At 66.9% G+C, this 47,235-nt stretch carries 48 protein-coding genes, 1 rRNA gene, 1 other RNA gene and 1 riboswitch; of the genes, 22 read left to right on the top strand and 28 right to left on the bottom strand.

The genetic code is table 11. The features are described 5' to 3' along the window. Positions 1 to 77: 77 nt before the first annotated feature. Positions 78 to 380: a hypothetical protein gene (locus ACFOLG_RS07990; protein ID WP_386090509.1), complete on the bottom strand. Its 303-nt coding sequence runs from the start codon at positions 378 to 380 to the stop codon at positions 78 to 80. Positions 381 to 771: 391 nt separating this feature from the next. On the opposite strand from ACFOLG_RS07990, the gene ACFOLG_RS07995 reads away from it, so the two are divergent. From ACFOLG_RS07995 to trxC, 4 genes are all read left to right on the top strand, one after another. Beyond that, positions 772 to 1,020: a hypothetical protein gene (locus ACFOLG_RS07995; protein ID WP_386090511.1), complete on the top strand. Its 249-nt coding sequence runs from the start codon at positions 772 to 774 to the stop codon at positions 1,018 to 1,020. A gap of 339 nt (positions 1,021 to 1,359) precedes the next feature. Further along, positions 1,360 to 1,488 carry a hypothetical protein gene (locus ACFOLG_RS08000; RefSeq protein ID WP_386090513.1) on the top strand — a complete coding sequence of 43 codons (129 nt, stop codon included), beginning with the start codon at positions 1,360 to 1,362 and terminating at the stop codon, positions 1,486 to 1,488. 2 nt (positions 1,489 to 1,490) lie between these two features. Then, complete coding sequence (rfbC, locus tag ACFOLG_RS08005; protein WP_386090516.1) at positions 1,491 to 2,036, top strand: dTDP-4-dehydrorhamnose 3,5-epimerase; 546 nt, start codon at positions 1,491 to 1,493, stop codon at positions 2,034 to 2,036. Positions 2,037 to 2,231: 195 nt separating this feature from the next. Beyond that, positions 2,232 to 2,684 (top strand): thioredoxin TrxC, encoded by a 453-nt coding sequence (trxC, locus tag ACFOLG_RS08010; protein WP_386090518.1) that lies wholly within the window; start codon positions 2,232 to 2,234, stop codon positions 2,682 to 2,684. Between the two features lie 562 nt (positions 2,685 to 3,246). Here trxC and ACFOLG_RS08015 read toward each other — a convergent pair. The 7 genes from ACFOLG_RS08015 to ACFOLG_RS08045 form a co-directional block, all read right to left on the bottom strand. Further along, positions 3,247 to 3,663, bottom strand: coding sequence for a hypothetical protein (locus tag ACFOLG_RS08015; RefSeq protein ID WP_386090521.1), 417 nt, complete (start codon positions 3,661 to 3,663; stop codon positions 3,247 to 3,249). A 183-nt stretch (positions 3,664 to 3,846) separates the two neighbouring features. Then, complete coding sequence (gene lpdA, locus ACFOLG_RS08020; protein WP_386090523.1) at positions 3,847 to 5,640, bottom strand: dihydrolipoyl dehydrogenase; 1,794 nt, start codon at positions 5,638 to 5,640, stop codon at positions 3,847 to 3,849. A 129-nt stretch (positions 5,641 to 5,769) separates the two neighbouring features. Further along, the gene (aceF, locus tag ACFOLG_RS08025; RefSeq protein WP_386090525.1) at positions 5,770 to 7,437 is read right to left on the bottom strand and encodes a dihydrolipoyllysine-residue acetyltransferase; all 1,668 of its coding nucleotides are present in this window, start codon (positions 7,435 to 7,437) and stop codon (positions 5,770 to 5,772) included. A 127-nt stretch (positions 7,438 to 7,564) separates the two neighbouring features. After that, positions 7,565 to 10,228: a pyruvate dehydrogenase (acetyl-transferring), homodimeric type gene (aceE, locus tag ACFOLG_RS08030; protein ID WP_386090527.1), complete on the bottom strand. Its 2,664-nt coding sequence runs from the start codon at positions 10,226 to 10,228 to the stop codon at positions 7,565 to 7,567. 368 nt (positions 10,229 to 10,596) lie between these two features. Beyond that, positions 10,597 to 12,054, bottom strand: a complete 1,458-nt coding sequence (locus ACFOLG_RS08035; RefSeq protein WP_386090529.1) for a M48 family metalloprotease — start codon at positions 12,052 to 12,054, stop codon at positions 10,597 to 10,599. Between the two features lie 59 nt (positions 12,055 to 12,113). After that, positions 12,114 to 13,823 carry a SulP family inorganic anion transporter gene (locus ACFOLG_RS08040; protein ID WP_386090531.1) on the bottom strand — a complete coding sequence of 570 codons (1,710 nt, stop codon included), beginning with the start codon at positions 13,821 to 13,823 and terminating at the stop codon, positions 12,114 to 12,116. After that, a complete protein-coding gene (locus tag ACFOLG_RS08045) occupies positions 13,820 to 14,158 on the bottom strand; it encodes an ArsR/SmtB family transcription factor (RefSeq protein WP_386090534.1) in 339 nt (112 codons plus the stop codon). The genes ACFOLG_RS08040 and ACFOLG_RS08045 overlap by 4 nt, the downstream gene beginning before the upstream one ends. Positions 14,159 to 14,268: 110 nt before the next feature. On the opposite strand from ACFOLG_RS08045, the gene ACFOLG_RS08050 reads away from it, so the two are divergent. The 13 genes from ACFOLG_RS08050 to ACFOLG_RS08110 all read left to right on the top strand — a co-directional run bounded on the left by ACFOLG_RS08050 (position 14,269) and on the right by ACFOLG_RS08110 (position 23,856). Then, a complete protein-coding gene (locus tag ACFOLG_RS08050) occupies positions 14,269 to 15,129 on the top strand; it encodes an MBL fold metallo-hydrolase (protein WP_386090537.1) in 861 nt (286 codons plus the stop codon). 48 nt (positions 15,130 to 15,177) lie between these two features. Further along, on the top strand, positions 15,178 to 16,170 hold the full coding sequence (locus tag ACFOLG_RS08055; protein ID WP_386090540.1) for a DUF2804 domain-containing protein: 993 nt from the start codon (positions 15,178 to 15,180) through the stop codon (positions 16,168 to 16,170). Positions 16,171 to 16,297: 127 nt separating this feature from the next. Further along, positions 16,298 to 16,738 carry an acetyl-CoA carboxylase biotin carboxyl carrier protein gene (gene accB, locus ACFOLG_RS08060; RefSeq protein ID WP_386090543.1) on the top strand — a complete coding sequence of 147 codons (441 nt, stop codon included), beginning with the start codon at positions 16,298 to 16,300 and terminating at the stop codon, positions 16,736 to 16,738. 62 nt (positions 16,739 to 16,800) lie between these two features. Next, entirely contained in the window at positions 16,801 to 17,463 is a 663-nt protein-coding gene (gene pxpB, locus ACFOLG_RS08065; RefSeq protein ID WP_386090546.1) for a 5-oxoprolinase subunit PxpB, read from the top strand. Continuing rightward, the gene (locus ACFOLG_RS08070; protein ID WP_386090548.1) at positions 17,456 to 18,400 is read left to right on the top strand and encodes a 5-oxoprolinase subunit C family protein; all 945 of its coding nucleotides are present in this window, start codon (positions 17,456 to 17,458) and stop codon (positions 18,398 to 18,400) included. The genes pxpB and ACFOLG_RS08070 overlap by 8 nt, the downstream gene beginning before the upstream one ends. A gap of 14 nt (positions 18,401 to 18,414) precedes the next feature. Beyond that, positions 18,415 to 19,152, top strand: coding sequence for a 5-oxoprolinase subunit PxpA (gene pxpA / locus ACFOLG_RS08075; protein ID WP_386090551.1), 738 nt, complete (start codon positions 18,415 to 18,417; stop codon positions 19,150 to 19,152). A gap of 64 nt (positions 19,153 to 19,216) precedes the next feature. After that, positions 19,217 to 19,663 (top strand): GNAT family N-acetyltransferase, encoded by a 447-nt coding sequence (locus ACFOLG_RS08080; RefSeq protein WP_386090554.1) that lies wholly within the window; start codon positions 19,217 to 19,219, stop codon positions 19,661 to 19,663. 115 nt (positions 19,664 to 19,778) lie between these two features. Beyond that, a complete protein-coding gene (locus ACFOLG_RS08085; RefSeq protein ID WP_386090557.1) occupies positions 19,779 to 20,348 on the top strand; it encodes a beta-class carbonic anhydrase in 570 nt (189 codons plus the stop codon). Positions 20,349 to 20,416: 68 nt separating this feature from the next. Continuing rightward, positions 20,417 to 21,058: a nicotinate-nucleotide adenylyltransferase gene (nadD, locus tag ACFOLG_RS08090; protein WP_386090559.1), complete on the top strand. Its 642-nt coding sequence runs from the start codon at positions 20,417 to 20,419 to the stop codon at positions 21,056 to 21,058. Between the two features lie 310 nt (positions 21,059 to 21,368). Then, positions 21,369 to 21,737, top strand: coding sequence for a ribosome silencing factor (gene rsfS / locus ACFOLG_RS08095; protein WP_386090561.1), 369 nt, complete (start codon positions 21,369 to 21,371; stop codon positions 21,735 to 21,737). A gap of 73 nt (positions 21,738 to 21,810) precedes the next feature. Then, positions 21,811 to 22,281 carry a 23S rRNA (pseudouridine(1915)-N(3))-methyltransferase RlmH gene (gene rlmH / locus ACFOLG_RS08100; protein ID WP_386090564.1) on the top strand — a complete coding sequence of 157 codons (471 nt, stop codon included), beginning with the start codon at positions 21,811 to 21,813 and terminating at the stop codon, positions 22,279 to 22,281. 93 nt (positions 22,282 to 22,374) lie between these two features. Further along, positions 22,375 to 22,878: a YcnI family copper-binding membrane protein gene (locus ACFOLG_RS08105; protein ID WP_386090566.1), complete on the top strand. Its 504-nt coding sequence runs from the start codon at positions 22,375 to 22,377 to the stop codon at positions 22,876 to 22,878. A 285-nt stretch (positions 22,879 to 23,163) separates the two neighbouring features. Beyond that, entirely contained in the window at positions 23,164 to 23,856 is a 693-nt protein-coding gene (locus ACFOLG_RS08110) for a lytic transglycosylase domain-containing protein (protein WP_386090568.1), read from the top strand. A 60-nt stretch (positions 23,857 to 23,916) separates the two neighbouring features. Here the strand turns inward: ACFOLG_RS08110 and holA are convergent, their stop codons facing one another. The 13 genes from holA to ACFOLG_RS08175 form a co-directional block, all read right to left on the bottom strand. Continuing rightward, positions 23,917 to 24,930, bottom strand: a complete 1,014-nt coding sequence (holA, locus tag ACFOLG_RS08115) for a DNA polymerase III subunit delta (protein ID WP_386090570.1) — start codon at positions 24,928 to 24,930, stop codon at positions 23,917 to 23,919. Beyond that, complete coding sequence (locus ACFOLG_RS08120) at positions 24,911 to 25,447, bottom strand: LPS-assembly lipoprotein LptE (RefSeq protein WP_386090573.1); 537 nt, start codon at positions 25,445 to 25,447, stop codon at positions 24,911 to 24,913. Before ACFOLG_RS08120 ends, holA begins: the two co-directional genes overlap by 20 nt. Positions 25,448 to 25,529: 82 nt before the next feature. Next, complete coding sequence (gene leuS / locus ACFOLG_RS08125; protein ID WP_386090576.1) at positions 25,530 to 28,145, bottom strand: leucine--tRNA ligase; 2,616 nt, start codon at positions 28,143 to 28,145, stop codon at positions 25,530 to 25,532. A 219-nt stretch (positions 28,146 to 28,364) separates the two neighbouring features. Continuing rightward, positions 28,365 to 29,177 carry a sulfite exporter TauE/SafE family protein gene (locus tag ACFOLG_RS08130; protein WP_386090579.1) on the bottom strand — a complete coding sequence of 271 codons (813 nt, stop codon included), beginning with the start codon at positions 29,175 to 29,177 and terminating at the stop codon, positions 28,365 to 28,367. Continuing rightward, positions 29,177 to 29,635, bottom strand: coding sequence for an EVE domain-containing protein (locus ACFOLG_RS08135; protein ID WP_386090582.1), 459 nt, complete (start codon positions 29,633 to 29,635; stop codon positions 29,177 to 29,179). The genes ACFOLG_RS08130 and ACFOLG_RS08135 overlap by 1 nt, the downstream gene beginning before the upstream one ends. A gap of 170 nt (positions 29,636 to 29,805) precedes the next feature. Further along, positions 29,806 to 30,342: an anti-virulence regulator CigR family protein gene (locus tag ACFOLG_RS08140; RefSeq protein WP_386090585.1), complete on the bottom strand. Its 537-nt coding sequence runs from the start codon at positions 30,340 to 30,342 to the stop codon at positions 29,806 to 29,808. 97 nt (positions 30,343 to 30,439) lie between these two features. Further along, positions 30,440 to 31,030, bottom strand: coding sequence for a 5-formyltetrahydrofolate cyclo-ligase (locus ACFOLG_RS08145; protein ID WP_386090588.1), 591 nt, complete (start codon positions 31,028 to 31,030; stop codon positions 30,440 to 30,442). A 24-nt stretch (positions 31,031 to 31,054) separates the two neighbouring features. Further along, positions 31,055 to 31,235: non-coding RNA, 6S RNA (gene ssrS / locus ACFOLG_RS08150), on the bottom strand. 28 nt (positions 31,236 to 31,263) lie between these two features. Further along, the gene (locus ACFOLG_RS08155) at positions 31,264 to 31,578 is read right to left on the bottom strand and encodes a cell division protein ZapA (RefSeq protein WP_386090591.1); all 315 of its coding nucleotides are present in this window, start codon (positions 31,576 to 31,578) and stop codon (positions 31,264 to 31,266) included. Continuing rightward, entirely contained in the window at positions 31,575 to 31,778 is a 204-nt protein-coding gene (locus ACFOLG_RS08160; protein ID WP_349587950.1) for a hypothetical protein, read from the bottom strand. Before ACFOLG_RS08160 ends, ACFOLG_RS08155 begins: the two co-directional genes overlap by 4 nt. Before the next feature lie 21 nt (positions 31,779 to 31,799). Beyond that, complete coding sequence (locus tag ACFOLG_RS08165; RefSeq protein ID WP_386090594.1) at positions 31,800 to 32,672, bottom strand: cobalamin-binding protein; 873 nt, start codon at positions 32,670 to 32,672, stop codon at positions 31,800 to 31,802. Beyond that, positions 32,669 to 33,199 (bottom strand): bifunctional adenosylcobinamide kinase/adenosylcobinamide-phosphate guanylyltransferase, encoded by a 531-nt coding sequence (gene cobU / locus ACFOLG_RS08170; protein WP_386090597.1) that lies wholly within the window; start codon positions 33,197 to 33,199, stop codon positions 32,669 to 32,671. Before cobU ends, ACFOLG_RS08165 begins: the two co-directional genes overlap by 4 nt. 10 nt (positions 33,200 to 33,209) lie before the next feature. After that, positions 33,210 to 35,039, bottom strand: coding sequence for a TonB-dependent receptor domain-containing protein (locus ACFOLG_RS08175; protein ID WP_386090600.1), 1,830 nt, complete (start codon positions 35,037 to 35,039; stop codon positions 33,210 to 33,212). A gap of 123 nt (positions 35,040 to 35,162) precedes the next feature. Continuing rightward, positions 35,163 to 35,363, bottom strand: a riboswitch (cobalamin riboswitch). 147 nt (positions 35,364 to 35,510) lie between these two features. On the opposite strand from ACFOLG_RS08175, the gene cobT reads away from it, so the two are divergent. The 3 genes from cobT (at position 35,511) to ACFOLG_RS08190 (ending at position 38,099) form a co-directional block, all read left to right on the top strand. Next, the gene (cobT, locus tag ACFOLG_RS08180; RefSeq protein ID WP_386090603.1) at positions 35,511 to 36,542 is read left to right on the top strand and encodes a nicotinate-nucleotide--dimethylbenzimidazole phosphoribosyltransferase; all 1,032 of its coding nucleotides are present in this window, start codon (positions 35,511 to 35,513) and stop codon (positions 36,540 to 36,542) included. Next, positions 36,539 to 37,147 (top strand): histidine phosphatase family protein, encoded by a 609-nt coding sequence (locus ACFOLG_RS08185; RefSeq protein ID WP_386090606.1) that lies wholly within the window; start codon positions 36,539 to 36,541, stop codon positions 37,145 to 37,147. Before cobT ends, ACFOLG_RS08185 begins: the two co-directional genes overlap by 4 nt. A 70-nt stretch (positions 37,148 to 37,217) precedes the next feature. Beyond that, positions 37,218 to 38,099 (top strand): adenosylcobinamide-GDP ribazoletransferase, encoded by an 882-nt coding sequence (locus ACFOLG_RS08190; protein WP_386090609.1) that lies wholly within the window; start codon positions 37,218 to 37,220, stop codon positions 38,097 to 38,099. A 91-nt stretch (positions 38,100 to 38,190) separates the two neighbouring features. On the opposite strand, the gene speB is transcribed toward ACFOLG_RS08190, so the two are convergent. Then, on the bottom strand, positions 38,191 to 39,156 hold the full coding sequence (gene speB / locus ACFOLG_RS08195; protein WP_386090612.1) for an agmatinase: 966 nt from the start codon (positions 39,154 to 39,156) through the stop codon (positions 38,191 to 38,193). A gap of 194 nt (positions 39,157 to 39,350) precedes the next feature. Here speB and ACFOLG_RS08200 point away from each other — a divergent pair, with 194 nt between their 5' ends. Beyond that, positions 39,351 to 40,451: a YjgN family protein gene (locus ACFOLG_RS08200; protein WP_386090615.1), complete on the top strand. Its 1,101-nt coding sequence runs from the start codon at positions 39,351 to 39,353 to the stop codon at positions 40,449 to 40,451. Continuing rightward, complete coding sequence (locus ACFOLG_RS08205; RefSeq protein WP_386090618.1) at positions 40,445 to 41,470, top strand: M48 family metallopeptidase; 1,026 nt, start codon at positions 40,445 to 40,447, stop codon at positions 41,468 to 41,470. The genes ACFOLG_RS08200 and ACFOLG_RS08205 overlap by 7 nt, the downstream gene beginning before the upstream one ends. A gap of 207 nt (positions 41,471 to 41,677) precedes the next feature. On the opposite strand, the gene ACFOLG_RS08210 is transcribed toward ACFOLG_RS08205, so the two are convergent. The 6 genes from ACFOLG_RS08210 to rrf form a co-directional block, all read right to left on the bottom strand. Continuing rightward, complete coding sequence (locus tag ACFOLG_RS08210; protein WP_386090620.1) at positions 41,678 to 43,639, bottom strand: PhoX family protein; 1,962 nt, start codon at positions 43,637 to 43,639, stop codon at positions 41,678 to 41,680. 166 nt (positions 43,640 to 43,805) lie between these two features. After that, entirely contained in the window at positions 43,806 to 44,693 is an 888-nt protein-coding gene (locus tag ACFOLG_RS08215; protein ID WP_386090623.1) for an SPOR domain-containing protein, read from the bottom strand. After that, positions 44,693 to 45,403, bottom strand: coding sequence for a type III pantothenate kinase (locus ACFOLG_RS08220; protein ID WP_386090626.1), 711 nt, complete (start codon positions 45,401 to 45,403; stop codon positions 44,693 to 44,695). The genes ACFOLG_RS08215 and ACFOLG_RS08220 overlap by 1 nt, the downstream gene beginning before the upstream one ends. Beyond that, positions 45,400 to 46,365: a biotin--[acetyl-CoA-carboxylase] ligase gene (locus tag ACFOLG_RS08225; protein WP_386090629.1), complete on the bottom strand. Its 966-nt coding sequence runs from the start codon at positions 46,363 to 46,365 to the stop codon at positions 45,400 to 45,402. Before ACFOLG_RS08225 ends, ACFOLG_RS08220 begins: the two co-directional genes overlap by 4 nt. Then, positions 46,362 to 46,859 carry a D-glycero-beta-D-manno-heptose 1-phosphate adenylyltransferase gene (rfaE2, locus tag ACFOLG_RS08230; protein ID WP_386090632.1) on the bottom strand — a complete coding sequence of 166 codons (498 nt, stop codon included), beginning with the start codon at positions 46,857 to 46,859 and terminating at the stop codon, positions 46,362 to 46,364. Before rfaE2 ends, ACFOLG_RS08225 begins: the two co-directional genes overlap by 4 nt. Before the next feature lie 143 nt (positions 46,860 to 47,002). Then, positions 47,003 to 47,115 (bottom strand): 5S ribosomal RNA (rrf, locus tag ACFOLG_RS08235). Positions 47,116 to 47,235: the final 120 nt, after the last annotated feature.

Raw genomic sequence — 47,235 nt, forward strand, 5'->3', positions numbered from 1 at the left:
CAAACGGGCTATCGCCGGTAGAGTTTGAGAAGCAATATTTCCAACGGCTCAAGAGTGTCTAGAGAAGCTGGGGCGATTCACTTCGGCAGATTCACATAAGCCTCCATGAACAAAGCGACCTTTTCTTCTGACATTGGATGGCGCAGGGGAGGAAGTTTCGGCAATACCTTGGCAAGCGCCTGCCGATCAGCTTTTTCCAGAGAGTAAGGCACTCCTGGGCCGAAGTTCGGGGTCGGAACATCAGGAGGGTAGATCTTGGCCAACACACACTTGATGCCTTCAAGATCCTTGTCTATCGGGCAAACAGCTTCGGCGATTACTCGACAAAATTTCAAATAGTGGATCAGAGGGCCGGATGGTAGTTTGACGCGGACTTGCACTTATATCCCCTACTATGCTGTTGTTAATTTCAGCAAGTATAAGGCAGTGCACTGATGATCAATTTACCACCTCCTACAATGTAGTAGTCCAATATGGCCATCAGGTATGGACTGGCACACCTAAGCCGGTACGATGTCCGAGATGTCCGAAGCGGTTTCGGAGTGGTAAGCCAGCAGGGCAGCAGTCGGCCATCAGCAGCCCTTCCAGAGATCGTTGGAACAGCTATTCAGATGGCTGCTTGATTCTGAGAGCAGCCAGACAACCACAGCACGGCGTGGACATCGTCGCGGCTCAGTGTCCTACACTTCCAAGGTGATCTTGGTTGACGTTCTGGTGCCGTTGATGGATCACTTCCAGAGCTAGACCTTCCAACCTCGCCAAGGAATACACATGAATCCCAGCGATAATGAGCAAGACCCTGGTTTGGAGTTAGTCGAACTTGGCATTGGTCGCATAGAAGCCCCCGAGCCAACGTACAACGATGGACTCCACGATGCTATGGAGGGCATGAAAGCTGCCGCATCGGCCGCTCTGCGGGCTGGCTCGCCAGCCGGTAGCAAAGCCATGCATCTTCTTAAAGAGAATAAAGACAGCAAGCCTGATGACTATGTAGAATATGTGCGAATCAAGATTCTCTAATTTGAGCTTCAGTCATCCTCCGTAAGCCAGCAATATCGTCGGCGAACCGGTCCCGAGGCTGCCCCCTCTGCGGGGCTCCTGGTAGCCGTTCGGACGTCAAAAGGGCCCGAAAACCGGGCCCTTCTTCCGACTCCAGCCCGTAACTTGGCATAATGTACCCATGCCTCCAGGTATGCCATTGCGTAACGGTGGGGGCAAGGAACGAAGCGTATGCCGAACTACATGCACAGGCAGTACCGAATTTTAGGTACACGCTTAGGTACACGCGGCAAATATTAAGAAGCCAAAACTCAGTAAACACAAGGCTTACAGGCCACCTCTCAACATTCTGTATCGGCCATGAGCATCCTGGTTACCGGCGGCGCCGGCTGGATCGGAGCCGCGCAGGTGGCAAAGTTGGCCACACCACTGCAACACAACGACTACGGCTGCTATCTGCTAGCCCTGCTGCAACACCGGGTATTCTGAACATGCGCATCATCGATACCGCCATCGCCGACGTGAAGCTGCTCGAGCCGGTCGTGCACGGCGATGCGCGCGGGTTTTTCTTCGAAAGCTTCAACCAGCGACAATTCGACGCTGCCATCGGTCGGCAGGTGGCGTTCGTGCAGGACAATCACAGCCGCTCGGCGCGTGGCGTGCTGCGCGGCCTGCACTACCAGCTGCAGCAGCCGCAGGGCAAGCTGGTGCGCGTGCTGCAAGGGGCGATTTTCGACGTGGCGGTGGACCTGCGCCGCAGCTCCGCCACCTTCGGCCACTGGCTGGGGCACGAGCTGTCCGCCGACAACCGGTGGCAACTGTGGCTGCCGCAAGGCTTCGCCCATGGCTTTGTGGTACTGGGCGAATACGCTGAGGTGCTGTACAAGACCACCGACTACTACGCTCCGCAGCATGAACGCTGCATCCGCTGGGATGACCCGGCGCTGGCCATAGACTGGCCACTGGCCACACCGCCGGTACTGTCCGCCCGCGATGCGCAGGGCACAGCGCTGCGCGATGCCGAGCTGTTTGGCTGAAAGGTTGGCCGCATAGCGGATCGATGGGTAGCCCGGATAAGCCAACGGCGCATCCGGGGATGAGGAGTCACTTACCCGGATGCGCTTGCGACTTATCCGGGGTTGGCCGCAACCCCGGCATCGATGCGGCCCCACACCGCTTGAAAGCCCATCGTCCCGAACCCATCTCCCAGCCATTGCCATCGGGAGCCTGCCATGAACGCCACCACCGCCCTGCACCTGGTCTGTCCGCACTGCGCCACCACCAACCGCGTGCCGGCCAGCCGCCTTGCCGACAACCCCAACTGCGGCCACTGCCGCCAGCCGCTGCTCACCGGCAAACCACTGGAGCTGAACGTGGACAATGCCGAGCAGCACATCTCGCGCAACGACATCCCGGTAGTGGTGGATTTCTGGGCGCCGTGGTGCGGCCCCTGCCAGGTGATGGGTCCGGCCTTCGCCCAGGCCGCCGCCGCCATGCCCGCGGTGCGCTTTGCCAAGATCAACACCCAGACCGAAACCACGCTCGGCCAGCGTTTCAACATTCGCAGCATTCCCACGCTGATCCTGTTTATCGGTGGCCGCGAGATACAGCGCCAGGCCGGCGCCATGGACACCGTCAGCATCCAGCGCTGGATCGCCGCCGGCTTGCAAAAGGCGGGGCAATAAATACAAAAACGTTGGCCGCAACGCCGTGACGGCTTGCGGCCAACCTTGCCGGTCATGACAACGCGTAGCCCGGAGAAGCGATAGCACATCCGGGGAGATGACAAGCTGACCGCCAGCCAAACCGCCAACACACAGTGGCCTTGGCCGATGTAGCCACCCTGCCCCTCCCCGGATGCGCCTGCGGCTTATCCGGGCTACACCTTACCGATGCACCACGCGTGCGGCAGCCAACCTCGAACCGACGCGCCCCGTCCCGTTGGCGCAGGCCGTACCAGCGACCGCCAGCCCGGAAACAAGCCGCCCTCTTTTGAGCGCAGCGGATGGACGGCGCCGGGATGGCAGCCGCTGCTGCGGGAATTCTTGCGCCGTCGGGAGAGCGGGGATTGAAAAGGGGGATGCGGTATCCCCCTTTCCCGCCGCCGCGCGGAAAGCGGCAGATAAAAAACATCCGCGTAGCGGATACAAACCTCAAAATAAGGTTGGCCGCAAAGCCGTGATGGCTTGCGGCCAACCTTGGGCATGTGATCGCGGTAAACGTTGGGCTTTGCAGGCTCAGCCCAATCTACTTGCTGCGTCTTCGCTTTAAAAATCGCCCTCCCCAGGCAAACAGCTCAAACGTCACCGCACAGGCCACCGAATAGATCAAACCGGCCACCGGAACGATGATTCCGCCAAAAACATTTCTTCCACCATCGCCAATATAGTGATCCATTACTTTCCGCTCTTTGGCAGACCAACTTGCCTGTTCGTCGGGCGAAAAAAAACCATCATGATCGCGATCCATTCGATCAACCTGCTGCTGTGTTGACCAATTATCAAGTGCCAACAATCCTATCGAGATCGTGCTGATTACGAAAAAAGACAGTAGGGCCGCCAGGACTGCTGGTTTTCCCATGCTTCTGAAAGCCGCGATACATACCCAGGGAAGCAACAAAAAAAATGCCACTGGTAGATAGGTCAAAAGCAATTCGAGCACCATGACATGTCACCTCGACCAAACTTTTTGCAAACTTCATTCAACCCGTAGCTTGGGCTCGCTGCGCTCAACCCAACCTACTGTTATCAAGCAATCATAATAATCGTAAAGCATAAAAAAAGGACAAGCCGTAAGGCTTGCCCTTGTCGTCTGCGCTGCGGCCAACGTTGGCCGCAGGCCAGCTGATTACTTCTTGCGCTGCGGCGGCAGGTCGGTGCAGCTGCCGTGCGCCACTTCGGCGGCCATGCCGATACTTTCGCCCAGGGTGGGGTGCGCATGGATGGTCTTGCCGATGTCGGTAGCGTCGCAGCCCATTTCCACCGCCAGGCAGATTTCGCCCAGCATGTCGCCGGCGTGGGTGCCGACGATGGCGCCGCCGATCACCTGATGCGTCTCGGCGTCGAAGATCAGCTTGGTGAAGCCTTCGTCACGGCCGTTGGCGATGGCGCGGCCGGAGGCGGCCCACGGGAACACCGATTTCTCGATCTTGATGCCGTCGCGCTTGGCCTGTTCCTCGGTTACGCCTACCCAGGCTACTTCCGGGTCGGTGTAGGCCACGCCCGGAATCACGCGGGCGTCGAAGTAGGATTTGCCGCCGGCGCAGTTTTCCGCCGCCACGTGCGCTTCGTGCACCGCCTTGTGGGCCAGCATCGGCTGGCCGACGATATCGCCGATGGCGTAGATGTGCGGCACGTTGGTGCGCTGCTGCTTGTCCACTTCGATGAAGCCGCGGTCGGTCACCGCCACACCGGCGTTTTCGGCGCTGATCAGCTTGCCGTTCGGCGCGCGGCCGGCGGCTACCAGTACCAGGTCGTAGCGCTGCGGCTCGGCCGGGGCCTTGGCACCTTCGAAGGTAACGTAGATGCCGTCTTCACGCGCATCCACCGCCACGGTCTTGGTGCTGGTCATGATGTTGTCGAAGCGGTGGGCGTTCATCTTTTCCCACACCTTCACCAGGTCGCGGTCGGCGCCCTGCATCAGGCCGTCCAGCATCTCCACCACGTCCAGGCGTGCGCCCAGGGTGGAGTACACGGTGCCCATTTCCAGGCCGATGATGCCGCCGCCGATGATCAGCATTTTCTTCGGCACCGCCTTCAGCTCCAGCGCGCCGGTGGAATCCACGATGCGCGGGTCCTGCGGGATGAACGGCAGGTTCACCACGCGGCTGCCGGCGGCGATGATGGCGTTGCTGAACTTGATCACCTGCTTGGCGCCGGTCTTGGCTTGTCCCGCGCCTTCGGTGGTTTCCACCTGCAGGTGATGCGGGTCGAGGAAGCTGCCCACGCCACGCACCACTTGCACCTTGCGCGCCTTGGCCATGCCGGCCAGGCCGCCGGTGAGCTTGCCGATCACCTTTTCCTTGTAGCCGCGCAGCATGTCAATATCGATTTCCGGCGCGGCGTACTTGATGCCGTTGTCGGCCAGGTGTTTCACCTCGTCGATTACCGCGGCGTTATGCAGCAGCGCCTTGGACGGGATGCAGCCCACGTTCAGGCACACGCCGCCCAGGGTGCTGTAGCGCTCAACCAGTACCACTTTCAGGCCCAGGTCGGCGGCACGGAAGGCGGCGGAGTAGCCGCCGGGGCCGGCGCCCAGCACCAGCACGTCGCATTCGATGTCGGCACCACCAGCGTGGCTGGCAGCAGCAGGGGCCGCGACCGGGGCGGCTTGCGGAGCAGCTGCTGCCGGGGCGGCGGCCGGTGCCGCAGCAGGCGCAGGGTTGGCCGCCGCGGCAGCACCAGCGGCTTCGATCACCACGATCACGTCGCCTTCGGAAATCTTGCCGCCGACGGCGGTGCGCAGCTCTTTCACCACGCCGGCCACTTCCGCCGGCACTTCCATGGTGGCCTTGTCGGTTTCCAGCGTGATCAGGCTGTCGTCTTTGGCAACGCTGTCGCCGACTTTCACGAATACCTCGATCACGTCCACATTGCTGTGGCCGCCGATGTCCGGCACTTTCAGTTCAATCAGATTGCTCATGGCTTCTCATCCATAACGCTTCAGGACAGCCAACCGGCTGCCACTGGCAAGATTGGGCGGGCACGCCGGCCCGCCGATGCAGCGCAGCGGCAAGGTTGGCCACGGCCAACCTTGCCGGGTACGGCCCGATTACAGGATCAGGCGGCGCACGTCGGACAGCAGCTTGCCCAGATGCACGGTGAAACGGGCGGCGGCGGCGCCGTCGATCACGCGGTGGTCGAAGGACAGGCTCAGCGGGCACATCAGGCGCGGCGCGAATTCCTTGCCGTTCCACACCGGCTTGATCTGCGACTTGCACACGCCGAGGATGGCCACTTCCGGCGCATTCACGATCGGGGTGAAGCTGGTGCCGCCAATGCCGCCCAGGCTGGAGATGGTGAAGGTAGCCCCCTGCATGTCGGTCGGCTTGAGCTTGCCGTCGCGCGCCAGCGCCGACAGCTCGGTCAGCTCCTTGGCGATCTGCTTGATGCCCTTCTGGTCCACGTTCTTGATCACCGGTACCACCAGGCCGTTCGGCGTGTCGGCGGCAAAGCCGATGTGGTAGTACTGCTTGAGCACCAGGTTGTCGCCATCCAGCGAGCTGTTGAACGCCGGGAAGGCTTTCAGTGCCTCGGCGGCGGCCTTGATGATGAAGGCCAGCGGGCTGATCTTCAGGCCGGACTTTTCCCATTCCTTGCCGATGGTCTTGCGGAAGTCTTCCAGCTCGGTGATGTCGCACTCGTCGTTGAACGTGACGTGCGGGATCATCACCCAGTTGCGGCTGAGGTTGGCACCGGACAGCTTCTGGATGCGGGTCAGCGGCTTGGTCTCGATCGGGCCGAACTTGGCGAAGTCCACCTTCGGCCACGGCAGCAGGTCCAGGCCCACGCCGGAACCGGCCGGTGCCGCCGCCGGGGCCAGTGCCGCCGGGTTCTGCAGCACGGCTTTCACGAAGCCCTTCACGTCGTCTTCGACGATGCGGCCCTTGCGGCCGGAGCCTTTCACCTTGGACAGGTCCACGCCCAGTTCGCGCGCCAGCTTGCGTACCGACGGGCCGGCGTGCGACTTGGCAAAACCGGCTTCGTTGAAAGCGGCGGCCACGGCGGCGGCCACCGGAGCCACCACCGGTGCAGCAGCGGGTGCGGCCACCGGAGCCGGGGCTGCAGCAGCCGGGGCGGCTACCGCGGCAGGTGCAGCAGCCGGAGCGGCAGCGCCAGCACCTTCCACCACCACGATCAGCTCGCCTTCGCTGATCTTGTCGCCGACTTTCACTTTCACTTCCAGCACTTTACCGGCGGCGGTGGCCGGCACTTCCATGGTGGCCTTATCGGTTTCCAGCGTGATCAGGCTGTCGTCGATGCCGATCTCGTCGCCGACCTTGACCGATACCTCGATCACGTCCACACCGCTATGGCCGCCGATGTCCGGCACGCGGATTTCGCTGCGGCCAACGTTGGCCGCAACGGCCGGTGCCGGGGCGCTGGCGACAGCGGCCGGAGCGGCGGCAGGCGCGGCAACCGGAGCCGGTGCCGCAGCAGCCGATGCCGCAGCAGCCGGAGCCGGCGCGGCGGCGCTGGCGCCCACTTCGATGATGGCGATCACGTCGCCTTCGGAAATCTTGCCACCCAGCACGGCACGCACTTCCTTCACCACGCCGGCGGTTTCCGCCGGCACTTCCATGGTGGCCTTGTCGGTTTCCAGGGTGATCAGGGAGTCGTCCACGGCCACGGTCTGGCCCGGCTGGATGAATACTTCGATGATGTCTACATTATTGTGACCGCCGATGTCGGGCACTTTCAGTTCGATCAGATTGCTCATGAGCTTTCCATTCGTAGGGCGGGCACCGCTGGGGCGCACCGCCGATATTCGGCTACACGCTGGCGCTGGCGCCAGCTACGGCAGGGAGCGGGCGGGAGCGCCGTAACGACGCGCCCGCCCTGGCGGCTTATACCTTCCAGCTCGGCAGCTTGCTCACGTTGATGCCGTACTTGGCGATGGCTTCCGCTACGCGGCTGGCGTCGATCTTGCCTTCACGCGCCAGGGCCGACAGTGCGGCCACGGCAACGTAACGGCGATCCACTTCGAAGAACTCGCGCAGCTTGGCGCGGCTGTCGGAGCGGCCGAAGCCGTCGGTACCCAGCACCACGTAGCGACCCGGCACGTATTCGCGGATCTGGTCGGCGTAGTTGCGGATGTAGTCGGTGGCGGCGATTACCGGGCCGCTGCGGCCGGCCAGCTGCTGCTCGACGTAGGACTGCTGCTGCTCGCCTACCGGGTGCAGCAGGTTGTGGCGGGCGGCTTCCATGCCGTCGCGACGCAGCTGGTTGAAGGAGGTCACGCTCCAGATGTCGGAGGCGATGCCGAAGTCGTTGCGCAGCAGGTCGGCGGCGGCAATCACTTCGCGCAGGATGGTGCCGGAGCCCATCAGCTGCACTTTCACCGCGGCGTCGCCGCCATCCTTGAACAGGTACATACCCTTCAGGATGCCGTCTTCGGCGCCCTGCGGCATCGCCGGGTGGGTGTAGTTCTCGTTCATCAGGGTGATGTAATAGAACACGTCTTCCTGTTCTACATACATGCGGCGCAGGCCGTCCTGCAGGATCACCGCCAGCTCGTAGCTGAAGGTCGGGTCGTAGCTGATGCAGTTCGGGATCAGGCCGGCCTGGATGTGGCTGTGGCCGTCTTCGTGCTGCAGGCCTTCACCGTTCAGGGTGGTACGGCCGGCGGTACCGCCGAGCATGAAGCCGCGGGCGCGCATGTCGCCAGCTGCCCACGCCAGGTCGCCGATACGCTGGAAACCGAACATCGAGTAGTAGATGTAGAACGGAATCATCGGGATGCCGTGGTTGGCGTAGCTGGTGGCTGCCGCGATCCACGACGACATCGCGCCCGGCTCGTTGATGCCTTCCTGCAGCATCTGGCCGTCCTTGGATTCCTTGTAGAACATCAGCTGGTCGGCGTCCTGCGGCACGTAGTTCTGGCCCTGGGTGGACCAGATGCCGTACTGGCGGAACATGCCTTCCATACCGAAGGTGCGGGATTCGTCCGGCACGATAGGCACGATCTGCTTACCGATGTTCTTGTCTTTCAGCAGGATGCCCAGCTGACGCACGAAGGCCATGGTGGTGGAGTATTCGCGCTCGCCGGAATCGCCCAGCTGGCTGTCGAACACGTGCAGGCCCGGGATGGCCAGCGGTGCCTTCACCGGTTTGCGCGCCGGCAGGTAGCCGCCCAGCGCAGCGCGGCGTTCGCGCATGTACTGCATTTCCGGGCTGTCTTCCGCCGGCTTGTAGTACGGTACTTTTTCCAGGTCTGCGTCGGACACCGGGATGCCGAAGCGGTCGCGGAACTTGCGCAGGTTGTCCAGTGCCATTTTCTTGGCCTGGTGCGCCACGTTCTGCGCCTCACCGCTGGAGCCCATGCCATAACCCTTGATGGTCTTGGCCAGGATCACGGTCGGACGGCCGTTGGCATTGTGGCTGGCTTCGTGGTACGCCGCGTACACCTTGTGCGGGTCGTGACCGCCACGGTTCAGTGCCCAGATCTCCTCGTCGGACATATTGGCCACCATCTCGCGCAGCTCCGGGTACTTGCCGAAGAAATGCTCGCGTACGTAGCCGCCGTCCTTGGACTTGAAGGTCTGGTAGTCGCCGTCCACGCACTCGTCCATGCGCTTCTTCAGCAGGCCCTTGCTGTCCATGGCCAGCAGCGGGTCCCAGCGGCTGCCCCAGATCACTTTCAGCACGTTCCAGCCGGAACCACGGAAGTCGCCTTCCAGTTCCTGGATGATCTTGCCGTTACCGCGTACCGGGCCGTCCAGACGCTGCAGGTTGCAGTTGATCACGAACACCAGGTTGTCCAGGCCTTCGCGCGCGGCCAGGGCGATGGCGCCCAGGGATTCCGGCTCGTCCATCTCGCCGTCGCCGCAGAAGCACCACACCTTGCGACCCGGGGTCTTGGCCAGGCCACGGCTTTCCAGGTACTTGAGGAAGCGCGCCTGGTAGATGGCCATCAACGGGCCCAGACCCATGGACACGGTGGGGAACTGCCAGAAGTCTTCCATCAGCCACGGGTGCGGATAGGACGACAGGCCGCCGCCATCCACTTCCTGGCGGAAGCTGTCCATCTGCTGTTCGGAGATGCGGCCTTCCAGGAAGGCGCGGGAGTAGACGCCGGGGGCAATATGGCCCTGGAAGTACACCAGATCGCCTTCCTGCTCGTCGTTGTGGGCGCGCCAGAAGTGGTTGAAGCCGACGTCGTACAGGGTGGCGGAGGACTGGAACGACGCGATGTGGCCGCCCAGCTCCAGGTCTTTCTTGCCGGCGCGCAGCACCATGGCCATCGCGTTCCAGCGGTTGATCGAGCGGATGCGGTGCTCCATCTCGTGGTTGCCCGGCGACTTCTGCTCTTTGCCCACCGGGATGGTGTTCAGGTAGGCAGTGGTGGCCTCGAACGGCAGGTGGGCACCGCGACGGCGGGTGCGTTCTACCATTTTTTCCAGCAGGTAATGGGCGCGCTCGGCACCGTCATTGTCCAGTACCGATTCGACTGCCTCGGTCCATTCCTGCGTTTCAATCGGATCGATATCGTCAGGGTAGATTGCTGCCATCTCACATCCTCACTGTTATTTTCCTTGCCGCATCCGATCGGGTGCGACAGGTGGACATTCATCGAAGCCCCCGGTCGGGACTCCCGTTACTGCTCGCGATTATAAACGAACAAAATCGCAAAAAAAATTTGCGGAAGCGAAAACATTCTTACACGCGGCAAAGTGTATAGCCTGCCTCTTTCGGGACGGAATAGCCTATTAGGGTTTTCACTCGAAAACGGCTGGAAATACATCGATATTGCGACGCAACATGTTGTTTTTTTGCGATTGCACGGCGGGAGACGACAGCCAGCGATGGCGCTGGCATTGATGGCGCGCGCAACCCCGCTACCACGTTGGCCGCAGCCGCCAGGCGACGGCGGTACGCCTCAGCGGCGGGGGCTGCCCGGTTCCGGTTTCAGCTTAGTCGTTAATTCGTTGAGACGCGCCTCGATGGCGGAGCGCAGGTAGAAGTCGTCGCCGGGGGCCTGGCTGGCCAGTTGATACTGCAGGCGCGCGGATTCGAACTTTTGTTCGTAAAAGAACGCATTGCCCAGCGCCGCGTGGTAACGCAGCGCATCGGCCTCGCCATAGCTGCGCGCCGCCAGCCGCCACAGTTGCGGGCTGTCCTGGTAGCGCGCCAGCGCGGCGTCGATCGCCTGGCGCGCTTCCGCCCGGCGCTGGTCCTGCAGCAGGGTGTCGATCAGCGCCAGCCGCAGCGCGCGCCGCCCCGGGTACACCTCCAGCGCCTGCTGCAGGGTCTTGGCCGCCGCCGCACCGTTGCCGGCGGCGCGCTGCAGTTCCGCCTCCAGCAGCGCCCGCGATGGGTGGGCCGGCAGCGCCGCCTGCAGTTGCGGCCACAGCGCCTGCGCCTCGCGCACATTGCCCAGCGCCAGCTGCGCGCGCAGCTGGCCGTACAGCGCGGCGCCGCGATTGAGATAGCGCCCGGCGGCCAGCGCGGTGCGGTAGTAGCGCAGCGCCTCGTCGCCGGGCAGGGTGGCCACGCGCAGCTTTTCGCGCAGCAGCAGGAAGTCGGTGCTGTCCAGCCGCATGCGCGGCGGGTAGGCCTGCGCCCGCGCCTGGCTTTCGCTGATGCGTTCCAGCGTCAGCGGGTGGGTGCGCAGGAAGCCGAAGGCGTTGTTGTCGCTGTGGCGCTGCACCTGCTGCAGGCGCTCGAAAAACGCCGGCATGCTGCGCGGATCGAAACCGGCGGCGGCCAGGTACTGCATGCCCAGCCGATCGGCTTCGCGTTCGAAATCGCGGCTGTAGGACAGCTGCTGGCTGGCCCCGAGCCCGACGCCGGCATTGATGGCGCCGAACGCCACGTCGCTATTGTTGCTGTGCGCGCCGGCGAGCACCCCGGCCAGGATGGCGGCCAGCACCCACAGCTGGCTCTGGCTGTTGTTCTGGTACATGCGCGCCAGGTGGCGCTGGGTGACGTGCGAGATCTCGTGCGCCAGCACCGAGGCCAGCTCGCTCTCGCTCTGCGTCGCCAGCAGCAGGCCGCTGTGCACGCCGATCACCCCGCCGGGCAGAGCGAAGGCGTTGATGCTGCTGTCGCGCACCACGAAGAAGTTGAACGGCGTGGCGGTGCTCTGCGCCGCCGACACCAGCGCGCCGCCCAGATCGCCAAGATAGTCGCTGACCTCGACATCGTCGATCACCTCGCCGTCGTCCTGCAGCGAGCGCAGGATGTCGCGGCCGACGCGGTTTTCCTCGGCCTGCGGTACGGCGGATTCCGCCACCGTGCCCAGGTTGGGCAGATTGTCGCTGGCCAGCGGCGCGTGCGCCGGCCAGGCCAGCAGCACGGCGGCCAGCAGCGGAGTGAGGCGGGTAAGCGGTTTCATGCCGGCTATGATAGCCAGATGCGCGGCAAGTTCGTTAGCCCGCCATGTAGCGGTGTGTGTCAGATATGAAAATCCGGCGCCGGCGCCAGCCGCTGCCAGGCGGCGTAGGTGGACAGGTGCACGCGGCCGGCAAAGCGCGCGGCCAGGCCGGCGCGGCCGAACACGTCCCACACCGGGCCCTTGACCTCGGCCAGCTGCAGGCTGACGCCGCGCTCGGCCAGGGTGTCGTCCAGCCGCTGCAGCATCGCCAGGCCGGTGATGTCCACCCGGTTCACCGCGCTCAGCACCAGCAGCAGGGTGTGCACCGGGCCGGCGGCGGCCAACCTGGCCAGCAGCGCGTCGCGCACGTGGCGGGCGTTGCCGAAGTACAGGCTCTCGTCGATGCGCAGGATCAGCACCCCGGGCAGGGTCTGGCAGCGGTGGCGCTGCACGTTGCGGAAATGGCTGCCGCCGGGCAGCAGGCCCAGCTCGGCCAGGTGCGGGCGGCTGCTTTTCATCAGCCAGGCCGCCAGCGAGATCACCACCCCGGCGACGATGCCGCTGTCCACCCCCAGCCACAACACCAGCAGGAAGGTCACCGCGAACGCCGCCGCATCGCTGCGCTCGGCCCGCCACGCCTGCCACAACGGCGCCAGCCGCACCTGCGGCGCCACCGCGGCGATGATGGTGGCGGCCAGCGCCGTCAGCGGCAAGGCCGCCAGCGCGCCGCTGCCCCAGGCCAGCAGAGCGGCGATCAGCACGGCGGTGATCAGCGACGCCAGCTGGCTGTTGGCGCCGGCCTCGGCGTTCACCACCGAGCGCGTCAGGCCGCCGGTGACCGGCAGGCCGCCGCACAGCGCGGCGCCGAGATTGCAGGCGCCCAGCGCCAGCAGCTCGCGGTCCGGCTCCACCGTCTCGCGCCGCGGGATGGCCAGCAATTGCGCCACCGACAGGCTCTGCACGTAGTTGATCAAGGCAATGAAGAAGGCCGGCAACACCAGCGGCGACAGCCCGCCCGCCGGCAGCGCCGGCCAGGCCAGCGCCGGCAGCCCGGCGGGGATGCGGCCAACCTGCGGCAGCTGGCCCTGCCAGCCCAGTACGCCCACCGCCAGCATGCTGCCCAGCACCACCAGCATCGGCATGCCGCGTGCCGGCAGCGCCAGCGCCATGCCGCGCAGGCCCAGCCGGTGCAGTTGCCGGCCCAGCGCGCCACGCCCCCAGCACAGCAACAGCAAGGCCGGCACGCCGATCAGCAGCGCCTGCGGCGAGAAGCGGTCGGCCTGTTGCCACAGGCTGGCGAGGATGGCCGGCAGGCTGGCACCGGCGCCGTGATAGCCGGCCAGCGGCGCCAGCTGGCTCAGCACGATCAGCAGCGCCGAGGCGGCGGTGAAGCCGGCCAGCACCGGCTCGGACAGCACGTCGGCGAGAAAGCCCAGCCGCAGCAGGCCGAACAGCAGCAGCATGGCGCCGGACAGCAGCGCCAGCCACACCGCCGCCAGCAGGTGATCTGCCGGCGTGGCCAGCCCCAGCTTGGCCAGGGTGGCGGCCACCAGCAGCGAGGTCACCGCCATCGGCCCCACCGACTGCGCGTGGCTGCGCCCCAGCAGCGCGTACAGCGCCAGCGGCAGCAGGCTGGCATACAGGCCGACCTGCGGCGGCAGCCCGGCCACCAGTGCGTAGGCCAGGCCCTGCGGCACCAGCAGCAGCGTCACCAGCACGCCGGCGCCGATATCGCCGGCCAGCCACTGCCGGCGGTAGTGCCGCAGCCACGGCGGCAACCAGTCGCTCATGCCGTCTGCTGGCGGTCGGCCGGCGCCGCCGGCAGCGCGGCCGGCTCGCAGTACAGCTGGTACAGCGTGTCCAGCATGCGCAGCGCCTGCTCGCTGGCCACGCGGTAGTAGATCCACTTGCCTTCGCGCCGGGTCGTCACCAGCGCCTCGTTGCGCAGCACGCCCAGTTGCTGCGACAGCGTGGGCTGGCGGATGCCGGTGAGGCGCTCCAGCTCGGACACCGTCTTCTCGCCATCCACCAGCTGGCACAGCAGCAGCAGGCGGTCCTCGTTGGCCAGGCTCTTGAGCAAGGCCGCCGCGCGGGCCGCGTTGTCATGCAGTACAGTCAAATCCATGGCGATCCCCACTCAGTCGGCCGTTGCCTGTGTCGCTGCATCGGCAGCGCACACATTATATTTTGATATATAGTGAAACCGCCAGTTTTTGTCAGCCACCTGGAGCGGCCATGCCAGCACAAATCGCCCCCTTCTTCGAGCCGGTCACCGGCACCTACAGCTACGTGGTGTACGACCAGCCCGGCGGCCACGCCGCCATCATCGACCCGGTGCTGGATTACGACCCCAAGGCCGGACGCACCGCCAGCGACAGCGCCCAGCAGCTGGTGGATTTCATCCTGGCGCAGCGCCTGCAGCTGGACTGGATCCTGGAAACCCACGCCCATGCCGACCACCTGTCCGCCGCCGCCTGGCTCAAGGCCCGCCTCGGCGGGCGCACCGGTATCGGCCACCATATCGACAGTGTGCAGCGCGTGTTCAAGCCCATCTTCCAGCTGGAAGAGGACTTCGCCACCGACGGCCGGCAATTTGACCAGCTTTTTGCCGACGGCGACAGCCTGCCGCTGGGCACGCTGACACTGCAGGTGCTGGCGCTGCCCGGCCACACCCCGGCCGACATCGGCTACCGGATCGGCGATGACGTATTCATCGGCGACACCCTGTTCCAGCCGGACGTGGGCAGCGCGCGCTGCGATTTTCCCGGTGGCGACGCCGCCACACTGTACCGCTCGGTGCAGCGGCTGCTGGCGCTGCCCGGCCACACCCGGCTGTGGCTGTGCCACGACTACCCGCCGCCCGGGCGTGCCGCCAGCGCCTGCAGCACGGTGGCGCAGCAGCAAGCGGCCAACGTGCACCTGCGCCGCGGCGTCAGCGAGGCCGATTTCATCGCCTTGCGCCAGGCGCGCGATGCCACGCTGGCGGCGCCGGTGCTGCTGATCCCGGCGATACAGATCAACATTCGTGCCGGCAACATGCCGCCAATTGCCGCGAACGGGCACGCATATTTAAAGATTCCGCTCAACCTGCTGTAGACTGCGGTGCTCGACCACACCACGGGCGGAAGCTGGCCGCCCACCCGCATGGAGCCTTCCCTGCTGCCCGCGGCGCCGCCGCGGCTGGTGCACGAACGCGGCATACCGGCCTTCGGCATGTACCGTGGCATCGTGCCGGAGCTGTCCTGGCAGGCGCTGCCGCTGCCGCTGGGGCGCCGCCTGACGCGCCGCCTGCACCACAAGCGCTGGCAATATGCCGCCTTCGCCCATGCCGATTTCTTCATCGGCGTGGCGGTGGTGGACGTGGGCTGGGCCGGCAGCGCCTTCGCCTACCTGTTCGACCGCCGCCGCGGCAGGCTGCTGGCCGCCTTCGACGCCACCGGCCTGCCGCTGCTGTCCACCCGGCTGGAAGACCGCGCCTTCGGCGACGCCACCTTCCGCCGCGGCAGCGAATGCATCGCCTTCCGCCATGCCGACAGCCGGCTGGAACTCACCATCAATACCCGCGAGCTGAAACTGGCCGCCCACATCGCGCTGCCGGCCGCCGACAGCGTGCTGGCCGCCATCGCCCCGGCCAACTGGCAGGCGCACGCCACCCACAAGAGCGGCGCGCTCTCCTGCAGCGGCTTTGCCGAAGCCGGCGGCGAGCGCTTCGTGCTGGACGCCTGCCACGCCAGCCTGGACGCCTCCAACGGCCTGCTGGCGCGCGACACCGACTGGCGCTGGGCCAGCGCCCATGCCGGGCCGCTGGGTTTCAACCTGCAGGCCGGCTATATGGGCGACGCCGAAAACGCCATCTGGCTGGACGGCGTGCCGTGGCGGGTGGGCGCCGTGCAGTTCGAGTTCGATGCGGCCAACCCGCTGGCGCCGTGGCACATCCACAGCGACGACGGCGCGGTGGAGCTGCTGTTCACCCCAGAAGGCGCCCGTAGCGGCGACAAGAACCTGCTGCTGGCCGCCAGCCGCTACATCCAGCCGGTGGGGCGCTTCGATGGCCGGCTGATCCACCCGCACAGCGGCGTGGCCTACCCGGTGCAGGCGCTGGCCGGCGTCACCGAAGACCACCATTCGCGCTGGTAGCGCGCGGTAACGCGTTTGCTGCCGGCGCGTGTCGGCGCCGATACAAACTGCCAACAGAAGCACTGCGCAAATGCGGCACAGTGCTGGCACGGCGGGGCCGGCCCGGCCACAACAACGCGAGGGACGCATGGAAATACGCAAACTCAGACAGCTGATCCGCATGGTGCAGCACTCCGGCATCATGGAACTGGACATCCACGTCGCCGGCGAACAGGTGCGCATCCGCCGCGGCGCAGCCAGCGCGCTGCCGCCGGTGCTGCTCGCCCCGCCGCAAACCACCATCACCGCCCCGCAACTGGCCACCGTGCCCGCCAGCCACAGCCCCGCACCGGCGCAACAGGCGCAATGCTCGCCGATGCCCGGCACCTGCTACCTGGCGCCGGCTCCCGGCGCCGCGCCGTTCGCCCGCCCCGGCCAGCAGGTGCAGGCTGGCGACACGCTGTGCATCATCGAGGCGATGAAGCTGATGAACGCCATCGAGGCGGAACGCAGCGGCACCCTGGCTGCCATCCTGGTGGCCGACGGCGACGCGGTGCAGGCCGGCACCCCGCTGTTCCGCATCGACTAGCGCCGCCGCCACGGGGTACAGTGGCGACGACCGCCACGCCGCCTGCCGGCAAGGAATCCCCCGTGACACACGCCGCCATCCACTGCCAGCTGCTGGGCGAACGCGCCGTGGTGCTGAGCTCGCCCCCGCCCGCCACCCTCGCCTGCCAGCGCCGCATCTGGTGGCTGGCCGACACGCTGCGCGCGCAGGGCGGCTTTGTCGACATCGTGCCGGCGATGAACAACCTCACCGTGCTACTGGACCCGGCGCGCCACGACGCGCAGGCGGTGCAGCAGCTGCTGCTGACGCTGTGGCAGCAGGCCGGCAACGCCGCGCCGCCACAGCGGCGGGTGGACATCCCGGTGCGCTACGGCGGCGAACACGGCCCGGACCTGGCGGCGGTGGCCGCGCACTGCGGGCTGTCGCCGCAGGAGGTGATCGCCCGCCACAGCGCCGCACGCTACACCGTGTTCTTTCTCGGCTTCCAGCCCGGCTTCGCCTACCTGGGCGGACTGCCGCCGGCGCTGGCCACCCCGCGCCGCGCCGAACCGCGGCTGACGGTGCCGGCCGGCAGCGTCGGCATCGGCGGCGCGCAGACCGGCATCTACCCGGCCGCCAGCCCCGGCGGCTGGCAGCTGATCGGCCACACCGACCTGACCCTGTTCGACCCGCAACGCGAGCCGCCGTCGCTGCTGCTGCCGGGCGACCGCGTGCGCTTCCAGCCGCTGGAGCACACGCATGCTTGAGATCATCCGCCCCGGCATCCACACCACGGTGCAAGACCTGGGCCGCCACGGCCGGCGCCACCTCGGCATCGCGCAGAACGGCGCGCTGGATGCACCGGCGCTGCTGCTGGGCAACCGCCTGCTGGGCAATGCGGCCAACCTGGCCGGGCTGGAAGTCGCGCTGGGGCCGGTGGAGATCCGCTTCGGCCGCGACGGCAGCTTCGCGCTGACCGGCGCCGACTTCGCCGCCACGCTGGACGGCGCGCCGGCCTGGTGCGGCTGGCGCCAGCCCTGCCGTGCCGGCCAAGTGCTGCGCCTGGCCGGCGCCCGCCGCGGCATGCGCGCCTACCTGTGCGTGGAAGGCGGCATCGATGTGCCGCTGGTGCTGGGCGCCCGCGCCACCGAGCTCCAGGCCGGCTACGGCGGCCACCACGGCCGCGCGCTGCAGGCCGGCGACCGGCTGCCACAAGGCGCCCCCTGCCGGCAGCAGGGGCGGCTCGGCGTGCGCCAGCGCCCGTGGCAGCCGCTGCTGCGCGCCCTGCCCGGCCCGGAATATCACCAGTTCGACGCCGCCAGTCGCCAGGCGCTGTGGCAGCAGCCATGGACGATCAGCGCGCACAGCAACCGCATGGGCTACCGGCTGCAGGGCATGCCGCTGACGCGCAACCGCGGCGGCGAGCTGCTGTCTCACGCAGTACTGCCCGGCGTGGTGCAGGTGCCGCCCAGCGGCCAGCCCATCGTACTGCTGGCCGATGCGCAGACCACCGGCGGCTACCCGCGCATCGCCAGCGTGATCGACGCCGACCTGTGGCTGCTGGCGCAGGCGCGCCCCGGCAGCCGGCTGCAGCTGGTGGAGTGTGACCTCGCCGCCGCCCGCGCCGCGCGCGAACAGTGGCTGCGCGACTGGCGCCGCTTCGAGCTGGCCGCCTGGGGTTGCGGCCAACTACCCGAGCTTTGAACTGGAAGACCGCAATGCAGATAGACCTGAATGCCGATCTGGGCGAAGGCTGCGGCGATGACGCCGCGATACTGGCCTGCGTCAGCTCGGCCAACATCGCCTGCGGCGGGCACGCCGGCGACGCGCACAGCATGCGCGCCGCGGTACGCGCCGCGCTGGCGCTGGGCGTGGCCATCGGCGCCCACCCCAGCTTTCCCGACCGCGCCAACTTCGGCCGCAGCGCCATGCAGCGCACGCCGGCGCAGGTGCAGGCCGACGTCAGCGCGCAGCTGGCGGCACTGGCTGCCATCGTGCAGCAGGAAGGCGGCCGGCTGCGGCACGTCAAACCGCACGGTGCGCTGTACAACCAGGCGGCGCGCGACGCGGTGCTGGCCGACGCCATCGCCGCCGCGGTGCGCGACTTCGACCCGGCGCTGAAGCTGATGGGGCTGGCCGGCAGCGAGCTGACCGCCGCCGCCCGTCGCCACGGTCTGGCCGCCATCGAGGAAGTGTTCGCCGACCGCGGCTACCTGGCCGACGGCAGCCTGGCGCCGCGCGGCACGCCCGGCGCCGTGATCGAGGACGCCGCCAGCGCGCTGGCGCAGACGCTGCAGCTGGTGGAGCACGGCAGCGTGCAGAGCCTGGACGGCCAGCGCATCGCGCTGCGCGCCGACAGCGTGTGCCTGCACGGCGACGGCGCCCACGCGCTGGCCTTCGCCCGCCTGCTGCGCCAGCAGCTGCAGGCGCGCGGCATTGTGATCCGCCCGGCCTGACGGCCACTGGTCAGCCGCGCCGCGCGCGGCGACACTGCGGCCAACCTTGAACCGGAGCACCGCCATGAACCCTACCCTGCGCCCGGCCCGGCCCGCCGATGCCGACGCCCTCGCCGCCCTGGCCACCCAGCTGGGCTACCCGACCGACCGCGCCACGCTGGCTGCCCGGTTGGCGCTGCTGCTGGCGGCGCCGGAACAGCATTTCGTCTGCGTGGTCGAAGCGGAGGGGCGGGTGTGCGGCTGGATCCACGGCTTCGAGCGGCCGCTGCTGGAGTCCGACAGCTGCGTGGAAGTGGGCGGGCTGGTGGTAGCAGAAGACTGCCGCGGCCAGGGCCTGGGGGCACGGCTGCTGGCGGCGTGCGAAGCCTGGGCCGCCGCGCGCGACGTGGCCGAGGTGAGCGTGCGCTGCGCCGAGCAGCGCCACGCGGCGCACCGCTTCTACCGCCGCGAAGGCTACCGCCACATCAAGACCCAGCTGACCTTCCGCAAGGCGCTGGCGAAAAGCGCCTAGCCTACGCGCGTGGCCGCGGCGGCGGTCGTGGTAGCATGGCGCCCGACAAAATCGAGTAAACGCACCAATCCCCTGCCGTTGTCCGCCACCCGCGGGCCGGCAACTGGAGAACACCATGGGCCTGCTTAGTAGCTTGCTGGATCACAACCGCGCCTTCGTCGAAGCGCGCGAGTACGAACAATTCCAGACCGATAAATTCCCGGACAAGAACCTGGCGGTGCTGGCGTGCATGGACGCACGGCTGGTGGAGCTGCTGCCCAAGGCCATGGGCCTGAAGAACGGCGACGCCAAGCTGATCAAGAACGCCGGCGCGCTGGTCACCCACCAGTGGGGCTCGGTGATGCGCAGCCTGCTGATTGCCGTCTACGAGCTGCGTGCCGAGGAAATCTGCGTGGTGGCGCACCACGACTGCGGCATGCGCGCCATCGACCCGGCGCGCATCCTGGCCAATGCGCAGGAGCGCGGCGTCACCGCCGACACCATCGCCACCCTGCGCGGCGCCGGCATCGACCTGGACGGCTGGCTGAAAGGCTTCGACAACGTGCAGGACAGCGTGCGCCACACCGTGGCCACCATCCGCAGCCACCCGCTGATGCCGAAAGACATCCCGGTGCACGGCCTGGTGATCCACCCGACCACCGGCCAGCTGGACCTGGTGCTGGACGGCTACCAGCCGCAGGCCTGATGCCGGCCGGCCAGCCCAACCCGCCGACAGCGGCAGCGCCTGCGCACAGCGGGGCTGCCGCTGTTGCCATGCGCCGCGTCGGCGTGTTCGGCGGCACCTTCGACCCGATCCACGCCGCCCACCTGCGCATGGCGGAAGCGTTCATGGCGCAGTGCCAGCTGCACGAACTGCGGCTGATTCCCGCCGGCAACCCCTACCACCGCGCGCACGGCCCGCAGGCCAGCGCCGCGCAGCGGCTGGCCATGGTGCAGCTGGCGCTGGCCGGCCGCCCCGGCTGGCTGGCGGACGACCGCGAAGTGCGGCGCGCCCGCCCGGCCTACACCGTGGAAACGCTGGAAGAACTGCGCGCCGAACTGGGGCCGCACTGCCAGCTGTGGCTGCTGATCGGCGGCGACTCGCTGCTGCAGCTGCCCAGCTGGCAGCGCTGGCAGCGCATCCTGCAGCTGGCCAATATCGCGGTGGCGGTGCGCCCCGGTTTCGATGCGGCCAACCTGCCCGCCGCACTGCTGCCGTACTGGCGGCAAGTGCCTGATTTTTCAAACAGCGCGGCTTCCGGTACAATCCGCGCCCTGACCTTGCCCCCCGTCCCCCTCTCCGCCACCTTACTGCGCCACAAGCTGGCCGGCGGCGAGGACTGCAGCGGGCTGATTGCCCCCGCGGTGATGCAGTACATCACCGGCCATCGGCTATACCGGAGTACGGCAAGGTAAGGGGCGCCATCAATCATTCACGATCTAGCGAGCTAGGGCGAGACAAGGCGAAAGCGACTGAGAAAGCGGAATTGACATGCGGTCAATGAGCATTTCGAAGACGGTTTCAACGCGGTATCGCCCAAGCGCAGCAAATAGTAAAACTGCAGCAGATCGTGCACGGATTCCGAGGTGTCCCGCCGCACCGGCAGCTAAGCTGCCGGTGTCGCCAATCGCCGCAGTCCCGCGGCACCCCGATCTTTTACGGCACCTCTGGCCGCAGCCTCCGCTGCCCTGCCGCCATGTGCCGCAACGTACCGCAAGGAAACACATGCAAGTTCAAGACATCGCCAAACTGGCCGTCGAAGCCCTGGAAGACGTTAAGGGCAAGGATATTGTCGAGCTCGACACCACCAACCTGACCTCGCTGTTCGCGCGGCTGGTGGTATGCACCGGCGACTCCAACCGCCAGGTGAAGGCACTGGCCAACAACGTGGCCGTCAGCCTGAAAGAGGCCGGCGTGGAGCTGGTGGGTACCGAAGGCCACGAAAGCGGCGAATGGGTGCTGGTGGATGCCGGCGACGTGGTGATCCACGTGATGCTGCCGGCCGTGCGCGACTACTACGACATCGAAGCGCTGTGGGGCGGCCAGAAGCCGTCCTTCAACCCGGTGGGCCGTCCGTGGAACGCCGCCGTTTAAGCTAGCCGCCGCAGGCTAAGTTGGCCGCATCGTCGCAAGGCGCTGCGGCCAACCTTGTTTTGGGAACCGCGACATGAAAATCACGCTACTGGCGGTGGGCAGCAAGATGCCGCGCTGGGTGGACGAGGCCTTCGGCGACTACGCCAAGCGCTTCGGCCGCGACATCAGCTTCGAGCTGAAAGAGATCAAGCCGGAAAAACGCGGCGGCGGCGTCACTGCCGAGAAGGGCATCGCAGCCGAGCACGAGCGCATCGTGGCCGCCATCCCGCCGCGCAGCAAACTGGTGATCCTAGACGAACGCGGCAAGAACTGGACCTCGATGCAGCTGTCCGCGGCGATGAAGGAATGGATGGCTGGCGGCGACGACATCACCATCGTCATCGGCGGCGCCGACGGGCTGTCGGCGGAGCTGAAGCAGCGCGCCGACCTCATGCTGCAGCTGTCGGCGATGACCCTGCCGCACGGCATGGTGCGCGTGCTGCTGGCCGAGCAGCTGTACCGCGCCTACTCCATCCTCAACAACCACCCCTACCACCGCGAATAGGGTTGGCCGCAGGGCTGCGACACTATGTCGCATTACCCTGCCGCCGGCGGCGGCCTAGACTGCGGGGCTTTATCGCCCTACGGAAACCGCACCATGCAACAACTGCTTGCCGCCACCCTGCTGCTGGCCGCCTCTGCCGGCGCCCTCGCCCACGTCACCCTGGAAACGCCCGAAGCCGCCGCCGGCGGCAGCTACAAGGCGGTGCTGCGCGTGCCGCACGGCTGCGACGGTAGCGCCACCACCGCCCTCCGCGTGATCCTGCCGGATGGTTTCCACCTGGCCAAGCCGATGCCCAAGGCCGGCTGGCAGCTGAGCACGCACCGGCAGGCGGTGACTCCGTTCGACAGCCACGGCAGCCTGATCCGCGAGGACGTGACCGAGATCGAATGGCGCGGCGGCCCGCTACCGGACGCGTTCTACGACGAATTCGTGTTCCGCGGCACGCTGCCGGCCAGCGGCGAACAGGCCTGGTTCAAGGTGCTGCAGCAATGCGAGCGCGGCGAGACCCGCTGGGACGAAACCCCGGCCGGCGATGCCAAGGCCAGCCACCCGGCCCCCGCCGTGCGCCTGCTGCCGCCCGCCGGCCACCTCCACTAAACGGCCCACCGGTCGCCCGCGCGGGCGGCCACGCCCCCGGCCCGCCCAGCGCGCCGCAGTCGCCGGCACACCACAGCGCGAACTTTTTTGCGCCGCCATGGCGCCGGCCTGTCACAGCCTGTTTAACCGCACAGCCCCCGCCAGTGCTGAAAAAGCCGTCGCCAGCGCCGCTGTTTTGCCGGCCAGGCGTCATTATTTGTAAGTATTTGTTACTGGAAATTTCACATTTGTCTTATTAATATGCAGGCATCGGTCCGCGCGGCCACCAGGTTCTTTATTGTCATCATGATCACACGCTCACTACTGGCCGCGCTGCTGGCCGCCATGCTGCTTCCCGCCGCTCATGCCGCCGACAGCCTAGCGCCAGGCAGCGATTACGATGTCCGCGCCGACGCCATCGCCCCCGGCCTGGGTGCCACGCTGAGCTACGACGTGCCGCCGGCACCGCTGCAGCCGCAAGTGCTCGCCCCCAGCCAGCCGATCCCGCAAGTGAACGCGCCGGGCTACAACCGGCAGATGGCCGCACTGTTCAACAAGCTGATCAACCGCATCGCGCAGGAACAGAAGCTCGATCCGCAGCTGCTGCACTCCATCATCACCGTTGAATCCGGCTACAACCCGGGCGCCATTTCGCCCAAGGGCGCCATCGGCCTGATGCAGCTGATGCCGGACACCGCCAGCCGCTTCGGCGCCAGCAACCCGGTCGACCCGGTGGAAAACATCCGGGCCGGCGCGCGCTACGTGCGCTTCCTGCTGGCGCTGTTCAACCGCGACATGCCGCTGGTCATCGCCGCCTACAATGCCGGCGAAGGCGCGGTGAGCAAGTATCGCAACACCATCCCGCCGTACCCGGAAACCCGCGAATACGTGGCCAAGGTGCTGGCCTCCTATGAGCGCCGCACCGGCCAGAGCCTGTTGCCAGTGCAGTACCAGTCGCAACGCGTGAAGCTGGTGATCCCAGGCGATACCCCGTTGTAAGCGCCATCGCCCGCCATGAAAAAAGCCCGGAGTAATCCGGGCTTTTTTGTTGCCGCCTGCTCAGCGTGCGGCCAACCTGGCCGCCAGCCGTTTCAGGCTGTGCCACGGCTCGCCCGGCTCCACGCCCTTGATCTGGCGGTCGATGCGCGCGCACTCGGCCAGCGCCGCCATCAGCTGCTTGCCGCCGATGCGCTTCAGTGCCGGCTCCGCCAGCCGCTGCTTGTCGCCCCACAGCCGCAGCTCGTTGGCCATGTCACGCACGGTGCGGCCTTCCTGCAGGCCGCGGCCGAGACGGATCAGCATGCGCACATCCTCGGTGAACGACCACAACACCAGCACCGGCGCCTCGCCTTCCGCCTCCAGCCCGTCCAGCATGCGCGTGGCGCGGGCGGTGTCGCCGGCCAGCCAGCTTTCCGACAGATGGAACACATCGAAGCGCGCCACGTTGGCCACCGCCTCGCGCAGCTGCTCCAGCGTCAGCTCGCCCGGCGGATGCAGCAGCGCCAGCTTGTCGATTTCCTGCTTGGCCGCCAGCAGGTTGCCTTCCACCCGGTCGGCGAAGAACACCGCGGCATCGTGACCCAGCGTCTGGCCCTGCAGCTTGAGGCGGCGTGCGATCCACGCCGGCAGCTCGTTGCGGCCTACCGGCCGCGCCTCCACCAGTACCGCGCTCTTTTCCAGCGCGGTGAACCATTTGCTCTTCTGCTGCGTCTTGTCGAGCTTGGGCAGCTGGATCAGGGTGATGGTATCCGGCGGCGGATTGGCCGCCAGCAGCTGCAGCGCCTCGCCGCCCTCGGTGCCGGGCTTGCCGCCGGGGATGCGGATCTCCAGCAGCTTGAGCGAGGCGAACAGCGATACGCTGCTCATGGCATCGCGCAGCTGCGACCAGTCGAAGTTGCCGCCTTCCACCGTCAGCACCTCGCGCTCCAGGTAGCCGGCGGCGCGCGCCGCGGCGCGGATGCCATCGGCCGCCTCCAGCGCCAGCAGTGCCTCCTCGCCGTACACCAGGTACAGCGGCGCCGGCGCACCACGCGCCAGCTGCTCCTTCAGCGCCTCAGGGCTGTTTGCCGGCATCGGCCTTGCTTCCCGGCGCCGGCAGGTAGCCCAGGCGACGCACCAGCTGATCGGCGGCTTCCTTGCGCATGTCGGCGCGCAGCAATGCCTCTTCGCGCTCCTTGCCCAGCGTCACCGAATCGCTGTAGCTCATGGTGCGGCGCAGGGTGATGGACAGCGGCAGCGGCGCCTCGTCCTGCAGGCGCTGCACGGTGGCGCGCACGCTGTAGATCAGCATGTATTCGTTAACGTCGCCGGCCAGGCTGACGCCCAGCACATCCTTGCGGTCTTCCTCGTCGACGATGCGCAGCACCGCGTCGGCATTGCCCTTGAGGTTGTCGAACTGGATGCGGCCGTCGCGGCGCAGCGCGGTTTCCAGCGCCGACTGCAGGCTGCCGGCCTGGGCGATGCGCAGGGAGGTGAAGCTCAGCGGGGCGCTCTGCGACAGCGGGGTGGACAGCCCGCGCAGCTGGAAGCCGCAGGCGGACAGGGTGCCGATGCAGGCCAGCAGGGCGATGTTGCGCAGCATTCGTTTCATTGCAGCTCTTCCATGTGACAGCGGCGCGGGATGGGCCGCGCCGCCGGGTAAGCGTCGCGGCGCCGGAGCGCCGCGAAACGGTTTACACCACGATGTTGACCAGGCGGCCCGGCACCACGATCACTTTCTTGGCCGGCTTGCCTTCCATGAACTTGACCACGTTGTCGTGCGCCAGCGCGGCGGCCTCGATGGCATCCTTGGCGGCATCGGCGGCCACGGTGATGCTGCCGCGCAGCTTGCCGTTGACCTGGATCATCAGCTCCAGCTCGCTCTTCACCAGTGCGGCTTCGTCTACCTGCGGCCACGGCGCGTTCAGCAGCTCGCTGCCCGGCTGCAGTTCACTCCAGATGGCGTCGGTAACGTGCGGCACGATCGGCGACAGCAGCACGGTGGCAGCTTCCAGCACTTCCTGCGCCACGGCGCGGCCAACCTCACCGCTGGTATCGGCCTTGTCGAAGGTGTTCAGCAGCTCCATCACCGCGGCGATGGCGGTGTTGAACTGCTGGCGGCGGCCGTAGTCGTCGCTCACCTTCTGGATGGTGCTGTGCAGCTTGAAGCGCAGCTCCTTCTGGCTGGCATTCAGCTCGCCACCGGTATACGCGGCGGTGATGCCGGCAGCCACGTGCTCGCGGGCGGTCTTCCACAGCCGCTTCAGGAAGCGGTGCGCGCCTTCCACACCGGCGTCCGACCATTCCAGCGACTGGTCCGGCGGCGCGGCGAACATCATGAACAGGCGCGCGGTGTCGGCGCCGTATTTCTCGATGAACTCCTGCGGGTCCACGCCGTTGTTCTTGGACTTGGACATCTTCTCGATACCGCCGATCTGCACCGGCTGACCGTCCACGCGGTGGGTGGCGGCAATGATCTTGCCCTTGCCGTCGCGCTCCAGCACCACGTCCTGCGGGGCGATCCAGTCCTTGGCGCCGTTGGGCAGGTCGCGGTGGAAGGTCTCGCACACCACCATGCCCTGGGTGAGCAGACTCTTGAACGGCTCGTCGCTGTCCACCAGGCCTTCGTCACGCATCAGCTTGTGGAAGAAGCGGGCGTACAGCAGGTGCAGGATGGCGTGTTCGATGCCGCCGACGTACTGGTCCACCTGCAGCCAGTAGTTGGCCGCATCTTTGTCCAGCATCGCGGTGTCGCACTTAGGGCTGGCGTAGCGCGCGTAGTACCAGCTGGATTCCACGAAGGTGTCCATGGTGTCGGTTTCGCGCTTGGCCGCGCCGCCGCACTTGGGGCAGCTGGTTTCGTAGAATTCCGGCATCTTGGCCAGCGGGCTGCCGGCGCCATCCGGAATCACGTTTTCCGGCAGCACCACCGGCAGGTCTTTTTCCGGCACCGGCACGTCGCCGCAGCTCGGGCAGTGCACGATGGGAATCGGGCAGCCCCAGTAGCGCTGGCGGCTGATACCCCAGTCGCGCAGGCGGTACTGGGTTTTCTTGGCGCCGGCAGCCTTGGCTTCCAGGTCGGCAACGATGGCGTCAAAGGCGCCGGCAAAGTCCTTGCCGTCGTACTTGCCACTGTTCACGGTAGTGAGGCCGTCCTTGGCGCCGTACCACTCCTGCCAGTTGGCGGCATCGAAACTGTCTGCGCCGTCGGCCTGGCGGTACACCTGCTTGATGGCCAGCTGGTATTTGTTGGCAAACTCGAAATCGCGCTCGTCGTGCGCCGGCACCGCCATTACCGCGCCTTCGCCGTAGCCCCACAGCACATAGTTGGCTACCCATACCGGCAGCTTGGCGCCGGTCAGCGGGTGGATCACGAACAGGCCGGTATCCATGCCGCGTTTTTCCTGGGTGGCGATGTCGGCTTCGGACACGCCGCCCTTCTTGCATTCGGCGACGAAGGCAGCCAGCGCAGGGTTGGCCGCAGCAGCCTGGGTGGCCAGCGGGTGCTCGGCAGCCACCGCCACGTAGGTGGCGCCCATCAGGGTGTCCGGACGGGTGGTGTACACCTTCAGCTGGCCGTCGTGGCCGATGCTGGCCTGGTCATAGCCGAAGGTCACCTCGGCACCGAAGCTCTTGCCGATCCAGTTGCGCTGCATGGTCTTGACCTGTTCCGGCCAGCCGTCCAGCTTGTCCAGATCGTTCAGCAGCTCGTCGGCGTACTGGGTGATGGCGAAGTAGTACATCGGGATTTCGCGCTTTTCCACCAGCGCGCCGGAGCGCCAGCCGCGGCCATCCACCACCTGCTCGTTGGCCAGTACGGTGTGGTCCACCGGGTCCCAGTTCACCACGCCGTTTTTCTTGTAGATCACGCCCTTCTGGAACAGACGGGTGAACAGCCACTGTTCCCAGCGGTAGTAGTCCGGCTTGCAGGTGGCCAGCTCGCGCTCCCAGTCCAGCGCGAAGCCCAGGCTGTCCAGCTGCTGCTTCATGTACTCGATGTTGGCGTAGGTCCAGGCTGCCGGCGCGCCACCATTCTTCATCGCCGCGTTCTCGGCCGGCAGGCCGAAGGCGTCCCAGCCCATCGGCTGCAGCACGTTGAAGCCCTGGTGACGCTTGAAGCGCGCCAGCACGTCGGTAATGGAGTAGTTGCGCACGTGACCCATGTGCAGCTTGCCGGACGGGTACGGGAACATGGACAGCGCGTAGTACTTGGGACGCGAAGTGTCTTCCACGGCCTTGAAGGCGGCGGTCTGCTGCCATTTCTGTTGCGCGGCGGCTTCGATTTCGCGCGGGCTGTAATGTTCTTGCATGATGTTCTTTGTCTGAGAAAGGCGAAAAATGGCGAGCAAAATCAATCGGGGCATTATATACGGCGCATGGCGACCACGGCGAGGCGGCATACCGGCCCACTGCCCAAAAAAACAGCAAGGTTGGCCGCATGCGGCCAACCTTGCACACGCCGGCGCAGGCCGCTCGCGGCATGCCACTGCCGGCCACTGCCAACGACGCCTCGCGCCACCGTCGCCGGCTCAACCGTGGCGCAACAGGCCGAACAGCATTTCCGTGGCCATCACCACCATCAGCACGGCGAAGGCCTTTTTCAGCTTGGCCACTGGCAGCGCATGCGCGGCGCGCGCCCCCAGCGGCGCCAGCAGCACCGTCATCAGCATCAACGCCAGCATCGCCGGCAGGTAGACGAAACCCACGGCGCCCCACGGCAGGCCGGGCTGCTGCCAGCCGCTGAGCAGGTAGCCGATGGCACCGGACACCGCGATAGGCCAGCCCAGCGCGGCGCTGGTGGCGATGGCGGTGTGCACCGGCACATTGCACCAGCCCATGAACGGCACGCTCATCGAGCCGCCGCCGATGCCCACCCAGCTGGACACCATGCCGATGACGCCGCCGGCGGCGCCCTGCCCGGCCACGCCCGGCATGTCGCGGCTGGCCGCCGGCTTGGCGCCGAGAAACATCTGCACGCCGATCACATAGGCGTACAGCACGAAGAACCAGCGCAGCGCGACGCTGGGAATCAGCCCGGCCAGCAGGCTGCCGCCGAGGGTGCCCAGCACCATGCCCGGCGCCATGCCACGCACGATGCGCCAGTCCACCGCGCCCTTCTTGTGGTGCGCCAGCACGCTGGAAAAACTGGTGAACACCATCACCGCCAGCGAGGTGCCCACCGCCAGGTGCTGCACGTGGCTGCCACCCAGCCGCGCCGCCTCCAGCACGCCCACCACCACCGGCACGATCACCAGCCCGCCGCCTACCCCCAGCAGCCCGGCCAGAAAACCAGCCAGCGCGCCAAAGCCCAGCAATACCGCGAACATGGATAGCGACAGCATCACAGCACCATCTCGTGCAGGTAGGCCCATTCCTCGGCCGTTACCGGGGTGATCGACAGCCGGTTGCCGCGCTTGAGCACCGTCATCTCCGCCAGCGGCGGGTGCTGGCGCAGCTCCTGCGGCGACACCAGCCGCGTCTTTTTCACGAAGCGCACGTCCACGCACTGCCAGCGCGGATTGGCCGGGTCGGATTTGGCGTCGTGGTAGGGGCTGGCCGGATCGAACTGGCTGGAGTCGGCATGCGCGGCGCTCGCCACCTCGGCGATGCCGGCGATGCCCGGCTCGGGGCAGGAGGAATGCCAGAACAGCAGCAGGTCGCCCGGCTGCATGTCGTCACGCATGAAGTTGCGCGCCTGGTAGTTGCGCACGCCGGTCCACTCGAACCGCGTGTCGGGGTTGGCCGCAAGGTGGTCGATGCCCACCTCGTCCGGCTCGGACTTCATCAGCCAGTAGCGCATGGCTCTGCTCCGTCGGCCGACGCGGAATGCCGGCCCAGTGATTGCAACGATGGTGGCATTATCTCCGCCCGTGCCGCTGGCCGTCACCCCTTTTACCCCGCGGTCGCGCAGCAAACGACAAGGCCGCCCGGCATGCCGGGCGGCCTTGCAGCGGTGAACGATAGCGCTGCTTAGTGCAGGAACACGTCTTTCAGGATCTCGTGCACGATCAGCGTGCCGACCGTCACCAGCAGCAGGTCGGTACCCACCACCTGCCACTCGTAGCCCGGGTGCCGCGGCAGGCGCACCAGCAGGTCGTGCGGCACCTGCCGCTTGGCGATGCCCGGCGGCAGCGGCTTGCCGCGCGCCAGGTTCATGCGGATGCCCGGCGGCAGCGCGCGGTAGTCGCGGTAGTCCAGGTGCGATTCGTAGGCGAAGCGGCGGGCGTCGGTCACGCTGATGCCGCCACGCTGGTAGCGTTGCTCGTCGCGACGCTCGCCGTAGCTGTGCTTGCCCTGTTTATCCTGCTTGTCGTGGCGCTGGCCGTGCTCGGGCTTGCCGTGCGACTTGCCATGCTGCGGCAGGATCACCGGGTTGCCATAGCCGTCGTTCTGGCCATGGTTACCGTTATTGCCCTTGCCTTCCGGCGGGGCGGCCAGCACCGGCATGCCTACCAGTGACAGACTGATGGCGGCCAGCAGTGCCTTGTTGTGCCAATCGCGTTTCATCGGGCAACTCCTGTGAAATGACAGTTTCAGCCTATCAGACTGTGGCGCGGAGATCGTTACAAAAAGTGTGTGGATATGTGACCGAATGCGACAGTGCTCAGCGGAAGCGGTACAGCCCGCTCTCGGTCACCAGGTAGTCCAGGCGCACATCCCACGGCTCGCGCGGCACCCGCGCCACGCGCTGGCAGTCGTAGGCCACGCCCACCAGCAGCGGCCGGCGCGCTGGATGGCGCTGGCGGAAGGCCAGCGTGGTGTCGTAAAAGCCGCCGCCCTGCCCCATGCGGTAGCCGTCGGCATCCACCGCCAGCAGCGGCACAAACAGCACGTCGAGTTTTTCCGCCCGCAAGCAGACCCCGTCGTACTCGGCAATGCCGTAGCGCGGGTGCTGGTACCAGCGGCGCTCGCCGCCCAGGCGGCTGAACCACAGCCGACGGCTGCCAGCGGGAATCTGCGGCAGGAACACATTGCCACCGCGCCACAGCGCGGTGCTGATCAGCACATCCAGGTCCAGTTCGGAGCCGGCCGCCAGATAGGCGCCGATACGCTTGTCGCGGCGCAGGAAGCGCGACGCATGCCGCGTCACCGCACGCATTGCGGCGGCGCGCTGTTGCGGCGTCAGCGCCATGCGCGCGCGGCGCACCTGGCGACGCAGCGCCTGCTTGTCGGCAACGGGGTGGTTAATAGTCATCAGGCAGACTTGGCCGGGGGATGGGAGTCCCCCGCGAGTGTCGATCCGGCAAAATTCGCTTGTACCCTGTTTCCAGGGGGTCGCCTGCACGTTGCTTCGGGCGTACCCGCAAGGGGCACGGCACACCTGCAACTTCTACTAGCAACCAAAGCGAACGCATTGGTACAAAGGAATTTAGGAGCCTTCTCGAACACCGCAGGGGGTAAACGGATGTTCTGTGTCGTCGGCAGCGGCTAGAACAGCTTCTGCTGACTGGCGGACAGCGCCTGATCGGCGGCCTCGCTCATGGAATGTATTTTACGCTGGATCGTGGCCATCTCCAAGCCGCCATCGCCGACTTTTACCTTCAGCAGGTCGTGGGCGATATTCAGCGCCGCCATGATCGCCACTTTGTCGGCGTCCATCACCCGGCCACCGGCCTGGATGGTGTCGATCTTGTCGGCCAGCAGGCGCACCGCCTGTTCCAGCGTGGCGCGCTCGTCGCTGGGCGTGCCGATGGTGAACTGACGCCCCAGCAGGGTCACGTCGACCTGAACCACATCGCTCATGCCTCTTCCTCCTTTGGCAGCCGTTCCATCAGCGCGGCCACGCGGTGGCGGGTTTCTTCCAGCGCAAACTTCAGCTCGGCATTGTCGCGCAGCGATTCGCCCAGCGCGGCGGCAAGGCGGCTGTTTTGCGCATCCAGCTCGTGCAGGCGCGCAATCAGCGCGGCGACACGGCTTTCCAGATAGTCGAGTTCATGTTCCATGGCGGCGAGGATAACGGGGCGTCAGGAGGGCGTCAAACCCAGCTTGTGGCGGGCGCTGTTCAGCGCGGCACACACGTTGGCCGCACCCTCCAGCAGGCGCGGGCCGGGCCGGCTGACCGGATCGGGCGCCAACGTGAACTGCAGCCGGTCGCGCACCGCCGGCAGCTGCGGCCAACGTTGCCAGCGCGCCGGCAGCGACGCATCGAAAGCCAGCATCACCTGCGGACGGGCGGCCAGCACCGCCTCGTTGCTGACCTGCGGCGCCGGCAACGGCGCGGCGGCAAACACATTGCGCCCGCCGCACAGCGTCAGTAAGGAGCCAAGAAAACTGCGGCTGCTGACGGTAAACAGCGGGTTGTCGCCCACCTGCACGAACACCCGCAGCGGCGCCGCGCGCGCATGCCGGCGCTGCAGCGTCCGCAGCCCGTCTTCATATTGCCGTGCGGCAGCTTCGGCCGGCGCGGCGCGGCCGGTCAGCGTACCCAGCCGGCGCAACTCGCTGGCGACATCCGCCAGCGCCACCGGCGCGCTGATGTAGACCGGAATGCCCAGCTCGCGCAGCCGTGCCAGCTCGCGGCCATTGCCGCCATCGCGCCAGGCCAGCACCAGGTCCGGCCGCTGGCGCAGTATCGCCTCCAGACTGATGCCGCTGTAGCCGCCCACCCGCGGCAACTGCCGCGCCGCCGGCGGGTAATCGCTGTAATCCACCGCCGCCACCAGCTGCCGCTCGGCGCCGATGGCGTACAGGTCTTCCACCAGATGCGGCGACAACGCCACGATGCGCCGTGCCGGCGCCGGCAGGCTCAGCAACTGCCCCAGCCCGTCGCGCACGCCAACCTGCGCCCCCACCGGCAACGCCGCCAGCAGCCAGGCGGCCAACAGCAGCCGCCTCATGCCGCGCCTTTCAGGCACAAAGGTTGGCCGCATGCCACCAGCGTCACCTGCTGGCACACGGCCGCCAGCGCCTGGTTCAGCCAGCCCAGTTCGTCGACGAACACGCGGGTTTCCTCGCCCAGCGGCACCACGCCCCAGCCGATCTCATTGCTTACCAGCAGCACGCGGGCCGGCGTCACGGCCAGCGCTGCCAGCAAGGCATCGCGCTGCTGCTGCCAGCCGGCCCGGTCAAAACCGCCATCCGCGCCGAAGAAGCGCATCAGCCACATGCCGATGCAGTCCACCAGCAACAGTTCACCGACACCGGCAGTGGCGATCGCCGCTGCCAGTTCCCGCCCCGGCTCGTGCAGCTGCCAGCCGGCCGGGCGGCGCGACTGGTGCTGCGCGATGCGCGCGGCAAACGCCTCGTCACCGGCGCGCCGCTCGGCGGTAGCCACATAGCGCACCGGCCCGGCATGCGCCAGCGCCAGTTGTTCGGCAAAGCGGCTCTTGCCGCTGCGGGCGCCGCCGGTGATGAGGTGTTGCATCGAAACTCACTTAGTTGCTGTAACGGGCAGTCAGCAGCCAGCCACGACCCGCCTGGTTGTAGCCCTTGGCGGTTTCGTACTGTTTGTCGGCAATATTGGTCAGACGGGTACCGATGGTCCAGTGCGGGTTCAGCTGGTAATCGGCCCCCAGGTTAACCACACCATAGCCATCCAGATACTCGCTATTGCTGCTATTGGCAGGACGGCGGCCACTGAAGCGCCATTCGGCAGTCCAGCGTGTACGCGCCTGCTGCAGCCCGGCGGTAACGCCGCCAAACAGCTTGGCGCGGTTTTTCAGCAATTTGCCGCTGTCCAGGTCGCGGGCACGCTGCGATGTCAGGTTGGCCGCAACTGAGAAAACACCGAACGCACTGCCAGTCTCCAGCGTTTGTCCGGAGATACGGGCGCGACCAATGTTGTTTACTGTCGAGTAATCGTCGGTTGTTTCAATCAGGTTATCGATTTTGTTATCGAATGCCGTCAGCTTTACAAAATTGGCACCTTGCCGCCAATCTATCGCCAGTTCCCGGTTGGTCGCCTCTTCCGGTTTCAGGTTAGGGTTGCCCTGGTAGCCATAAGAAAGCGGGTAGTACAGATCATTGAATGTCGGCGCCTTGTAGGCCGTGCCATAAGCCGCACGCAGCAGCCAACCCTCGGCAGGAACAAAGCCATAGCCAATCTGGCCGGTACGCTTGCCACCAAACTGCGAGTTATCGTCATAACGCACACTGCCTTGCAGGCGATGGGCACCAAATTCGCCCTGGTAGCCGGCAAAGGCCGCGTTGACGCTACGGCTGGTGGTGGTAAAGGCCGTCGAGCTCAGCACGTGCTGTTCGACATTGGAGACACCTACAGTCAGCTGCTGGCCCGGCGCCAGCTGGATATCACTCTGCCACAGCCATTCATCCTGACGGGTTTCAAAGGTGCTGTCAGACTGGTCGAAGTTGCCATTGGTGTAGCTGATGGAACGGTCATCAGTATGGCTGTAGCGCAATGTGCTCAGCCAGTCGCCGGTTAGCTGATCCTTCAGCTCCACACTCTGGCCGGCTAGACGGGCATGTTCTTCATCCTGCGCGTCAGGGCTGGAGTCGTACTCGGAAATCGCCTCGGTCTGGTATAGCGTTACGCCAATGCTGTGACCGGCAGCCCACTCGTGTTGCACGCTGGCCAAATAAGTAGTGTTGTCGTAACCGTCACGATCCGGGTTATAGCCGTAGGACACCCCAGAATTGGTTGCCGAAAAACCATTGGTCTGGTTGTGGTCGAATGCCAGGCTATAGCTGGTGCTACCGGTTTTGCCACTGATGCCGGCACCGACCTGGCGTTTGCCATCTGAACCAACACCGACATTGGTCTGCACGTTCGGCTCGCCGTCGCCTTTCTTGGTGAAAATCTGGATCACGCCACCGATGGCGTCGGCACCATACAGGCTGGACGCTGGGCCGCGCACAATCTCGATGCGCTCCACCGCCGCCAGCGGGATGTACTGCAGCGAAGTGCTACCCGCGGTAGCAGACACAATCCGCATGCCATCCACCAGCACCAACACATGACCGGAATTGGTGCCACGCAGATAGATGCCGCCGGACTTGCCTTCACCACCGTTGTTATAGATTTCCACCGCTGCCTGCCGTGCCAGGAACTCCGGCAGACTCAGGCTGCCGGACTGCTCGATTTCCTCGCGGCCCAGCACGGTCACATCGGACAGCACCTTGGCAACCGGGGTCGATACGCGCGTGGCAGTCACCACCACTTCATCCAGCTGGGTAACGGAGGCGGCCAGCGCGGCCGGGGCACAGGCCAGCGCTACCAGCGCGGCCAACGGTTTGTAGTTGAACATTTGAGTCACACTCCAGGTAGAAAAAAACGGAGTGCGGAGAAATACAAGGACGCACGCAAGCGGTGGGAATAGCTGCGAACTGTCAGATCGCCTCCCCGCGATGCTCCAGCATGGACGCGATTCCGCCGCGTCCGACTGCAGGCCGGTCTCCGGGCTGGGCCGTGCGGGGCGACGCCTTCCCGCCCATCGGGCAGTGGCTTGTGGTCGCTCCTGGATGACGCGCGTCATCAGGCCTTACCGTTGCGGGGACAGCGCCGGACTTGCACCGGCTTCCCGTTTCATCCGGCCTGTTACATGCCGGACACCTGCAGGACACAGATTATACCCGCTGCCGGCAGTGGCTGCCGCAGCGCGCGGCGATTTGCTTATTCCGGCGCAAGACATTGCCAGCGGGCGGGGCCTGCCGTATGGTCGCGCCATCATCATCCGCCGGCTGCGCGCCAATGCGCGCCGCGGCAGCAAGGAAACCCCATGCCCCGCATCCCCGCCCCCGATCTCGCCGCCCGTCACGCCGCCGCAGCGCGCCAGCAACAGCTGACCAAACCCGCCGGCAGCCTGGGCAAGCTGGAAGAACTCGCCATCACCCTAGCCGGCCTGCAAGGCCGCGACATCCCGCAGCCGCTGCAGCCAGCCATCACCGTGTTCGCCGGCGATCACGGCGTGTGCGCCGACGGCGTGTCCGCCTACCCGCCGGAGGTCACCGCCGCCATGGTGGCCAACTTCGTGCACGGCGGCGCCGCCATCAGCGTGTTGGCGCGCGCCAATCAGACGCGACTGGAAGTGGTGGATGCCGGCGTGGCTGCCGACCTGGCCGCTCTACCCATCGTGCACGCCAAGGTGCGCGCCGGCAGCGGCAACATCCGCCGCGAGCCGGCGATGAGCGCCGAGCAGTGCGCCGCCGCGCTGGAGGTTGGCCGCATGGCCGCGCGCCGCGCCATTGCCGACGGCGCCAACCTGCTGATCGCCGGCGACATGGGCATCGGCAACACCACGCCGTCGGCGGCGCTGATCTGCCGGCTAAGCGGCCACAGCCCGGAGGCCATCGTCGGCCGCGGCACCGGCGTGGGTGATACCGCGCTGGCGCACAAGCGCCAGGTGGTGGCCGACGCGCTGGCGCGCGTGGCGCCGGATCTGGACGGCCAGGCGCTGCTGGCCGAGCTGGGCGGGCTGGAAATCGCCGCCATCGCCGGCTTCTACCTGGAAGGCGCGGCGCAGGGCGTGCCGCTGCTGCTGGATGGCTTCATCAGCACTGCCGCCGCGCTGGCGGCGCAGGCCATCGATCCGGATCTCACCCCGTGGCTGCTGGCCAGCCACTGCTCGCAGGAAACCGGCCACGCGCTGGCGCTGGCGGCGCTGGGGCTGTCGCCGCTGCTCGACTTCGGCCTGCGCCTGGGCGAAGGCTCCGGCGCGGCGCTGGCGATTCCGCTGCTGCAGCAGGCCATCGCCCTGCACGCCGGCATGGCCACCTTTGCCGAGGCCGGCGTGGCCGGTAAAAACGAGTGAACCCCTACACCCTGACCCTGCTGCGCCACGGCGACATCGACCACCGCGGCCGGCTGATCGGCAGCACGGACCTGCCACTGAACGATGTCGGCCGCACGGCGATGGCCGCCAGCTGGCAGCGCATCGTGCGGCATGCGCCGGTCACCGCCATCGCCACCTCGCCGCTGCTGCGCTGCCGCGAGTTCGCCGTGCAGCAGGCGCTGGCCTGCGGCGTGCCGCTGCATGTGGCGCCGCTGCTGGCCGAATGCGATTTCGGCAGCTGGGAGCAGCGCCCGCTGGCCGATATCGCCGCCGAAACGCCGGACTGGCAGACGCTGCTGGCGCGCGGCCTGCTGACGCCGGCAGGCGGCGAGCGCTTCGACGCCTTCCGCCGCCGCGTGCTAGCGGGCTTTGCCGGCTGGATGCGCGAAGCGCGCGGCAGCCACCGCGTGCTGGTGAGCCACGGCGGCGTGATCAACGTGCTGCTGGCCGAGCTGCTGGGCACCGACTTCAACGTCGCCCGGCTGATGGCGGTGCAGCGCGGCGGCTTCGCGCAGCTGTCCATCCTCGACGGCCACCCGGCCTACCTGCTGCGGCTGGAAACGCCGGAGCCGCCGCCGCGCTAAGCCGCGCAGCCATCTCGGCGGCACTTCGGCGATACTGTGTAGTGCGCGACGGCCACCTGCCGCCGTCGCCATGCACCAACGCCGCAGCCGCGCCGCCGTGCCGTTGCACCACGACCAACGCCGCCTTGCGGCCAACCTGTCCCTGCCCATGCGTTCGCTGATTCTTGCCATCCAGTTCCTGACCCGGCTGCCCACGCCGCAGCTCAAACATTTCGACCCGGCCTGGCTGGCCGACGCCGCGCGCTGGTTCGCCGCGGTGGGCGTACTGGTGGGCGCCGCGGTGTGGCTGGCGCTGCTGGCCGGCAGCCTGATTGATCCGTGGCTGGCGGCACTGCTGGGGCTGCTGGCCTGGCTGTGGGTAACCGGCGGCCTGCATATCGACGGCCTGGCCGACCTCGCCGACGCGCTGGGCGCTGCCCACCGCTCGCGCGAACGTTTCCTCGAGGTACTGAAAGATCCGCACCTGGGCAGCTTCGGCGTGATGAGCATGGCGCTGCAGCTGCTCGCCAAGCTGGTGCTGCTGATGCTGCTGGTGCAGCATGCGCTACCGGCAGAGGGTATTTCCCCGGCTGCGCTGGGCGGGTCCGGGCTAGCAGACGGACTGGCCGCCAGGCTTATCACGCTTGCGGCCAACCTTGCACCGCTGCTGCTGCTGCCGGCGTGGCCGCGGCTGTTCGCCGTGGCCTGGTCGGCAACGCTGCCCAGCCTGGCGCCCGGCAGCGGCGAGCGCTTCGCCTGGCGCACGCACTGGCCCAGCTTCTGGCTGTCCGCGCTGCTGCTGGCCGCCGCCTCGTGGTGGCTGGCGCCGCCACTGCTGCTGGCGCCGCTGGCTGGGCTGTGCTGGTGGGGCTATCTCAAACGCAAACTCGGCGGCATGAGCGGCGACTGCCTCGGCGCCGGCATCGAAGTGTGCGAGAGCCTGCTGCTGTTGCTGCTGCTCGTCCCGCACTGAAGCGGCCAGCCCATGAAAAAACCGCGCCCGGTCTGCACCCGGCGCGGTTTCTGTTTGCGGCCAACGTTGGCCGCATGGGCTGGCAGCCTGCTTACAGCTTGCCTGCCACCTTCTTGTTACGCATCAGGCACAGCATGTCACAGGCGATGTGCGCGGCGGCGAGGGCGGTGATTTCGCTCTGGTCGTAGCTGGGCGCCACTTCCACCACGTCCATGCCGACGATGTTGAGATCGCCCAGGTTGCGGATGATCTTCAGCGCCTGCGCGGTGCTGAGGCCGCCCGGTACCGGGGTGCCGGTACCCGGCGCCGCGGCCGGGTCCAGGCAGTCGATATCGAAGGTGACGTACACCGGCGCGTCGCCGATGGTCTTCTTGATCTCGGCGATGGTGGCGTCCACGCCGTTGTCGTGCACCCACGGCGCGTCCAGCACGTTGATGCCCATGAAGTCGTCGTTCCAGGTTCGGATGCCGACCTGTACCGATTTCGCCGGGTCCACCAGGCCTTCCTTCACCGCCTTGTAGAACATGGTGCCGTGGTTCAGGCTGTCCGGCTCGTCGTCCGGCCAGGTATCGCAGTGCGCATCGAAGTGCAACAATGCCAATGGCTTGCCATACTTCTCGGCGTGCGCGATCAGCAGCGGGTAGGTAACGAAGTGGTCGCCGCCGAAGGTGAGCATCTTGGCGCCAGAGGCCAGGATGGTACGGGCATGCTCGATGATGGACGGCTTGATGGTGAGCGGGTTGTGCGCATCGAACCAGCAATCGCCGTAGTCGACCACCGCCAGGTCGTCAAACGGGTCGAAGCCCCACGGGTAGGGCTTCAGTTCCGCCAGCTGCACGCTGGCGGCGCGGATGGCCTGCGGGCCCTGGCGCGCGCCGGAACGGAAGGTCACGGACAGGTCCAGCGGAATGCCGGAAACCACCACGTCCACGCCGTCCAGATTGCGCGTGTAATTGCGGCGCATGAACGACAGCACGCCGGCGTAAGTGTTTTCGATGGAAGAGCCGTACAGGCTTTGACGACGGATGGCACCGTCACCCTTGATGAGGTCAGTCATGAAACGCTCCGGAACAGAGCACGCCGGCCGCTGCGATGATTGTTTGGGCCGCGGGCCGACGATTCCCGTCCATCTTGCACAGCCGACGGGTGGAGGCTGCCGCGCCCCTCGGCGCAGGAGTGCGCAGTGTGCCGTGTTGCCGCAGCAACGGCAAGCTTGTGATGGAAAATTAAACACTTAACCGGGAGTACGCGATGCACGACACCGCCGCAGCACTACAACCGCCGCGCAAGGACTGCCTGCCGTTCGAGTTCAGCGCCAGCACTAGCGGCTACTACCGGCTGTGGCTGGGCAATATGCTGCTGACGGTGCTGACGCTGGGGCTGTATTCGGCCTGGGCCAAGGTACGCACGCAGCGCTTTCTGTACGGTCACACCCGCTTGGCCGGCGGCCGCTTCGACTATCACGGCAAGCCCGGCGCCATCCTGAAAGGCCGGCTGCTGATGCTGGCGCTGTTCACGCTGTGGCAGCTGTCCGGCCGTTGGTCGCCCGCGCTGCAGGGCATGCTGGGCCTGGCCGCCTTCGCCATCGCGCCCTGGATCGCGGTGCAGGCGATGCGCTTCCGCCTGGCCAATACCAGCTGGAACCAGCTGCGGCTGCGCTTCAGCGGCCAGGTACGCCCGGCCTACTGGGTGTTCTTCAAGAGCTGGCTGACCACCGCGCTGTCCTTCGGCCTGCTGTGGCCACGCGCCATGCTGATCAAGCGCCGCTACCTGCTGCAACACAGCACGCTGGGGCAGGCCAGCCTGAAGCAGCATGACTGTATCGGCCGCCTGTACCTGGCCGGGCTGGGCAGCCTGCTCAGCGCCTTGCTGTATCTGGCCGCCCTCGGCGCGCTCGGTGCCCTGATCTGGCAAACCGGCAACGCCATCGGCCTGCCCGCCATCGTCAACCGGCTGTTCGGCGCCGGCAGCATGCACAGCGTCGACTTCACCTTCATCGGCGCCATGCTGCTGGCCTGGCTGCTGGCCAGCATGGGCTACGCGAACATGGCCATCCAGCGCGTGCTGCTGAACCACACCACGCTGGAACTGCACGGCCAGTCGCACCGCATCGAGTGCTGGCTGCGCACCGGCCACATGCTGTGGCTGCATCTCTCCAACGCGCTGGCGCTGCTGTGCAGCCTGGGCCTGGCCTGGCCGTGGCTGCGCATCCGCAGCCTGCGCACGCTGCTGGAGCACAGCGCGCTGTTCGGCGCCGGCGATCTGGCCAGCCTGCATGCCGATCTCAACGCACTGGACGACGCCCGTGGCGACGAACTGGCCGAGCTGCTGGAACTGGATCTGGGATGGTGACCATCGCGGCCTGGTGGCGGGACGGCAAAAGCCCGCAAGCCCGTGCGGCCAACGTTGGCCGCAGCGACGACGAGCTGGTGGTCAGCGCCGGCAACGACAGCCGCCGCTACCTGCTGCGCGAGGTGCGACTGGAGGCCGGCGTCGACACCCTGCCGGACATGCTGCAGCTGCCGGACGGCAGCACGCTGGAGGTGGCCGACCGGGTGGCGATCCGCCGCCTGCTGGGCGGCCTGCCACTGGCGGAGCGCGGCAGCCACTGGCTGCTGCACAGCTGGCGTGCGCTGCTGGGCACCCTGCTGGCGGCCATCGCCGTGTGCTGGGCCGCCTGGCGCTACGGGCTGCCGCTGCTGGCCGGCGTGCTGGTGCAGTGGATACCGCCCAGCAGCGAACAGCAGCTGGCCGCGCACACCCTGGACTGGCTGCAGCAACAGGAACTGATCCACCCCAGCCAGCTGCCCGTCGCGCGGCAACAGGCGCTGCAGGCGCGACTGGCGGCGCTGCTGCCAGCGGACAGCCGCTACCGCTACACCCTGCTGCTGCGCGATGCGCCGGACATCGGCGCCAATGCCTTCGCACTGCCCGGCGGCAGCATTGTCGTGACCGACCAGCTGCTGCAAGTGGTGACCCGCGCCGACGAGCTGGATGCCATCCTAGCGCACGAAGCCGGCCATGTGGAGGCGCGTCACGGCCTGCGCAGCGCGCTGGAAAGCGCAGGGGTGCTGGCCGCACTGACGCTGATCACCGGCGATGCCAGCAGCCTCACCGTGCTGCTGCCGATGGCGCTGGCCAATGCCAGCTACAGCCGCGAACACGAGCGCGAGGCCGACCGCTTCGCCTTCGCCGCCCTGCGCCGCCACGGCCTGTCGCCCTGTCTGCTGGGCTACGGCTTGCAACGCATCGAGCGCGCGGCGCTGTCCGGCCAGGAGGCGGCGGCCGGCCAACACAGCTGGTTCGCCAGCCACCCGGCCACCAGCGACCGCAGCCAGCCCGACGGCCAACGTTGCCCGCCACTGCCATGAACAAGGCCCGGCAATGCCGGGCCTGTATGACGTTACCGTGGCTGCCGTTTAGAAACGCACACCCAGGTTGATACCCAGTTCCTTAATCAAAAACCACTATTTGTTGCGTCGCAACAACCCATGTCCCCACGCCACCCGGCAATTCTGCCGGCAGAAAAAACAAAACCGCCCTGCAATGCAGGGCGGTTTTCCAGGCACGCGGTCGGTTTAGCTGCCGATCACGCCGCCATCCCGCTTGCGTACCACCACGGTGGCGGCACGCGGGCGGCCGGCCGCCGGGCCATCCGGCCAGCTGGAGATCGCCGTCGGCTTGGCCGGGTCGTTGCGCTCGGAATCCGGCTCACCCGGGTGCTGGATGTTGACGAACATGGTCTTGTTGTCCGGGGTGAACGCCAGGCCGGTGATCTCGCAACCGTTCGGGCCGGAGAGGAAGCGGCGGAATTCGCCGCTTTCCGGCACCACCGCCACCATCTGGTTGTTGCCCATGCCCTTGTATTCCTTCATGTTCACCGTGGAGGTGGACACGTCGGTCTGCACCCACAGCACGCCGTTGTGGTCGAACTTCAGGCCGTCCGGGCTACCGAAGGCATCGCCCTTGATATTGCCGACATGCTCCGGCTTGGCGGCGTCCGGGCGCCCGGCCAGCGCGAAGATGTCCCACTTGAAGCCGGTGGCGGTGGCATCGCCGCCGTTTTCGTTCCAGCGGATGATGTGACCGAACAGGTTGCTGTTGCGCGGGTTGGCCGCATCGGTGCCCGGCTTGCCGTCCTTGCCGCGGTCGGAGTTGTTGGTCAGCGTGCAGTACACCTCGCCCGGCTTGTGGCTGTGCACGGCGATCCATTCCGGGCGGTCCATCTTGGTGGCGCCGAGGAGGTCGGCAGCCAGGCGCGCCTTGATCACCACGTCGCCCTGATCGGCAAAGCCCTTGTCGGCGGCGAGGCCGTGCTGGCCGTGCACCAGCGGCAGCCACTGGCCGTTGCCGTCGGCGTCGAAGCGCGCCACGTACAGCGTGCCCTCTTCCAGCAGGCTCATATTCGCCTTGCGGTTCTTGGCGTTGTACTTGTTCTTGGAGACGAACTTGTAGATGTACTCGAAGCGCTGGTCGTCGCCCATGTACACCACGGCATGACCGGACGGGGCGATGGTGACGGTGGCGCCCTCGTGCTTGAAGCGGCCCAGTGCGCTGCGCTTCACCGGCTTGGCCTTGGGGTCGAACGGGTCGATTTCCACCACCCAGCCAAAGCGGTTGGCTTCGTTCGGGTTCAGCTGCAGGTCGAAGCGGAAGTCTTCCCACGCCCAGCGGTAGCCGGCGTCCTTGTTGCTGATGCCATAGCGCTTTTCCAGCTCGGTGAGATTGCCGGATTCGTTGACGAACACGCCGTCGAAGTTCTCTTCACAGGTCAGGTAGGTGCCCCACGGCGTCGGGCCGCTGGCGCAGTTCTGGAAGGTGCCGAGGATTTCCACGCCCTGCGGGTCGGCCTCGGTCTTCATCAGCGCGTTGCCGCGCGCCGGGCCACCGATGGCGATCGGGGTGTTGGCGGTGATGCGGCGCGCGTACTTGGACGGGCGCACTACCTGCCAGCCCTTGCCGCTGGCCTCCACCTCGATGATGGACACCCCCACCGCCGCCTGCGCCTTCTTCACCTTGTCGCCGTTCCACGGCTGCATGCCGCCGACGTGCAGCAGGCCGTCGTCGGTGTATTCGTGGTTGATGGCCATCAGGCCATGCTTGGAGCCGGTCGCCCCCAGCGGCAGCGGGAAGTAGGCCATGCCGTCGTGGTGCATGCCGGCCTGCACCGCCTGCTCGGCGGCGCTGTTGGACGCGTCCTGCTTGAAGGCCGGCATACTGCCGGCGATGCCCACCGGGTCGCCCCAGGCATACAGCACCTCCGCCACATAGCCGTCCGGCACCACTACCTTGTCGTCGAAACCGAACGGCACCGGCTTGAAGCCCAGTTGCGGCAGCTTGTGCGCGAACGGCAGCGGCGCCGCCTCGGCCAGCGCGGCAAAGCTGCCGGCCAGCACGCCGGCCAGCCCGGCGGCGCCGGAACCCTTCAGCAGGCCGCGACGGGAAAAGCGCGCTTCCAGCACATCGGAAAGCAGCGGATTGGCAGATACGTTGGCCGCGGCTTCGACACCGTGGTGTTTGATTTTGTAGCTGTCGGACATGTTGACCTCGTTGGACGGCAAGCATTGGTTTGAGCGTTGCCCACCATAAGCGATCAACATGACAGCCCGATCAAACGGTCATGACAAAAACATGGCAGATTGATGACAGCACCGCCGGCGTCCGGGCCGCCATAAAAAAGGCAGACCCGTGGGTCTGCCTGTGGGGCTAGCGGCAATCCTGCAGCACGATGCCCGGTAGCAAGCGCTGCTGCAGCGCCTGCAGTCGCGCCAGGGTCGCCTCGTCCAGCGCCTTGAAGCTCAAGGTGGTGACCCGCGCCCGCTCGCCACGGACATCCAGCTTGGCCTTGTCGTAGCCGGCTTCCTTGAGGCGCTGCAACAGCGCCTGCGCGGCATCCAGCTTGCTGAACAGCCCCAGCGACAAGTGGTTCTTGAACTCGCCGGCGGTCTTGACGATGTAGCTGTCGAAGCCCTTGCTGCGTAGCTCGGACACCAGGGTCTGCGTCTCGGCCTGGGTCGCCAGCGGCGGGTAGAACACCCAGATGCGACCGGAGCCGCGCAGCTCTTCCTTCACGCTGGCCGCCGGCGCGGTGCTCAACTGCAGCGACGGCAAGCCGCCCTGCACCCGCTCCAGCTGTTTGGGGTCCAGCGGCCCCCAGTTGCGGCACAGCTTGGCCGCGGCGGTAGCGCTACCCACTGGCTTGGACTCGGCCGGCTTGGCCGGCGCCAGTGGCTTGCTGTCCGCCAACTTGCCATCTGCCGGCTTGCTGGCGCTGGCCGGCGGCGTCACGCTGGCGGCAAGCGCGGGCTTGGCCGCGGGTTTCGACGTGGCGGCGGCAGGCTGCGATGCCGCCGGGCGCTCCAACGGCAACGTGGCCACCGCCGGCGCCGATGCCGGCAGTGCCAGTGGCGCGGACGCGGTTTCCGCCAGCGCGGCGGAGGCCAGCTGCGGCGGTTTCCAGTCCGGCGGCAGCAGCTTCAGCTGCGCCGCGTTGACTTCCTGCGCCTTCAGGTCGCGCTCCGGTTTTTGTTTGATCAGCGCGTATAACCCCGCGAACAGGTTGAGCACCAATAGTGCCCCCAGTAGCCACTTCATCAGCAGTCTGCCACGCTAGCTAAGCCATAAAGCACCAGATTATCCACGATCCGCGCCTCCGGCGGGAGGGCCGCCGCCAGCCGCGCGGCATCGCCGCCGGTCAGCAGCAGTTGCGGCGTACCTCCGCTGTGTGCCGCCAGTCGCTGCTGCATGCGCTGAATGGCGCCGCACAGCGCGTCGATGGCCCCAGTGGCCAGCGCATCCTCGGTACCTTGCGGAAAGTCGCTGACCATGCCGGCTGCGCGGTCCAGGTTGGCGGTATTCTGCGCCAGCGCCTGCAGCATCAGCCGATAACCGGGCAGGATCAAGCCGCCCAGGTAGTCGCCCTGCGCCGTCAACGCCTCCACCGTCAGCGCCGTGCCGGCACAGGCGATGACCACGTCGCCGGCCAGCAACCGGCGCGCGCCCAGCACTGCCAGCCAGCGGTCGGCGCCCTGCTCCGCCACGTTGCGATAGTGATTGCGCACCCCCAGCGCCGTTTGCTGCGCGCGCTGCCACTGCACCGGCAGCGGGGCAGCCTGCTCGATCTGCTGCCGCACCTGTGCCGATGCCACGTTGGCCGCATACACCGCCGTCAGCGCCAACCCACGCCAGTCCTGCGCCAGCCGCGACAGCGCGTCGTGCGCCAGTGCCGTCACCGGCCCCAGCTGCGTACCATCCCACAGCGCCCACTTCACCCGGCTGTTGCCGACATCGATCAGCAGCTTCATGGCGCCGCCCGCAGGCTGACTTCGCCGACATGGAACACGCGCGGGCCGGCGGCGGTATCCACCTGCAGCGCGCCCTGGCCATCCACGCCCAGCGCCACGCCGGCCACCGGCTCGCCATGGCTGAAACGCAACAGCACCGGCTGCTGCAGGTAGGCGGCGCAGGCCGTCCATTCCGCATGGAAGGCGGCGAAACCGTCACGATCGAAGGTGGCCAGCACCGCGGCCAGCTGGTTCAGCAGCTCGGCCAGCAAGGCGTTGCGGCCAACCTGGTAGCCCGCCTCGGCCAGATTGGCCACCGGCTGATCCACCTCGCCCGGCGACGCCATGTTGAGGCCGATGCCGATCACCACCGCAGCCGGACCCAGCGCATCGCCGGACAGCTCGATCAGAATGCCGGCCAGCTTGCGGCCGTCCAGCAGCACGTCGTTCGGCCATTTCAGCTGCACCGGCACGTCGAAGCGGCGCAAGGCGCGTACCATGGCCACGCCCACCACCAGCGACAGACCCGCCAGGCCGGACAGGCCGCGCTCGAAGCGCCACAGCACCGAGAACGTCAGCCCGGCACCCAGCGGCATCTGCCAGCGGCGCCCCAGGCGGCCGCGGCCGGCGGTCTGCCGCTCGGCCGCCAGCACCAGGCCATGCGGCGCCCCCTGCGCGGCGCGCGTCATCAGCTGGGTATTGGAGGAGTCGACCTCATCGGCGGTGGCCAGCGTCCACACGTTGGCCGCAGACTCATCCAGCCCGGCGCGCACGCGCGCCACTTCCAGCAGCTCGAACGGCTGCGGCAGGCGGTAGCCCTGACCACGCACGCTGAATACGGTGATGCCGAACTCGCTGTCCAGCTGATGCACTGCCTGCCAGATCAGCGTGCGCGAGCAACCCTGTGCCTGCGCCATATCTTCGCCGGAATGAAAGCGTCCATCCGCCAACTGGCGCAGCACGGCAAAGGCGAGGTCGCTCATTGGCCGTCCACGGTACGAATTTTCTTGATGGTGGCGGTGGTGGAGGTATCGAACAGGAAGGGAATAGAGTGCACCTCGCCGCCACGCGCCAGCGTTTCGGCGCTGCCGACGATCTTGTCCACCGTCCAGTCGCCCCCTTTCACCAGCACCTCCGGTTGCACCTGCGCGATCAGCTCCGCCGGGGTGTCGCTGTCGAACCAGGTCACCAGGCTGACGCTCTCCAGCGCCGCCAGTACCGCCGCCCGGTTCAGCTCGTTATTGATCGGGCGGTCATCGCCCTTGCCCTGGCGTTTCACCGAGGCATCGGTGTTCAGGCCCAGCACCAGGCTGGCGCCCAATGCCCGCGCCTGTGCCAGGTAGGTGACGTGGCCGCGGTGCAGGATATCGAAACAGCCATTGGTGAACACGATGGGACGCGGCAATGCGGCCAACTTTGCCGCCAATTGCTGCGGCGGGCAGATCTTGTCTTCAAACGACGGGGTGGGATACGACATGACAGTACTCTCGACGGATGCCGGCCAGCGGGCCGGCGCAAGGTGATAAGCAAAGCGGAGGATACCACCGGCCACCCGGCCATCCCATACGCAACGCGACAAATGCAAAAAGCCCAGACGCATGTCTGGGCTTTTTTAAGGGGCTCTGGCGATGTCCTACTTTCACACGGGTATCCGCACTATCATCGGCGCTAGAGTGTTTCACGGTCCTGTTCGGAATGGGAAGGCGTGGGGCCACTCTGCTATGGTCACCAGAAAAACTGGTCGTTTACCGGCAAGCGGCCGAGTAAACCTAAGCCCAGCTTGATCACTCAAGCTGGGCTTCATATGGGGAGTCTGGCGGTGTCCTACTTTCACACAGGTATCTGCACTATCA

Origin of the sequence: Vogesella facilis (assembly GCF_042648525.1) — a bacterium.
Classification (GTDB): Bacteria; Pseudomonadota; Gammaproteobacteria; order Burkholderiales; family Chromobacteriaceae; genus Vogesella; species Vogesella facilis.

Excerpts from the sequence above, each read along its gene's own strand:
- ACFOLG_RS07995 (WP_386090511.1), top strand. The coding sequence starts at position 772 with ATGAATCCCAGCGATAATGAGCAAGACCCTGGTTTGGAGTTAGTCGAA.
- ACFOLG_RS08000 (WP_386090513.1), top strand. The coding sequence starts at position 1,360 with ATGAGCATCCTGGTTACCGGCGGCGCCGGCTGGATCGGAGCCGCGCAG.
- rfbC (WP_386090516.1), top strand. The coding sequence starts at position 1,491 with ATGCGCATCATCGATACCGCCATCGCCGACGTGAAGCTGCTCGAGCCG.
- trxC (WP_386090518.1), top strand. The coding sequence starts at position 2,232 with ATGAACGCCACCACCGCCCTGCACCTGGTCTGTCCGCACTGCGCCACC.
- ACFOLG_RS08015 (WP_386090521.1), bottom strand. The coding sequence starts at position 3,663 with ATGGTGCTCGAATTGCTTTTGACCTATCTACCAGTGGCATTTTTTTTG.
- lpdA (WP_386090523.1), bottom strand. The coding sequence starts at position 5,640 with ATGAGCAATCTGATTGAACTGAAAGTGCCGGACATCGGCGGCCACAGC.
- aceF (WP_386090525.1), bottom strand. The coding sequence starts at position 7,437 with ATGAGCAATCTGATCGAACTGAAAGTGCCCGACATCGGCGGTCACAAT.
- aceE (WP_386090527.1), bottom strand. The coding sequence starts at position 10,228 with ATGGCAGCAATCTACCCTGACGATATCGATCCGATTGAAACGCAGGAA.
- ACFOLG_RS08035 (WP_386090529.1), bottom strand. The coding sequence starts at position 12,054 with ATGAAACCGCTTACCCGCCTCACTCCGCTGCTGGCCGCCGTGCTGCTG.
- ACFOLG_RS08040 (WP_386090531.1), bottom strand. The coding sequence starts at position 13,823 with ATGAGCGACTGGTTGCCGCCGTGGCTGCGGCACTACCGCCGGCAGTGG.
- ACFOLG_RS08045 (WP_386090534.1), bottom strand. The coding sequence starts at position 14,158 with ATGGATTTGACTGTACTGCATGACAACGCGGCCCGCGCGGCGGCCTTG.
- ACFOLG_RS08050 (WP_386090537.1), top strand. The coding sequence starts at position 14,269 with ATGCCAGCACAAATCGCCCCCTTCTTCGAGCCGGTCACCGGCACCTAC.
- ACFOLG_RS08055 (WP_386090540.1), top strand. The coding sequence starts at position 15,178 with ATGGAGCCTTCCCTGCTGCCCGCGGCGCCGCCGCGGCTGGTGCACGAA.
- accB (WP_386090543.1), top strand. The coding sequence starts at position 16,298 with ATGGAAATACGCAAACTCAGACAGCTGATCCGCATGGTGCAGCACTCC.
- ACFOLG_RS08070 (WP_386090548.1), top strand. The coding sequence starts at position 17,456 with ATGCTTGAGATCATCCGCCCCGGCATCCACACCACGGTGCAAGACCTG.
- pxpA (WP_386090551.1), top strand. The coding sequence starts at position 18,415 with ATGCAGATAGACCTGAATGCCGATCTGGGCGAAGGCTGCGGCGATGAC.
- ACFOLG_RS08080 (WP_386090554.1), top strand. The coding sequence starts at position 19,217 with ATGAACCCTACCCTGCGCCCGGCCCGGCCCGCCGATGCCGACGCCCTC.
- ACFOLG_RS08085 (WP_386090557.1), top strand. The coding sequence starts at position 19,779 with ATGGGCCTGCTTAGTAGCTTGCTGGATCACAACCGCGCCTTCGTCGAA.
- nadD (WP_386090559.1), top strand. The coding sequence starts at position 20,417 with ATGCGCCGCGTCGGCGTGTTCGGCGGCACCTTCGACCCGATCCACGCC.
- rsfS (WP_386090561.1), top strand. The coding sequence starts at position 21,369 with ATGCAAGTTCAAGACATCGCCAAACTGGCCGTCGAAGCCCTGGAAGAC.
- rlmH (WP_386090564.1), top strand. The coding sequence starts at position 21,811 with ATGAAAATCACGCTACTGGCGGTGGGCAGCAAGATGCCGCGCTGGGTG.
- ACFOLG_RS08105 (WP_386090566.1), top strand. The coding sequence starts at position 22,375 with ATGCAACAACTGCTTGCCGCCACCCTGCTGCTGGCCGCCTCTGCCGGC.
- ACFOLG_RS08110 (WP_386090568.1), top strand. The coding sequence starts at position 23,164 with ATGATCACACGCTCACTACTGGCCGCGCTGCTGGCCGCCATGCTGCTT.
- holA (WP_386090570.1), bottom strand. The coding sequence starts at position 24,930 with ATGCCGGCAAACAGCCCTGAGGCGCTGAAGGAGCAGCTGGCGCGTGGT.
- ACFOLG_RS08120 (WP_386090573.1), bottom strand. The coding sequence starts at position 25,447 with ATGAAACGAATGCTGCGCAACATCGCCCTGCTGGCCTGCATCGGCACC.
- leuS (WP_386090576.1), bottom strand. The coding sequence starts at position 28,145 with ATGCAAGAACATTACAGCCCGCGCGAAATCGAAGCCGCCGCGCAACAG.
- ACFOLG_RS08130 (WP_386090579.1), bottom strand. The coding sequence starts at position 29,177 with ATGCTGTCGCTATCCATGTTCGCGGTATTGCTGGGCTTTGGCGCGCTG.
- ACFOLG_RS08135 (WP_386090582.1), bottom strand. The coding sequence starts at position 29,635 with ATGCGCTACTGGCTGATGAAGTCCGAGCCGGACGAGGTGGGCATCGAC.
- ACFOLG_RS08140 (WP_386090585.1), bottom strand. The coding sequence starts at position 30,342 with ATGAAACGCGATTGGCACAACAAGGCACTGCTGGCCGCCATCAGTCTG.
- ACFOLG_RS08145 (WP_386090588.1), bottom strand. The coding sequence starts at position 31,030 with ATGACTATTAACCACCCCGTTGCCGACAAGCAGGCGCTGCGTCGCCAG.
- ACFOLG_RS08155 (WP_386090591.1), bottom strand. The coding sequence starts at position 31,578 with ATGAGCGATGTGGTTCAGGTCGACGTGACCCTGCTGGGGCGTCAGTTC.
- ACFOLG_RS08160 (WP_349587950.1), bottom strand. The coding sequence starts at position 31,778 with ATGGAACATGAACTCGACTATCTGGAAAGCCGTGTCGCCGCGCTGATT.
- ACFOLG_RS08165 (WP_386090594.1), bottom strand. The coding sequence starts at position 32,672 with ATGAGGCGGCTGCTGTTGGCCGCCTGGCTGCTGGCGGCGTTGCCGGTG.
- cobU (WP_386090597.1), bottom strand. The coding sequence starts at position 33,199 with ATGCAACACCTCATCACCGGCGGCGCCCGCAGCGGCAAGAGCCGCTTT.
- ACFOLG_RS08175 (WP_386090600.1), bottom strand. The coding sequence starts at position 35,039 with ATGTTCAACTACAAACCGTTGGCCGCGCTGGTAGCGCTGGCCTGTGCC.
- cobT (WP_386090603.1), top strand. The coding sequence starts at position 35,511 with ATGCCCCGCATCCCCGCCCCCGATCTCGCCGCCCGTCACGCCGCCGCA.
- ACFOLG_RS08190 (WP_386090609.1), top strand. The coding sequence starts at position 37,218 with ATGCACCAACGCCGCAGCCGCGCCGCCGTGCCGTTGCACCACGACCAA.
- speB (WP_386090612.1), bottom strand. The coding sequence starts at position 39,156 with ATGACTGACCTCATCAAGGGTGACGGTGCCATCCGTCGTCAAAGCCTG.
- ACFOLG_RS08200 (WP_386090615.1), top strand. The coding sequence starts at position 39,351 with ATGCACGACACCGCCGCAGCACTACAACCGCCGCGCAAGGACTGCCTG.
- ACFOLG_RS08205 (WP_386090618.1), top strand. The coding sequence starts at position 40,445 with ATGGTGACCATCGCGGCCTGGTGGCGGGACGGCAAAAGCCCGCAAGCC.
- ACFOLG_RS08210 (WP_386090620.1), bottom strand. The coding sequence starts at position 43,639 with ATGTCCGACAGCTACAAAATCAAACACCACGGTGTCGAAGCCGCGGCC.
- ACFOLG_RS08215 (WP_386090623.1), bottom strand. The coding sequence starts at position 44,693 with ATGAAGTGGCTACTGGGGGCACTATTGGTGCTCAACCTGTTCGCGGGG.
- ACFOLG_RS08220 (WP_386090626.1), bottom strand. The coding sequence starts at position 45,403 with ATGAAGCTGCTGATCGATGTCGGCAACAGCCGGGTGAAGTGGGCGCTG.
- ACFOLG_RS08225 (WP_386090629.1), bottom strand. The coding sequence starts at position 46,365 with ATGAGCGACCTCGCCTTTGCCGTGCTGCGCCAGTTGGCGGATGGACGC.
- rfaE2 (WP_386090632.1), bottom strand. The coding sequence starts at position 46,859 with ATGTCGTATCCCACCCCGTCGTTTGAAGACAAGATCTGCCCGCCGCAG.